This window comes from Desulfovibrio desulfuricans (assembly GCF_024460775.1).
GTDB classification, from domain to species: domain Bacteria; phylum Desulfobacterota; class Desulfovibrionia; order Desulfovibrionales; family Desulfovibrionaceae; genus Desulfovibrio; species Desulfovibrio desulfuricans_E.
The window spans coordinates 1-57671 of the sequence record NZ_JANFYZ010000004.1 but is presented as its reverse complement, the minus strand read 5'-3'; the positions used below and the strand labels follow the sequence as shown (position 1 = coordinate 57671).

49 protein-coding genes, 2 tRNA genes and 1 pseudogene (2 of these 52 only partly in view) are annotated in these 57671 nt (G+C 55.5%); 27 read left to right on the top strand and 25 right to left on the bottom strand.

All coding sequences use genetic code 11. The features are described 5' to 3' along the window. On the bottom strand, positions 1-16 hold the 5' end (the start) of the coding sequence (gene mrdA, locus NE637_RS06080) for a penicillin-binding protein 2 (RefSeq protein WP_227118452.1). 1901 nt of this gene lie to the left of the window's left edge; the window shows 16 of its 1917 coding nt (coding positions 1-16); it begins with the start codon at positions 14-16; its stop codon lies beyond the left edge, outside the window. Further along, on the bottom strand, positions 1-470 hold the 5' portion of the coding sequence (locus NE637_RS06075; protein ID WP_192113540.1) for a hypothetical protein. Its footprint begins 1 nt before the window's first position; the window shows 470 of its 471 coding nt (coding positions 1-470); it begins with the start codon at positions 468-470; the stop codon is cut by the window's left edge — 2 of its three bases fall inside, at positions 1-2. The genes mrdA and NE637_RS06075 overlap by 17 nt, the downstream gene beginning before the upstream one ends. Next, positions 467-1357, bottom strand: a complete 891-nt coding sequence (gene mreC / locus NE637_RS06070; RefSeq protein WP_192113541.1) for a rod shape-determining protein MreC — start codon at positions 1355-1357, stop codon at positions 467-469. Before mreC ends, NE637_RS06075 begins: the two co-directional genes overlap by 4 nt. A 121-nt stretch (positions 1358-1478) precedes the next feature. Next, positions 1479-2519 carry a rod shape-determining protein gene (locus tag NE637_RS06065; RefSeq protein WP_022659878.1) on the bottom strand — a complete coding sequence of 347 codons (1041 nt, stop codon included), beginning with the start codon at positions 2517-2519 and terminating at the stop codon, positions 1479-1481. Between the two features lie 226 nt (positions 2520-2745). Here NE637_RS06065 and mnmL point away from each other — a divergent pair, with 226 nt between their 5' ends. The 4 genes from mnmL (at position 2746) to NE637_RS06045 (ending at position 7029) form a co-directional block, all read left to right on the top strand. Next, positions 2746-3705, top strand: coding sequence for a tRNA modification radical SAM protein MnmL/YtqA (gene mnmL, locus NE637_RS06060; RefSeq protein WP_227118453.1), 960 nt, complete (start codon positions 2746-2748; stop codon positions 3703-3705). A 296-nt stretch (positions 3706-4001) separates the two neighbouring features. Next, positions 4002-4658 (top strand): GntR family transcriptional regulator, encoded by a 657-nt coding sequence (locus NE637_RS06055; RefSeq protein ID WP_209818513.1) that lies wholly within the window; start codon positions 4002-4004, stop codon positions 4656-4658. 67 nt (positions 4659-4725) lie between these two features. Beyond that, on the top strand, positions 4726-5961 hold the full coding sequence (locus NE637_RS06050) for a dicarboxylate/amino acid:cation symporter (protein WP_227118454.1): 1236 nt from the start codon (positions 4726-4728) through the stop codon (positions 5959-5961). 12 nt (positions 5962-5973) lie between these two features. Further along, entirely contained in the window at positions 5974-7029 is a 1056-nt protein-coding gene (locus NE637_RS06045) for a GntG family PLP-dependent aldolase (RefSeq protein ID WP_227118455.1), read from the top strand. 92 nt (positions 7030-7121) lie between these two features. On the opposite strand, the gene NE637_RS06040 is transcribed toward NE637_RS06045, so the two are convergent. Further along, the gene (locus tag NE637_RS06040; protein WP_192113547.1) at positions 7122-8246 is read right to left on the bottom strand and encodes a TOBE domain-containing protein; all 1125 of its coding nucleotides are present in this window, start codon (positions 8244-8246) and stop codon (positions 7122-7124) included. A gap of 154 nt (positions 8247-8400) precedes the next feature. On the opposite strand from NE637_RS06040, the gene modA (NE637_RS06035) reads away from it, so the two are divergent. The 3 genes from modA (NE637_RS06035) to NE637_RS06025 all read left to right on the top strand — a co-directional run bounded on the left by modA (NE637_RS06035) (position 8401) and on the right by NE637_RS06025 (position 10745). After that, positions 8401-9168 (top strand): molybdate ABC transporter substrate-binding protein, encoded by a 768-nt coding sequence (modA, locus tag NE637_RS06035; protein ID WP_227118456.1) that lies wholly within the window; start codon positions 8401-8403, stop codon positions 9166-9168. A 150-nt stretch (positions 9169-9318) separates the two neighbouring features. Further along, a complete protein-coding gene (gene modB / locus NE637_RS06030; protein WP_192113591.1) occupies positions 9319-9996 on the top strand; it encodes a molybdate ABC transporter permease subunit in 678 nt (225 codons plus the stop codon). Beyond that, positions 9996-10745, top strand: a complete 750-nt coding sequence (locus tag NE637_RS06025) for an ATP-binding cassette domain-containing protein (protein WP_227118457.1) — start codon at positions 9996-9998, stop codon at positions 10743-10745. The genes modB and NE637_RS06025 overlap by 1 nt, the downstream gene beginning before the upstream one ends. 85 nt (positions 10746-10830) lie before the next feature. On the opposite strand, the gene modA (NE637_RS06020) is transcribed toward NE637_RS06025, so the two are convergent. From modA (NE637_RS06020) to NE637_RS06005, 4 genes are read right to left on the bottom strand one after another with little or no spacing between them, the layout of a single operon-like run. Further along, entirely contained in the window at positions 10831-11613 is a 783-nt protein-coding gene (modA, locus tag NE637_RS06020) for a molybdate ABC transporter substrate-binding protein (RefSeq protein WP_227123230.1), read from the bottom strand. Between the two features lie 42 nt (positions 11614-11655). Next, a complete protein-coding gene (locus NE637_RS06015; protein ID WP_192113551.1) occupies positions 11656-12525 on the bottom strand; it encodes a CoB--CoM heterodisulfide reductase iron-sulfur subunit B family protein in 870 nt (289 codons plus the stop codon). 3 nt (positions 12526-12528) lie between these two features. Further along, a complete protein-coding gene (locus NE637_RS06010; protein WP_227118459.1) occupies positions 12529-13500 on the bottom strand; it encodes a succinate dehydrogenase/fumarate reductase iron-sulfur subunit in 972 nt (323 codons plus the stop codon). After that, on the bottom strand, positions 13500-15344 hold the full coding sequence (locus NE637_RS06005) for an FAD-binding protein (protein WP_227118460.1): 1845 nt from the start codon (positions 15342-15344) through the stop codon (positions 13500-13502). The genes NE637_RS06010 and NE637_RS06005 overlap by 1 nt, the downstream gene beginning before the upstream one ends. 299 nt (positions 15345-15643) lie before the next feature. On the opposite strand from NE637_RS06005, the gene NE637_RS06000 reads away from it, so the two are divergent. Next, positions 15644-17539 carry a sigma 54-interacting transcriptional regulator gene (locus tag NE637_RS06000; protein ID WP_227118461.1) on the top strand — a complete coding sequence of 632 codons (1896 nt, stop codon included), beginning with the start codon at positions 15644-15646 and terminating at the stop codon, positions 17537-17539. A gap of 70 nt (positions 17540-17609) precedes the next feature. Here NE637_RS06000 and NE637_RS05995 read toward each other — a convergent pair whose 3' ends face one another. The 3 genes from NE637_RS05995 to NE637_RS05985 all read right to left on the bottom strand — a co-directional run bounded on the left by NE637_RS05995 (position 17610) and on the right by NE637_RS05985 (position 21038). Continuing rightward, entirely contained in the window at positions 17610-19220 is a 1611-nt protein-coding gene (locus tag NE637_RS05995) for a GGDEF domain-containing protein (protein WP_227118462.1), read from the bottom strand. A 210-nt stretch (positions 19221-19430) separates the two neighbouring features. Beyond that, positions 19431-20501, bottom strand: a complete 1071-nt coding sequence (locus NE637_RS05990) for a sulfite exporter TauE/SafE family protein (RefSeq protein ID WP_192113556.1) — start codon at positions 20499-20501, stop codon at positions 19431-19433. Between the two features lie 123 nt (positions 20502-20624). Further along, positions 20625-21038 carry a hypothetical protein gene (locus NE637_RS05985; protein ID WP_192113557.1) on the bottom strand — a complete coding sequence of 138 codons (414 nt, stop codon included), beginning with the start codon at positions 21036-21038 and terminating at the stop codon, positions 20625-20627. A gap of 259 nt (positions 21039-21297) precedes the next feature. Here NE637_RS05985 and NE637_RS05980 point away from each other — a divergent pair, with 259 nt between their 5' ends. Together NE637_RS05980 and NE637_RS05975 are read left to right on the top strand one after the other, a co-directional pair. Beyond that, positions 21298-22770: a sensor histidine kinase gene (locus NE637_RS05980; protein WP_227118463.1), complete on the top strand. Its 1473-nt coding sequence runs from the start codon at positions 21298-21300 to the stop codon at positions 22768-22770. After that, complete coding sequence (locus tag NE637_RS05975) at positions 22767-24338, top strand: sigma-54-dependent transcriptional regulator (protein WP_227118464.1); 1572 nt, start codon at positions 22767-22769, stop codon at positions 24336-24338. The genes NE637_RS05980 and NE637_RS05975 overlap by 4 nt, the downstream gene beginning before the upstream one ends. Before the next feature lie 12 nt (positions 24339-24350). On the opposite strand, the gene NE637_RS05970 is transcribed toward NE637_RS05975, so the two are convergent. Continuing rightward, entirely contained in the window at positions 24351-25055 is a 705-nt protein-coding gene (locus NE637_RS05970; protein WP_215646826.1) for a Fe-only nitrogenase accessory AnfO family protein, read from the bottom strand. Between the two features lie 554 nt (positions 25056-25609). On the opposite strand from NE637_RS05970, the gene nifH reads away from it, so the two are divergent. The 9 genes from nifH to NE637_RS05925 all read left to right on the top strand — a co-directional run bounded on the left by nifH (position 25610) and on the right by NE637_RS05925 (position 34372). Further along, positions 25610-26437, top strand: coding sequence for a nitrogenase iron protein (gene nifH, locus NE637_RS05965; RefSeq protein ID WP_215646824.1), 828 nt, complete (start codon positions 25610-25612; stop codon positions 26435-26437). A gap of 281 nt (positions 26438-26718) precedes the next feature. After that, a complete protein-coding gene (locus tag NE637_RS05960; protein WP_192113562.1) occupies positions 26719-27036 on the top strand; it encodes a P-II family nitrogen regulator in 318 nt (105 codons plus the stop codon). A gap of 73 nt (positions 27037-27109) precedes the next feature. Next, positions 27110-27481, top strand: a complete 372-nt coding sequence (locus NE637_RS05955) for a P-II family nitrogen regulator (RefSeq protein ID WP_192113563.1) — start codon at positions 27110-27112, stop codon at positions 27479-27481. A gap of 143 nt (positions 27482-27624) precedes the next feature. Beyond that, a complete protein-coding gene (anfD, locus tag NE637_RS05950) occupies positions 27625-29175 on the top strand; it encodes a nitrogenase iron-iron protein, alpha chain (protein ID WP_215646820.1) in 1551 nt (516 codons plus the stop codon). A gap of 38 nt (positions 29176-29213) precedes the next feature. Continuing rightward, entirely contained in the window at positions 29214-29567 is a 354-nt protein-coding gene (gene anfG, locus NE637_RS05945) for a Fe-only nitrogenase subunit delta (RefSeq protein ID WP_215646818.1), read from the top strand. A gap of 170 nt (positions 29568-29737) precedes the next feature. After that, entirely contained in the window at positions 29738-31126 is a 1389-nt protein-coding gene (gene anfK / locus NE637_RS05940; RefSeq protein ID WP_215646816.1) for a Fe-only nitrogenase subunit beta, read from the top strand. Positions 31127-31324: 198 nt separating this feature from the next. Then, positions 31325-31912: a gamma-glutamylcyclotransferase family protein gene (locus tag NE637_RS05935; protein WP_227119073.1), complete on the top strand. Its 588-nt coding sequence runs from the start codon at positions 31325-31327 to the stop codon at positions 31910-31912. A 311-nt stretch (positions 31913-32223) separates the two neighbouring features. Next, positions 32224-32691, top strand: coding sequence for a pyridoxamine 5'-phosphate oxidase family protein (locus NE637_RS05930; protein ID WP_215646812.1), 468 nt, complete (start codon positions 32224-32226; stop codon positions 32689-32691). 91 nt (positions 32692-32782) lie between these two features. Continuing rightward, positions 32783-34372: a sigma-54-dependent Fis family transcriptional regulator gene (locus NE637_RS05925; protein WP_256267617.1), complete on the top strand. Its 1590-nt coding sequence runs from the start codon at positions 32783-32785 to the stop codon at positions 34370-34372. A 54-nt stretch (positions 34373-34426) separates the two neighbouring features. Here NE637_RS05925 and NE637_RS05920 read toward each other — a convergent pair whose 3' ends face one another. Together NE637_RS05920 and NE637_RS05915 are read right to left on the bottom strand one after the other, a co-directional pair. Then, positions 34427-35380 (bottom strand): glycosyltransferase family 2 protein, encoded by a 954-nt coding sequence (locus NE637_RS05920; RefSeq protein ID WP_227119070.1) that lies wholly within the window; start codon positions 35378-35380, stop codon positions 34427-34429. A 3-nt stretch (positions 35381-35383) separates the two neighbouring features. Next, positions 35384-37072 (bottom strand): DUF6056 family protein, encoded by a 1689-nt coding sequence (locus NE637_RS05915; RefSeq protein ID WP_227119068.1) that lies wholly within the window; start codon positions 37070-37072, stop codon positions 35384-35386. Between the two features lie 285 nt (positions 37073-37357). On the opposite strand from NE637_RS05915, the gene NE637_RS05910 reads away from it, so the two are divergent. Further along, positions 37358-39670, top strand: coding sequence for a methyl-accepting chemotaxis protein (locus NE637_RS05910; protein ID WP_215646804.1), 2313 nt, complete (start codon positions 37358-37360; stop codon positions 39668-39670). 92 nt (positions 39671-39762) lie between these two features. Here the strand turns inward: NE637_RS05910 and NE637_RS05905 are convergent, their stop codons facing one another. Then, the gene (locus NE637_RS05905; protein WP_227119067.1) at positions 39763-40227 is read right to left on the bottom strand and encodes a VOC family protein; all 465 of its coding nucleotides are present in this window, start codon (positions 40225-40227) and stop codon (positions 39763-39765) included. A 458-nt stretch (positions 40228-40685) separates the two neighbouring features. Between NE637_RS05905 and NE637_RS05900 the strand changes: the two genes are divergently transcribed. Further along, positions 40686-41936 carry an HD-GYP domain-containing protein gene (locus NE637_RS05900; protein WP_192113573.1) on the top strand — a complete coding sequence of 417 codons (1251 nt, stop codon included), beginning with the start codon at positions 40686-40688 and terminating at the stop codon, positions 41934-41936. A 72-nt stretch (positions 41937-42008) separates the two neighbouring features. Here the strand turns inward: NE637_RS05900 and NE637_RS15990 are convergent, their stop codons facing one another. The 3 genes from NE637_RS15990 to NE637_RS05890 form a co-directional block, all read right to left on the bottom strand. Next, on the bottom strand, positions 42009-42188 hold the full coding sequence (locus NE637_RS15990; RefSeq protein ID WP_487096950.1) for a lipoprotein YafT: 180 nt from the start codon (positions 42186-42188) through the stop codon (positions 42009-42011). A 218-nt stretch (positions 42189-42406) separates the two neighbouring features. Then, positions 42407-43441, bottom strand: coding sequence for a glycosyltransferase WbsX family protein (locus NE637_RS05895; RefSeq protein ID WP_227119065.1), 1035 nt, complete (start codon positions 43439-43441; stop codon positions 42407-42409). Between the two features lie 688 nt (positions 43442-44129). After that, on the bottom strand, positions 44130-44414 hold the full coding sequence (locus tag NE637_RS05890; protein ID WP_227119063.1) for a hypothetical protein: 285 nt from the start codon (positions 44412-44414) through the stop codon (positions 44130-44132). Between the two features lie 10 nt (positions 44415-44424). On the opposite strand from NE637_RS05890, the gene NE637_RS05885 reads away from it, so the two are divergent. After that, positions 44425-45849, top strand: a complete 1425-nt coding sequence (locus NE637_RS05885) for a diguanylate cyclase (RefSeq protein WP_227119061.1) — start codon at positions 44425-44427, stop codon at positions 45847-45849. 338 nt (positions 45850-46187) lie between these two features. Here NE637_RS05885 and NE637_RS05880 read toward each other — a convergent pair whose 3' ends face one another. Continuing rightward, positions 46188-46550, bottom strand: coding sequence for a diacylglycerol kinase (locus NE637_RS05880; RefSeq protein ID WP_215646792.1), 363 nt, complete (start codon positions 46548-46550; stop codon positions 46188-46190). Between the two features lie 37 nt (positions 46551-46587). Then, entirely contained in the window at positions 46588-48066 is a 1479-nt protein-coding gene (locus NE637_RS05875; protein ID WP_227119059.1) for a sulfatase-like hydrolase/transferase, read from the bottom strand. 479 nt (positions 48067-48545) lie between these two features. Here NE637_RS05875 and NE637_RS05870 point away from each other — a divergent pair, with 479 nt between their 5' ends. The 3 genes from NE637_RS05870 to NE637_RS05860 all read left to right on the top strand — a co-directional run bounded on the left by NE637_RS05870 (position 48546) and on the right by NE637_RS05860 (position 51129). Next, positions 48546-48815, top strand: coding sequence for a tyrosine-type recombinase/integrase (locus NE637_RS05870; RefSeq protein ID WP_227124455.1), 270 nt, complete (start codon positions 48546-48548; stop codon positions 48813-48815). A gap of 436 nt (positions 48816-49251) precedes the next feature. Then, the gene (locus NE637_RS05865) at positions 49252-50097 is read left to right on the top strand and encodes a hypothetical protein (RefSeq protein ID WP_227119056.1); all 846 of its coding nucleotides are present in this window, start codon (positions 49252-49254) and stop codon (positions 50095-50097) included. Positions 50098-50523: 426 nt separating this feature from the next. Further along, positions 50524-51129 (top strand): hypothetical protein, encoded by a 606-nt coding sequence (locus tag NE637_RS05860; RefSeq protein WP_227119054.1) that lies wholly within the window; start codon positions 50524-50526, stop codon positions 51127-51129. Positions 51130-51441: 312 nt separating this feature from the next. Here the strand turns inward: NE637_RS05860 and NE637_RS05855 are convergent. After that, positions 51442-51536 (bottom strand) — tRNA-Ser (locus NE637_RS05855). A 206-nt stretch (positions 51537-51742) separates the two neighbouring features. Here NE637_RS05855 and NE637_RS05850 point away from each other — a divergent pair. Both NE637_RS05850 and NE637_RS05845 read left to right on the top strand, forming a co-directional pair. Further along, positions 51743-53476, top strand: a complete 1734-nt coding sequence (locus NE637_RS05850) for a glutamine--tRNA ligase/YqeY domain fusion protein (protein ID WP_227119052.1) — start codon at positions 51743-51745, stop codon at positions 53474-53476. A 92-nt stretch (positions 53477-53568) separates the two neighbouring features. Further along, a tRNA-Lys gene (locus NE637_RS05845) sits at positions 53569-53644 on the top strand. Between the two features lie 823 nt (positions 53645-54467). Here the strand turns inward: NE637_RS05845 and NE637_RS05840 are convergent. From NE637_RS05840 to NE637_RS05830, 3 genes and pseudogenes are all read right to left on the bottom strand, one after another. Then, the gene (locus tag NE637_RS05840; protein ID WP_227119050.1) at positions 54468-56090 is read right to left on the bottom strand and encodes a cobaltochelatase CobT-related protein; all 1623 of its coding nucleotides are present in this window, start codon (positions 56088-56090) and stop codon (positions 54468-54470) included. Between the two features lie 4 nt (positions 56091-56094). After that, on the bottom strand, positions 56095-57129 hold the full coding sequence (locus tag NE637_RS05835) for a DUF3150 domain-containing protein (RefSeq protein ID WP_227124456.1): 1035 nt from the start codon (positions 57127-57129) through the stop codon (positions 56095-56097). A gap of 9 nt (positions 57130-57138) precedes the next feature. Further along, positions 57139-57671 (bottom strand): annotated as a pseudogene (locus NE637_RS05830) (CbbQ/NirQ/NorQ C-terminal domain-containing protein); the annotation flags it as partial.

Below are 57671 nucleotides of genomic sequence, written 5' to 3'. Positions count from 1 at the left end.
CAGTTTTCCTGATCATCGGGGTTCCAGTGGCGGGTGGCCACCAACAGCCGCCAGGCGAAGGGCACAAAGATGGCCTGAATCAGGCTTGTGTCCAGGGTTCCCTGCACATCGAAAGGCAGGTTCTGCAAAGGGGCCATGAGCCACGCAATGGCGTAGTATGCGGCGCCCAGGCAGGCTGACAGCAAAAAGACAAAAATGAAATTTTCCACTTCAAACAGCCAGCGGCCCATCTTGAACAGCAAAATGACTGCGGCATACCAGACAATGACGGCCCCGAAGGGGCGCGTGCCCATGCCTTCCTGCAACAGGATGAACACGGGCAGCAGCCAGAGCATATTTTTATAATCCCGTTCCTGCAACAGGATGATCAGGCCAACCGTGAGCACATCAAGCCCCGGTACCGCCGCCTGCAAAACAATGGCGCAGGCCATGAAAAAGGCCCACCATGCAATGCTGCGGAGCGTCCTCATGGCGTGGCGCTTTTGGGCGCGGGCGGGCCCACGAATTCTTTGGGAGCTTCGCTGGGTTCCAGCGGGCGGGGCGCGCCGGTGGATTCGAGCAGCAGCACTTCTTCAAGGTGTTGCAGGTCAACCAGCGGTTCTGCCTTGATGGCCATGAACTGGGTGTAGTCCGAAGGAGCCACGCGCAGTACGCGCGCCACAGGTATGCCCTTGGGGTACTTGCCGTCCAGACCGGAGGTGATGATTATTTCGCCGGGCTTGACCTTGGCATCGCGCTGCACAAAGTTGACTTCAAGCTTTTGGCCCGTGCCCATGCCCATGAGGATGCCGGGAGCCCGGCTTTCCTGCGAAAAAACGGCTATGCGGCTGCTGGGATCAGTGAGCAGCAACACAATGGAACTGTGGGCGCTGGCCTTGAGAACGCGGCCAACCAGGCCAAGGTGCGTGACCAGCGGCGTGCCCGGACGCCCGCCCGTGCTGTAACCCCGGCTGATGGTGATGCTGTCCAGAACGGCGTTGGGGCCCATGCGGCCGGAAAGAACGCGGGCTCCAAGGGGACGCCATGTCTGGTCTACCGGCAGTTGCACCAGCGCGCGCAGGCGTTTGAGCTCGGCCAGATCTTCGCCATTGGCAAGCAGGCGCGCTTCGAGTTCGTCCACCTTTTGCTTGAGGGCTTCGTTTTCTTCGCGCACGCCCACAAGGTCAAAATAGCGATCCCACATGTTTTCCGCAGCGTCCTGCGCCGAACGAACGGGCGTGAGCACCGCGCCGGTGATTTCAAGCCCCAGTTTCGCGGCCAGGTCGTCCAGAACGCGCGTGCGCTGATTCCAGGAATACATGCCCAGAAACAGGATGAGCAAAATGCCCGCGAGGAGGAGAAGACGCCGCAGTGTCACAGGCGGAAGCTCCTGAAAGCCGGTGCGGAATAAATCGCGCCCCTGTACCGGAGACGCAGAACCGGAAGCTCGTGTTCCGGCATTGCGTCAGCCGCACAGGGGCGCGAGGACAAGGTCGGTTCTAGTCGATGCACACTTCTTTAAGAATGTGCAGGTTGTCCAGCGCTTTGCCGGTACCCACCACAACCGTGGACAAGGGATCGTCCACAACAGTAATGGGCAACGAGGTTTCTTCGCGCAGCAGTTGGTCAAGGCCCTTGAGTAGCGCGCCGCCGCCCGTGAGCACAATGCCCCTGTCCACAATATCCGCCGCCAGTTCCGGCGGGGTCTGTTCCAGGGCGATGCGCACAGCCTGAACAATACTGTCCACCTGTTCAGAAATGGCTTTGCGCACTTCTTCAGAGGTGATGATAATATTCTGCGGAATACCCGTCACAAGGTCGCGTCCCTTGACTTCGATCTGCTGTTCCGGATCGAGCGGATAGGCGGATGCGATCTTGATCTTGATTTCTTCAGCGGAAGATTCGCCGATGAGCATGTTATACTTGCGCTTGACGTGGGTCATGATGGCTTCGTCCATCTTGTCGCCGCCCACGCGCACAGAGCGCGAGTACACAATGCCCGAAAGGGAGATGACCGCCACTTCAGTGGTGCCGCCGCCGATATCCACCACCATGTTGGAGGTGGGTTCCTGAATGGGCAGATCCGCGCCGATGGCCGCTGCCATGGGTTCTTCGATGAGGTACACTTCACGTGCGCCAGCGGACTGGGCCGACTCTTTCACGGCGCGCTTTTCCACCTGGGTGATGCCCGTAGGTACGCAAATCATGATGCGCGGGCGCACAAGACGCCGCGAATTGTGAACCTTGGCGATAAAGTGGCGCAGCATGGCCTCGGTAACTTCAAAGTCGGCGATAACGCCGTCCTTCATGGGGCGGATAGCCCAGATGTTGCCAGGGGTTCTGCCCAGCATGCGCTTGGCATCGTGCCCAACGGCAAGAACTACATTGTTGCCGCGCGGGTCTTTTTTGACCGCAACCACAGAGGGCTCGCGCAACACAATTCCCTGCCCCTTGACATAAACGCAGGTGTTGGCTGTGCCAAGGTCAATGGCCAGGTCATTGGAAAACAATCCTAGTGCGAAATCCAGAATTTTGGACATTACTCTAACTTGCCTCGCTGTGCTGGTGTGCTACCTTACCGTCATGTTGAAACAACTCCCGCACCCGGCGAGGCGAAGAGGCCTGGAGTGGGGGCGCTGTTGGAATTGGTAACGTCAGGCTGAAAACTGTTCTGCTAAAACTGGCATGAAGTCAAGACGGTGGACGCAGGGTTAAAATATTTGTCCCGCCGGAAGGCGCGGAAATAAGCCTTCAAGGGACGCAAACATGCAGCGCTGGCATACTCTGGCCGCTTATTATAATCAACGCTACGGCAGCCGGGTGCAAAAAATTCCACTTGACGCCGGGGCCTCCTGCCCCAACCGCGACGGTACGCTTTCGTTTTCCGGCTGCATGTTTTGCAATGCCAATGGATCCGGCTCTGGCCGTGCAAAACAGGGCGATTCCCTACTGCAACAGTGGAATTACTGGCGCTCCATATATCTGCGGGACGACCCCAATACGCGCTTTATTGCATATCTGCAATCCTTCTCCAACACGTATGGGCCATCAGAACGCCTGCAACAACTGCTCCAAACCGTTCGGCAACTGCCCGGCTGTTTTGGAATAGCCGTAGGAACCCGCCCCGACTGTCTTGATGACGAAAAGCTCGACCTGCTCGCAGCCCTTGATTGCGACCTCTGGCTGGAATTGGGCCTGCAAACGGTCCATGACCAGACCCTTGCCCGCATTAACCGGGGCCATTCCGCAGCCAGCGCTGAAAATGCCGTGCGCATGGCTGCTGCGCGCGGTATTGCCGTATGCGCTCACCTCATGGCCGGTCTGCCCGGCGAAGATGAAGGACATTTTCTGCAAAGTCTGGAATGGGCGCTCTCCCTGCCGATAAGCGGGCTCAAACTGCACAACGTTTACGTGCCCAAGGGGACGGAACTTGCCCGCCAGTACACCGCAGGCCAGTACCACCCCCTCTGGCGCGATGAATATGTCGATCTTCTCTGCGCCGCCCTGCCGCGCATCCCTTCGCACATCGTCATTCACCGCCTCCAGAGCGACCCGGCCCCCGGTGAACTGCTGGCCCCGGCCTGGGCCACGGACAAACGCGGCCTTCTGGGAGATTTGCGGCGGGCGCTGGGGGCGAGGGAGTTGTGGCAAGGGAAGTTCTGCGACTCCCCCGAGGTGTGTCCGGCGGTCTTTTTGAGCGCTGGCGGCGTCAGTGTGGATTTTTGATCGGGTCGAGTACGGTCAGAATACACTCCCCTCGCAAAAATAACTACTTCCTTGCCAGCGCCTAAAAATCTTCGCCGGACACCATAAGTTGCCTCTGGGGGCTTGTTGCGTCATTAACGGCTTTGCTTAGCTGGTTCCACAGGACCTCCTGTTGGTTTCACTTGGTGTTGCCGCAAATCTACTCGTTTTTTTCTGGTCAAAAAAACTCCACCCCTTTGTAATATTATAGGGTTAACATGCTGGAGCCGTCCTGCGGCGTATGGACATTTATTTGGCTTTATGCTGGTATACCAGTTATGAAGCAGACAAACACCAAGGCATCTTCCACAGCGTATGAGGCCATCCGTTCCATGATCGCGCAGGGGCAGCTCAGCCCCGGCGAAGAACTGTCGGAACGCAGCCTGGCTGAAAGCCTGCAACTTGGGCGCACGCCAGTACGCGAGGCCATCAAGGATCTGTGCAGGGAGGGCGTTCTCATGAGCGTTCCTCTGCGGGGCACCTTTGTGCAGCGCCTGTCTGTGGAAGACCTGAAAGAAATCCACGAGGTGCGCCTGGCGCTCGAAGGCATGGCCGCCAAGCTGGCCGCAGAAAAAGGCGGCAGCCCTGAGCTGCGCGCCTGCCTTGCCGAGCTTCAGGCCCTGCCCGATGGGCCGGAGCTTGATACCTTTGAAGCGCAGCGCATCGGCTGGGACTTCCACAAAGCCATATTTCAGGCCGCTGGCAACACGCGGCTGGCAAAACTCTATGCAGACGTGCGCGTACAGAACTCCTTGGCCATGCAGCGCGTCAAAAATTACGATGCAGAACGGACACGCGTGGTGATCAAGGAACATATCGCCATTGGCAATGCCATTCTGGATCGCAATCAAACACTGGCTCACCAGCTTGTCTGGGATCATCTGCAAAAGGCCATGGAAACGAAACTGCGCTCACTGCTTGCAGTTCTCGGCTAATCCTGACCGCTGAGCATCACAAGACGTTTTACGTGCAAGGAACAGAGGGGGAAGAGAGGCGATGGAAATGACAAAAACCAGCAAAAAGCGGCCCATTCCGCTGCCAATTCAGATGGTGCTCGGCCTTGTTCTGGGCATTGTGTTCGGCTTTCTCGCGCCGCACTTTTCCCAGGCCCTGGCCCCGGTGGGTACGGCCTTTGTGCAGGCCATCAAGATGATCGTGGTGCCGCTGGTGTTCACGGCCATCACCCTTGGCATCTACCAGATGGGCAACAGCGCCAAGCAGTTGGGTAAGGTTTCCGTTATCAGCCTGCTCTATTTTTTCATTGCCACGGTGGTTGCGATCATCATTGGCCTTGCCCTCAACGGCATGTTCCACCCCGGTGTGGGCGTCAATCTGTCGCACACCGCAGAACTGCCCAAGAACATCAATACCACGGTCAACTGGACAAAGTTTTTCCTCGACATGATCCCCTCCAACGTGTTTGCGGCCATGTCCGGCACCAACCTTCTGCCAGTGCTGGTGTTTGCAGTGCTGCTGGGCCTTGCGCTGGCCTCCACCGGCAGCAGGGCAAAGCCTCTGGTTGATGTGCTGGATGCCCTGATGGGAGCTGTTTTCAAACTCACGGGCTGGATCATCGCCCTGTCCCCCATCGCCATTTTTGCCATCATTGCCTGGCTGTTTTCCACGCAGGGCATGCACACCATTTTGGCCCTGCTCAAACTGGTATTGGTCATGTATCTGGGGCTTGGCGTACTGCTGGTGCTGTTTGCCATTTTGATGCTCTGCATTGGCGAGCAGCCCCTCAAGACCGCCAAGGCCGTGAGCGAACCAGTTATTCTGGCTTTTGCCACGCGTTCGTCAGAGGCGACACTGCCCCTGCACATGGAAAAGCTGGTGGAAATGGGCGTTCCCAAGGCCGTGGCCTCGGTGGTGCTGCCCCTGGGCTACGCCTTCAACCGCGACGGCTCCATCATGTATTTTGCGCTGGCCGTGGGTTTCCTGGCGGATGCCTATAACATTCCCCTGGACCCCAGCACCCTGCTTTCCATCATCGTGGTGACCACGCTTGCCAGCAAGGGCAGCGCCAACGTGCCCTCCGGCGGTCTTGTGGCCATTGCCATGGTGCTGACCACCATCGGCATTCCTGTGGAAGCCCTGGCCATCATCGCGGGTGTGGACGCTTTTCTGGACATGGGCCGTACAGCCGTCAACGTGGTCAGCAACACCGTCGCGGTGAAGCTTGTCATGCGCTGGGCGGGCATTGCCTACGAACCGGTGGAAGAAACCGCTGAAGTCTAAAAGGTGACATTCATGCCTGTAGTCGATCTGCGCAGTGATACCCTGACCGTTCCCACCGAGGCCATGCGCGCCGCCATGCGCGAGGCCGAAGTGGGCGATGACGGCCGTGTTGACGCGGAAGGGCGCGGCGGCGACCCCACAGTCAATCGGCTGGAAGATCATGCCGCCGAACTGCTGGGCAAGGAAGCCGCGCTTTTTTGCCCGTCGGGAACCATGGCCAATCTCGTTGCGCTGGCTACGTGGTGCGAGCGTGGGGATGCTGCGGCTCTGGAGCCGGACCTGCATGTGTTCCGCACCGAAAAGTCGCCCTTCATGGAAAAGTTCCTGGGCGTTCAGTCGGTGTTTTACACGCGGGATGCGGAGGGCATGCCCGAAGTCGCGTCCTTTGCATCCGCCTGCGCGACGCCGGACGTCAAGCTGGCCTGTGTGGAAAACAGCCACAACTTCGGCGGCGGCATCTGCGTGTCGCTGGCGCGGCAGCAGGCGCTCGCCGTTACGGCCCGTAAGGCGGGGATTCCCGTGCATATGGACGGCGCGAGGCTGTTCAACGCTGCCGTGGCCCTCGGGGTGGATGCCGCTCATCTGGCCGCCTGCGCGGACAGCGTGATGTTCTGTCTTTCCAAGGGGCTGGGCGCGCCGTTCGGTTCTGTGCTGTGCGGAACGCGCGAGTTTATCGCCAAGGCGCGTCAGACGCGCAAGCTGCTTGGCGGCGGCATGCGGCAGGCGGGCATTATGGCGGCTGCCGGGCTGGTGGCCCTGCGCACGGGTATTGAGCGCCTTGCGGAAGACCACGAAAACGCCCGCCATCTCGGCGCGGCGCTGGCGGCCTATGACGAGTTTGTGCTCACGCCTGTGCAGAGCAATATTGTGATGCTGGATATAAGCGCTTCCGGCAGGTCTTCAGAATGGTTCGAGCAACAGCTTGCGCCTCTGGGGCTGCTGGCAAAGGGCATGGGCAAGGATCACCTGCGGCTGACAACCTACAGTGGCGTGGGGCGTCAGGATATGGCGCGAGCCATTGAGGCCTTTGAGCGCTTTATGGAAGAAAACCGCGCCCTGTGGAAGTAAGACCTGCCAGTAAACTGCCGCTGAAATAAACAACAAAGCCGCGCCGATGGTCATAACGACTGTCGGCGCGGCTTTGTTTGCGAGTTTGCTGGCTAATCTACGGTGAGAATGACGGAAAAAGCCTTGAAAAATACCGTTACAGTCTGCCCGGCCACAAGATTGATGGGGTTTTCCGGCCCACAGTTGCGCAGGGCGCAGACCTGACTGCCTTCGCCAAGCGCCACCAGAATTTCGGCCACCATTTCATCTTCCCGTACCCGTTCCACCACGCCTGTAAAGCAGTTCTCCGCCGGAGGGGAGCTTTTGGGCGAGAGTTCTCCACCCTGCACCAGCACCCAGGGGGCCTTGATGCTGGCATTGACCAGCTTGCCCTCATTGAGGGCCAGGGTCTTGGCGCTTTCGTCCGTAATGAGCGAGGCCACGCGCAGACCGCCTGCGGTGCGCAGCACCACTTCTACCAGCAGCCCGCTCTGGCGCAATGAGGTTATGCGCCCCTGAAAGACGTTGCGCGCACTGGTTTTCATGGGTCGCTCCCTTTGCAGTTGTTCGCGCAGCAGACGTTTGGCCTCCTGCGGGTCGCAGCGGACAATGCCGCTCTGACCGGGCGCGGATCGCCGGCCAAGAAAAATATCCACCACGGGCAGGGGCAAGCCTTGCCTGCCCAGCTCAAGGGCGCGGGTATGGCGCAGGGCGCGGGCGCTCAAAAGGCCCTTGGGCAGGCCGCAGGCCGCACCGCACTGTTGCAGGCAGCGGCGCACATAACTGGCGTCGCAGCGCATGAGCTCGCGGGTTTCAGGAAACAGCGCCGGGTCTTCCAGCACGCGCTTGAGGCGGCGGCTGATGGTAAGCGGCAGGGGAACCTCGCGCCCTGGGGCCTCATTGCTGCCCGGCACATGGATAACGCCGTCCTGAAAATCAAGGTGCGCAGGCATGATCTCAAAAATTTCCACAAGCCGCAGGGCCGCGTAGCGCAGCAGCATGAAAATCAGCCACATGCGCAGGCGGGGGCGTTTTTCGCGCGGGCCACGGGCGGCGCTGGCCCGTTCCCACAGCCATGTTTCCACGGCCAGCAGCTCGCGCGGGCTGATGCGTCCTGTATCCTGCAGCAGAGCGGCAGAGTCCCGCCGCATAAGGCGTTGGCGCAGCCATGCCCTGTCTGCGGAAGAGAGGGAGCGCAAAAGCGCGGCCATTTCCTCACGGTTTTTGTTTTTTTCCATGCTGATTCCCGTCAGTTTTCCTGCCTTATACAAGTAAAACCCTTTTGTTGTACAGTGTTCACGCTTTCATCAAAAAACGTGACTGTATTGCTCGCCTTCAAGGGTTCTGTACTGTTGGCGTATAAACCGCGCTTCTGGCGCACGGAGGAATTTCATGAAAAAGACTGCATACGCTCGTGGGGCCTTTTGCCGCATAGCTTTGGCGCTGGGTTGCGTGGCCCTGCTCAGCCTTCCCGTTCAGGCTGCGGAAATGACCGTTTCTGCCGCTGCCAGCCTTACCAATGCCTTTAACGAAATCAAGGGCGTGTTTGAAAAGAAGCACACCGGCTTGCAGGTGCACACCAATTACGCCGCCTCCAATCCGCTGCTCAAACAGATTCAGGAAGGCGCGCCTGTAGATGTTTTTGCCTCTGCCGATCAGGGCACCATGGACAAGGCCGTGGCCGCCAAGGTTGTCGACCCCGCTACGCGCAAGAATTTTGCGCTCAACGACCTGGTGCTTATCGTGCCTGCTGGCTCCAAAAAGCCCACCAAGCTTGAAGATATCAAGGCCTTCAAGCGCGTTGCCATTGGCAATCCCGATTCCGTGCCTGCCGGGCGCTACACCAAGGACGCGCTGAACACCGCCAAATTGTGGGAAGCCGTGCAGCCCCAGCTTATCATGGGCAACAGCGTGCGTCAGGTGCTGGACTATGTGGCCCGCGGCGAGGTTGATGCCGGTTTTGTTTACCGCACCGATGCCAAGCAGCTGGCGGACAAGGTTGAAGTGGTCATGATTGTGGAAGGCCACGACCCCGTGAGCTACCCCATTGCCGTTGCCACCACCGGCAAGGATGCCAAGATGGGCCAGGAATTTCTGAATTTTGTGCTTTCGCCTGAAGGCCAGGCAGTGCTTGCCAAATATGGCTTTTCCAAACCATAGCGCATGAAGGCGCGGCCCGTGCCCTTGCGCGCCGGCCTGCAATGATGGATTGTGCTTACTGGCGGTTGCCGTTTTGGCAGAATCGGCAGCCGCCTTTATTATTTTTTACGCATCAACGGATATGGTCGGCGGCAGGGGGCAGAGTTGGAAATGGATTTTGACCTGGGGTTTATCTGGAGCCCGCTGGAGCTTTCGTTGCGCGTGGCGGGAGCGGCTACGGCTGTTTCCTTTGTTATGGCAACGCTGGCGGCTTGGCGGCTGGCCCGCAAAAAAGGCCCCATGCCCGCCCTGCTGGACGCCCTGTGTTCGCTGCCGCTGGTGCTGCCCCCAACGGTGCTGGGCTATTACCTCATCTTGCTGGTGGGGCGGCGCGGCGTTTTTGGACATGGACTGGCGGAACTGGGCATCAACCTGATTTTTTCCTGGCAGGGGGCTGTAGTTGCAGCCACTGTTGTGGTTTTTCCGCTTATCTACAAGTCAGCCCGCGCGGCGCTGGAGCAGGTGGACAAACATCTGGAAGACGCGGCCCGCACCCTTGGGGCCTCGGAATGGCGGGTGTTTATCAGCGTATCGTTGCCATTGGCCTGGAAGGGCATTTTTGCGGGCATCATGCTGGCCTTTGCGCGCGGCATGGGAGAATTTGGCGCAACCCTGATGATTGCGGGTAATATTCCCGGCAAGACCCAGACCCTGGCCCTCGCCATCTACGATGCCTTTCAGGCGGGCAATGACCTCCAGGCCTCCTGGCTTGTGTTTGTTACCTCCGCCGTGTGCGTGACCCTGCTGATGGCGGCGGAACTGCTTGTGAAACTCAAGAGGCGGCGCTGATGATCTCGTTGCGGCTGGTAAAAAGTTTCAGGAACGGGGTTACGCCCTTCAATCTGGACGTGTGCTACGATATCGGCGACGAGCACAAGTGCGCGGTGCTTTTTGGCCCTTCCGGTTCCGGCAAGTCGCTGACCATGCAGTGTCTGGCGGGGCTGACAAGGCCTGACGCAGGCCATATCCGCATTGGCGACTGCACCTTGTACGATGATGCACAGGGCGTGTTTGTTTCTGTGCAGAAGCGGCGTATCGGCTACATGTTTCAGGATTACGCCCTGTTTCCACACCTGAGCCTGTTGCAGAACGTGGCCTATCCGCGCACTGGCTGCTGGCCCTGGAAGGTGCGCGGCGAGGAGCGCGACAAGGCGCAGGCCATGCTGGAACGTTTGGGCATCGGGCATCTGGCTGCCCACCTGCCCTCGCAGATATCCGGCGGGCAGCGGCAGCGCGCGGCTCTGGCGCGGGCGCTCAATGCCGACCCCTTGCTTCTGCTGCTTGACGAACCTTTTTCCGCGCTTGACCCCCTGCTGCGCGAGCGCCTGCGTGAAGAACTGCTCGAACTGATGGCCGACCTGACCATTCCCGCCGTGATTATCAGTCATGACCCGGACGATGTGGATACTTTTGCGGGCGGGCTTGTGCTCTATGACCGGGGCGGCGCGCGCACGGTGCCGGATTATGCCGATCTGCGCAAGAATTTTGCCACAGCGGGCAAGTGTCTGCGGCATTTGCAGGAGCAGGAGGGGGCCTGAACAGCATGCAAAAAAAACATGTGCCCTATGCAAAAGGCCCCTGCTCGCATGACGGACAGGGGCCTTTTGCATTATGGACCAATGTTTAGCGGTTGGCCGCTTCCAGACCTGTGTCGTCAATAATCTTGGAAGATTGGGGTGAAGCGAGGTACTTCAGCAGGGCCTTTGCGCCTTCCGGATTTTTGGCCCCCTTGACCATGCCGGCGGAGAACAGCGTTACTTCCTGAACGGCTTCGGGGATCAGGCCTACAATATGGATACCTTCAATGGGCTTGAGTTCGCTGAGTTGCTGAAAACCGATCTCGGCTTCGCCACGGGCCACCACCTTGCCCACAGGCTCCGCAGGGATCATGCGGGCCTTGTCCTTGAGGGCATCCGCAAGGCCCAGCTTGGGAATCAAAACGTTGGAGATGTACTTGCCGCTGGCGCTGTCGGAATAGGCAATGCTTTTGGCGTTGAGCATGGTCTGCTTCAGGGCTTCTACGGTCGAGATATCAGGGGTGGGGGCTCCGGCCTTTACAGCCAACGCAACTTTGGAGCGCGCCAGCAGTACCGTACTTGACGGATCGACCTTGCCTTCCTTGACCAGCTTGTCGAGCGAATTGCCCACCATGATGACCACGTCAATGGGTTCCCCGCGTTCCAGGCGCTGGGGTATGGCGTTGTGGGTATCACCCATGGACGGTCCCCACGCGGATTTGAGGGTATCGCCCGTGGCTTTTTCAAACTCCGGGCAAAGCGCCTTGTAGGCGGCTGCAAAGCCGCCGGAGCTGACAACGCTGATTTCAGCAGCGCTGGCAAGGCTCGCAAGGGCCAGTAAAACCGTGCCGCATACAGTCAGACATACAGACCTGAGTATCATTTTCATCATGCTTCCCCTTGGTACGATTATGATTGATGGCGCTGTCTGCTACAGCGAAAGAACTTTTTTCAGCCCATCGGGGGCCACAATGAGCCTGTCCAGGCCCAGAGAATCAGGCGCGGCTCCCAGTGCAATAGCCAGCAATTGCGGCAGGTGCAGCGCGGGCACCGAGGCATTGCTGCCTGTCACGTCAGCGGCATTGCCCTGATACATGTCCAGTTGCATCTGGCACAGGGGGCAGGGCGATACAACGCAGTGGGCCCTGGCTTTGGCGGCGTCTGTAACCAGTGACGAGACCATCACCATGGCATCATGTTCTGCCGGGTACACCGCATGGAAGCCGCAGCAGTCGAGGCGGCGGGCATAGGGCACCGGCGTAGCGCCAAGAGCGGTAACGATATCTTCCAGGCTGTGCGGCGTGCGCGAGCTTTCAAAGCTCATGATTGGTTCGGGCCGCACGCTGTGGCAGCCATAAAAGCAGGCCACGTTCAGTCCCGTGAGGGGCTTTTTGACCTTTGCCTTGAGGGCTGGCAGGTCTTTGGCGAGCTCCCACAGAAGGGTCGTGACCTCAACTGTGCCTTTGTATTCAAGATTGGCAGCCGAAAGCCAGTGGTTTGCCTGATCTTTTTTGCCATGGTCAAGCTCGGCCTTGGCAGTGCGCAGCATGAGGGCGCAGGTGCTGCACGCGGTGATCACCGGTGCGCCGATCTGTTCACCCAGCGCCAGATTGCGGGCATTGGCCGCCAGAGCTTCATTAGGAGCTATGTCCTGCACATGTGACGCGCCGCAACAGCTCCAGCCTGGTATTTCCACCAGCTCCACGTCCAGCAGCTTGGCGCTGGCCTCCAGGGCTGTACGTGCTTCGCTGGCAGCAGCATTCAGCACACAGCCGGGAAAAAAAGCATAACGCTTCAGCATGTTTTACTCCTTACCCTTGGCATCAGCTTTTGCCAGATCAAGAATGCGGACAAAATCGGCCTGCCCCTTGATGGGGTCATTGCCCAAAAGTTCTGTGGGGTGAACCTTGCCGCGACGCAGCAGGTTGACGGCAAGGCCAACTCTGGTCATGGCGGTTACGCCTTCTGTGCGCAGGGCCATTTTCATTTCGTTAAGGCGGCCCGTGTCGCGCATGTCGGTCAAGAAGGCTTCGGCATGCTCCGGCCCTTTGCCCTGATTGAGCCCCCGGTTCACGGTGATATTGCGCATTATGCTTATGCCTTCCACCGGCTTGATCTGTTTGGGGCATACGTTGGCGCATTCCTGACAGTGCACGCATTTCCACAGGCCGTTGTCAAAAGCTGGCTTGGCATGAATCATGGGGTCTTTGCTGCGCGAATCCACCGACATGCGGGCGGCGATGTTGAAGACAAAGGGCTCCAGATAGTCTGCCCGGTTGACGGAAAGTTTGTTGCAGGACGATGCGCAGCATCCGCAAAGAATGCAGTCCCACATGTCTGCAATTTTTTCCATGTCGCCAGCGCTTTGCCGGCAGCCTTTTTCCTTGGAAAATTCTTTGCGGGCCATAAGCGAAGGGTGAACCTTGCGCAGGTTTTCAAGCGCGGGTTCCCAATCCACCACCAGGTCTGAAATAACCTTGAAATTGGCAAGCGGCGCAATGGTAACCCTGTTGGTGGCATACAGGGCCAATTGATCTTCCATGCTGGTGTCGCAGGCGATGATGGGTTGCCCGTTAAGCCTGACGCCGCAAGCGCCGCAAATGGCCATGCGGCAGGCCGCGGTAAAGTTCAGCGTCGGGTCCAGATGCTCCTTGATAAAAATCAGGGTGCTGAGCACTGTTTTATTGTGAACGTCCGCTCGGGCCAGCGTGTACTCCTGCGAGTACCGTTTTTTTCCATCAAAACGCTCAATAACTATGAATACTGCGTCGCTCATCAGTACTTACGCTCCTGAGGCTTGAATTTGGTAATGCTCACATCCCGCCAGTCCAGCTTCATGCCGCCATCCGCCAGGGTAACGAGCGAGTGCTTGAGAAAGCGCTCGTCATCGCGCTTGGGAAAATCTGTACGGCAGTGCGCCCCGCGTGATTCCTGTCTGGCCCTTGCGGCAAAGGTGGCCGCCTTGGCGCAGGCGAGCAGATTGCCCAGCTCCACGTACTGCGTGTAAAGCGTGTTGTAGCCAGGATTGGTGCAAGGTACGCTGGCGTCTTCATAGGCTCTGGACAGGGAATCCAGCTCGTTGGCGGCCTGGCGCATATTGTCTTCGGTACGGAAGATGCCCATGTTGTCCCACATGACTTCGCCAAGGCGTTCGCGGATGGCAAAAATGTCTGTCTTGGCAGTGCGGGCCGTAACCTTGGCGTAATGGTCCGTCCACTTGCTGCAGAGTTCGAGCAGATTTTTGCCCTCGGCTGCGGGCGATGCCCCCTTGGCGTAGGCGGCAGCCCCCTGCCCGGCCCAGTTGCCGGTGGCGGAAGCCTCGGCCAGTGAATTGCCGCCAAGGCGGTTGGCCCCGTGAATGGACACATTGGACGCCTCTCCGGCGGCGTAAAGCCCCGGCAGGAGCGTGTTCATCTGGCGATAGTTCAGCACGTCAATGCCGCCCATGCAGTAGTGGGCCGTGGGCCTGATGATCATGGGTTCCTTGGCGAGATCGATGCCCTCAAAAAGCTTGCCGATGTGGCGGATCAGCGGCAGATCCTTGTCGATCTTGGCTTCGCCCAGGTGGCGCAGATCAAGGTAGACATAGGCCTCCATGCCCTCGCCAAAGGCCCGGCCAGCGAGAATTTCCGATTCGATGGAGCGGGATACAATGTCGCGGGGGGCCAGCTCCATGCGATCCTTGGCGTAGCGGGACATAAAACGTTCGCCCAGGCGGTTGACCAGATAACCGCCTTCGCCGCGGGCTGCTTCTGTAATGAGCACGCCGCCGTGCACAACGCCTGTGGGGTGAAACTGCGTCATCTCGGGGTCTTTCATGGGAACCCCCGCGCGCAGGGCTGCCGCAGGCCCGTCGCCTGTCGCCACGTAGGGCGTTGACGAACGGTTCCAGTATACCCGGCTATAGCCGCCGCTTGCCATAATAACAGCCTTGGCCCGCACGGGCATGATCTCGCCAGTGCGGATGTTGCGCAGCACAACGCCCTCCAGCGCGCCATTGCCCTTGCCAATGTCGAGCAACTGGTAATCCATGAGGAACTTGACTCCGCGCGTAAGGGCCTCGGCAAACAGGGTCTGGATGACAATGTGGCCTGTTTTGTCGGCGGAGTAGATACACCGGACTTTTGACGCGCCGCCAGCATAGCGCGCCTTGGGCGCGCCGGCATCGTCGCGCGAAAAAGGCATGCCAAGGTAATCAAGAGCGTGGATGGTGCGGCCGGCCTCTTCGCAGAAATCCAGCACCGCGTCCTGATCCACAAGGTAGTCGCCGCCTTTGACGGTATCAAAGGCGTGCAGGTCGTAAGAATCGCCCTTGCTGAAATCAATGACGCCGTTGATGCCGCCCTCGGCCATGGCTGTAGCGCAACGGGTGGGCATGGTTTTGGCGACCACGCAAACCCGGGCCTTGGGGTTGGCCTCCATGGCGGAAACCGCAGCGCGCAGGCCAGCGCCGCCGGAGCCAACGACAATGATGTCAAAATCCAGCATAGGTTTGTTGTTGGCGGCCCAAAGGGAGGAACCAAGCCCACCCAGGCCGAAGGTGAAGGTCAGGGCGCCTGCCGTGACCACCGAGGCCTTGATGAAGGTGCGTCGGTTCATGAACAGTTTTTTGTCTGACATTGTTTCCTCCAGATGCAGTAAACAAAGCGGGAATTTACAAGTGCCCGCCTTTAACAAGTTTTGTGCCAAAAAGCGCAATCTCGTACAGACTGTGCAAACAATGAGTTGGGACTTTTATATTTTATCAATAAAAACAGATTAGTATGAATATTTTTTCGCCGGTGTGCGCTATGCCGCTTCTCCAGCCCCCGCGGAGTAGTAAAAACGTTTCAGAAACGTTTCATGTGTTTTTTTAAAACGCACTGAAACTTGCGTCCGCCCAGCTTGCAGCCTATGCTTCGGAGCAGCAAGGAGCACGCATGAACACCCCCCCAGTGATCGGTCTGGTTTTTTCATCGCAACGCAATGTGAACACTGTTCGCAAGGTGCTGGAGGACAAGCCCTGTCGGCTTGTGGAGGCGGTCTTCGATCTTGAGGATGCCGTTGAACCAGTGCGGCAGATCATTGAGGAGCAGGGGGTTGAAGTCATCCTGTCCCGCAGGGGGACGGCCTATATTCTGCGTCAGCTTTCCGTGCCCGTGGTGGCCTTGCCGGATACCACGGCCAATCAGCTGCGGGCGCTCAAAAAAGCTTCAACCATGGGGCGGCGTATTGGCATTACCCAGATACGCACCGGAGAGTGCAACCTGGCTCTGTGCGAGGAATTACTGGGGTTTCAGCCGGAGATAATCCTGTACAGCGACAAGCCCAGTCTTGAAAAAGGCGTGCTGCAAGCCCAGCAACGGGGGCTTGAAGTTATTATTGGCGGCGATATTACCCGCAGGGCGGCCCAAAAATGCGGTCTGCCCTTTGTTGATCTGCATGAGCAGCCCGAAATACCTGCCAGTTTTTTTGACAGCATCGTTAACGTGGTGCAGACAAGGCGCAAGACTCTTAAGGAAAAAGAGCGCTACCGCAGCATTCTTGACGGGATTTCTGAAGGCATTCTGGCCGTGGACGAGCGCGGCGCCATTGAGGAAATCAATCCCCAGGCCTGCAGCATGCTCCAGGTCAATGAACTCAACGTCATTGGCACGCCCGTCAGCAGCGTATTCCCCGCTTTGCCCCTTGCCAGCGCCCATGAACGGCACGAACCCCTGCACAATGTGACGGCGGCCAGCAAGCATCGCGAGCAGCTTATCGTCAACACCATCCCCATCCGCGTGGGTAAAAAACCTGCCGGTGCGGTCTTCAGCATGCAGCCTGCCTCGCGCATCCTTCAGGCGGAGGAGAGGGTCCGACAGGCCTACAATCGGGGATTCAGGGCGCGTTATACACTTGAGGATTTTTTGCACACCAGCAGCGCCGTGGAGTCGCTTCTGGAGCAGGCCCGGCTGTATGCCGTCTCGGAAGCAGGCGTGTGCATTACCGGCGAAAGCGGCACGGGCAAGGAAATTCTGGCGCAGGGTATACACAATGCATCCCCCCGCAGGCTCGGCCCCTTTGTGTCGCTGAACTGCGCGGCCATGCCGGAATCCCTGCTGGAAAGCGAACTTTTTGGCTACGCCGAAGGCACGTTTACCGGCGGGCGCAGAGGCGGAAAGATCGGTATTTTTGAGCTGGCGCAGGGTGGCACCCTGTTTCTGGACGAGGTGGGAACCATTTCGCTTTCGTTTCAGACACGCCTGCTGCGCGTGCTGCAGGAAAAAGAAATCATGCGCCTTGGCAGCAACGTGGTTGTTCCGGCGGATGTGCGTATCATTGCCGCCGCCAACAGCGATCTGTGGCTGGATGTTGCCGAAGGAAGGCTGCGAGAAGATCTGTACTACCGGCTGCATGTGCTGCCGTTGCACATTCCCCCGCTACGGGAGCGGAAGGAAGATATTCCCCTGCTTGCAGAGGCTTTTTTGCAGGAATTTTACGCGCAGAACGAAGCGGAGCAAAGGCCGCGCCTGCAACTGCCCGAAACCTTTGTTCAGGCCTTGCAGGCCCTGCCCTGGCCGGGCAATGTGCGCCAGCTGCGCACAGTGGCTGAAAGGCTGACGGTTGTTTCACCGCATGGCTATGATGCCGCTGTTGGAGAACGCCTGCTTGAAGAACTGCGCCATCCCGGTTTCCCGCAGGCCTCAAAAGCCGTCGCCATGCAGCGCAAATCCCTCACCCCCGAGAGTGTGCGCGAGGCCCTGCACAGGTGCGGCAATTCAAAGGTTCGGGCAGCGGCCCAGCTGGGCATCAGCCGCAGTACGCTGTGGCGTCTGTGCAAGGATATGGACTGAGGGAAAAGCGGGGTGCCGGGATTTCAGCGGGAGGCTCTGCCGCAGGCTGGAACCTGCTGACAGCAAAGAGCTACAACACTTCCTGCGAGGCTTTTGACGTCCGTTTGGCCATGTAGAGTTCGCTGTCTGCCCGTTTCAGGGCATCTTCAACAGATTCATTTGCGCAGTGCCATGTGGCGTGCCCTATGCTGATGCCGATGCGCAGCATGAGGCCGTCAATGGAAATGGGCGCTCCCACATCCTCACGGATGCGGTTTATGGTGCGCAGTATGTCTGGCGTTCCCCTGGTATGCCCGAGCAGGGCCAGAAATTCATCGCCCCCCAGCCGCACCAGCACATCATCCTTGCGCAGGCAGCGCGTAAGGCGCTGCCCCAGAATGGTCAGCACGGCATCGCCCACATGGTGCCCGTACGCGTCGTTGATTGGTTTGAAGCCGTCCAGATCCATATACAACAGCTCGACCAACCCCTGGTTTTGCGTCAGGCTGGGCATGGCCTCGTCAATGCGCGCAGCCAGACCGTGCCTGTTCAGCAGGCCTGTGAGGGCATCGCGTTCTGCGGCATGCTGGATGCGGTTCCGGTCTTTTTCTGTGCGGGTGAGGTTTTCGACCAGGGTGGACAAAGAGGCTGAAAGCACTTCAATTTCGCGTATGCCCCGGTTGCGCGGAATGGTGACGCGCTCGCCCCGGCTGAGTCTGTCGGCCGCTGCGGTAAGCGCCTTGAGGGGGGCAATGGTGCGCTGGGCGATGTATCCGGCAACCAGCGCAAACAGCACCGCAAGCAAGAGGCCAGCCACAAGAATGCGCGCCACAAGACGACGCACGGGTTCGTATGCGGCATCCAGCGATTGCCGCGCCACCACGCTCCACTGCAAGCCATCGTAGTCTTTAAATCCCGTGCAGCTTACTGCCGCAGTGAGGTAGGCAATGCCATCGGGCCATGTTTCCACGGCCCAGGCCGAAGTGGAGTGTTCAAGTTCTTGCAGCAGGGGCAAGGCCAGCGGTTTTTCATTGTTGTCGCCGCCCAGGATGACACTGCCGTCTGCACCGAGAACCATGATCTTGGTGTTGGTATCCGAGCCTTCGCCCGAAAGGATGAATTCCTCCACCTCTCTGGCCCATGCCCAGCTCAGATGGGCTACCAGAACCCAGTCTTTCAGTTCGCCCTCGCCAATGGGCATGCTGATGTCCACAAATTTCAGCGGGCCGTTTTCCGGCTGGGGCAACAGTTGGGCAAGCAGGGATGCCTTGCGCACATCGCCCACAAAGAGGCCGTTTTTGCCCTGGCGGAAGATGGCGCAGATGGAAAGGTCTGTTCCTTCCAGGACGCCATCAGTGGCGACAAAAACCTTGCCCTGGGGATTCATGAGCCCGATCCAGGCAAAGGCGGGCATGGTGTCCTGTAATCGGTTCACGGCGATGGATAGTTTTTTCATATCTCCGCCGATCAGCCCCACAGTATGGCGCAGGGTATCCACCTCCTTGATCCAGAACCACATGGACTGATCAAGGGCCTTGGCAAGGGATTGCACGCGGTTGGTCAGCAGCAGGCCGCGTTCGTAGCGGGCCTCGCTGCTGGCTTCGCGCCCGGTTATGGCCGCAAGAAAGCACGATGAAAGCAGGATAAGCAGCGTGAATGCCTCAATAAACTGCGTCTTGAGGCTGCGCGTGAATATGCGCATGGCTCCTCCTGCGAAGGGATGGCAGAAAAGCTGACAAGGTATGCTGGTGATTATGAAAGCATACAGAAAATCAGGAAATAGGCAATGGCCCAATTGTCCGCGCTCTGCCTTTGACAGGAAAATAAAAGGGGGGTGCAGACGCAATGCACCCCCCTTTTGCTATAGGGTTTGAGGAGAAGATGTTATTGGGGTTTGTTTATGAGAGATGCTTCAGGCCGCGCTGCCCAGCGCCGCTTCTTTGCGGTTGCGCTTTTGCCCGCGCCACATGCCGCCAAGGATCATGCCCGCGCCAACGAGCAATCCGGCGCACATGGTTATGAAGCTCACGACCTTGAGCAGGTAGAGAATCCCCGGCCCCATCTGGATAAGCCCCAGCGCGCTGAGGTAGCCCGGAAGGGCTACAATGCGGCTTGCGGCAACAATAAGCATGATGGCGGCCATGACGTACTTGATCATGATTGGTTTGACGTAGGTGGTGCCGATGGCCCCAAGCTGCACGCCGAGCAGCGAACCCGCCAGAATGATAAAGACCAGGCGGATGTCTATCATGCCGTGCATGGCCCAGTTGACCGAGCCGCACAGGCCCATGACAAAGGCCGTGACCAGTTCCGTGCCGGATGCAATGAGTCCGGGTACGCCGATCACATAGATAAGCCCCGGCACGCCCACGAATCCGCCCACGGCAATGGTCGCGGCCAGCATGCCAGTGGCTATGCCCACGGGCAGGGTAAACCACAGCGAAATACGCAAGCCGGATTTGGGAAAGGACATCATGGGCGGCAGGTTGATGGCCTGCAACTTTTGGGCAAGGGGCGGCGTGCTTTCGTCATCCTCCTTGCCGGAATGGCTGGAGTGCAGGGCATCCTTGAGAATATAGCTGCCCACCACAACGAGCACCACCACAAAGGAAACGCTGACGTAGAGATCAGACCCGGCCTGCCCCCACTTTTCCAGAATAAAACGCTGAATACGGATGCCAATCTGCACGCCTATGCCCGCTGTGGCAGCGATAACCATGCCCAGTTTTACATCCACCTGACCGAAGCGGTAGCGTTTGATGGCGCCCACCATGGCCTTGGGGAATTTGTGGCACATATTGCTGGCAACAGCCACAGCGCCGGGCACACCCAGGCCCATCATGCCCGGCGTAAGAATAAAGGCCCCGCCGGAACCGATAAAGCCGCTCACAAGCCCGCCCACAAATCCCACGGCCAGCAGAAAGGCCACGGAAACGGGCGTGAGCACGATAAACTGGGACGGGTCAAGACTGAGCAGATCCATGTTACCTCCGGCTGGCAGGCTGCCTGGGCGTACTGTTGTGCGCTGGCGCAATGCCAGACATGCCGCAGCTGAACAAAAAATTTGAGCCGGGCGGCGCGGCCCGGACCTGTGAAAAAAGCTCGGTTAGCCGTGAACCACGGCAGTGGTGTCCAGCCGGGGGGCAGGTGTGGCGCTCTGACGGGCCACAGCCTTTGCGGTGGTTTGCGCGCTCTTCTTTTGCACACCGGTAATGCCGCACAGTTCCCAGAGGGCTCCGGCAAAGTGACCGTGCACGTAAGAGAGCAGCAGCACCGAGGCGATGGGCAGGGCTGTCCAAAGACCACCCTTGGCGCACAGGGCGGCAAAGGCATCGGCATTGGCAAAAGCCAGCACGTAAATGACAATGCTGCCCGCGCCGTAAAGCAGGGTCTGCTTCAGCGCCGTGCTTTCGCGCTTGCCGTTCAGAGTCCACAAATCGTCTGTCCAGCCGGATTGCCCGGCATCGGCATATGCCACAGCGGTAAACCAGTTTTCCATCGTTTTTTGCAGGGTGTTCATGTCGGCCTCCTGCGCTGGCAATTACAACTATTGTGCCAAAAAGTTCAATCTGTAACATGCTGAATTTGTATGGAGTTATTTGTTTTTGGCTGTGTGGTGCGCTGCGCCGTTACTGTTTCATTGTGACATGCTCAAGCGGGCAAGGGCCGCAATTTGTTGCAGGCTAAGGCTTGTCAGCTTTGTTTTATTTTTATACGCTGTTGCAAATTGAAACGGCGTCGGGCGCAGGTGTAAACTCTTGCGCCTGCGGGGGTGAGGGATGCTTCCGCATTTTTCTGTCTGGCATACCATTCGCGGCAAGATTGCCGTGGGCACGGGCCTGTTTCTGGTCATGCTGCTGCTTTTGGGCGGCATTGCCTGTTATGATCTGGGGCGCATCGACAGGGCGGCCCGTCTGATCGACATGGTGGACGACCTGCGCAGCGACGTGCTCGAAATGCGCAGGTACGAAAAAAATCTGCAACTTTTTCCCGGCAGAAAGGGTGACCTGCTTGCCCTGCGCAGTTTTGTGGAACTGGCGCGGGAGCGGGCCACATCCGTGGGGCAGGATTATAACGCCGCCATGGGCCGCCGGGTGGGCGACGGTGCGCACCATAATCTCGACCTGCTGCTGGAAGGCATCGGCACCTATGAGGCCCTGCTCGAGGATCAGCCCACAGACGGCGCCGCTCTCACCGATCAGGGGCAGCGCCTGAGCGAGCTGGCGGATTCGGCGGTGCGCCGCATGCGTCAGGGCATTTTTACTGCCGTGGGGGATCTGCGCACCCAGATGCTGGGGGCCATTGCGGCCCTGCTGGCCTGCGGGGTGGCTTTTGCATGGCTTATTGGCAGGCACATCATGCGCGCCCTTGGGGCCATTGAAAGCGCCGCGCGCAGTGTTGGCGCGGGCATGCCCCTGCCGCCGCCCCCGCCGCAGCTTGAGGAAGAAGCGCGCCATGTCCTCCAGACGCTTGACGGCATGGCGGCGGAGCTGGAAAACCGCCACGCCCTGCTGTTGCAGGAAAAGAAGCTGGCTTCTCTTGGTGTGCTGACCTCCGGCGTGGCCCACCAGCTGAATAATCCCCTCAACAATATTTCCGTTGGCTGTCAGCTTCTCGGCGAGGATGTCAACGATGCCCGGCAGGGTCTGCGCCCCATGCCCACGGCAGAAGACGTGACGGCGCAGCTGGATGAAATTCAGGCCGAAGTTGTTCGCGCCCGCGATATTGTGCGCGGGCTGCTGGATTTTGCGCGTGACCGGCCCTTTACCGTTGCTTTGCATGATCTATCCGGCATTGTGCGCAGGGCCGTTGGCCTTGTGCGGCACGACATGGGCGCTGCGGTGCGCATAACGGTGGACGTGCCTGAAGGGCTGCAATTGCCTGTGGACGCCCAGCGCATGCAGGAAGTGCTTATCAATCTGCTGCTCAATGCGGCACAGGCCATGAACGGCAAGGGCGAAGTGCACATCACCGCGTGTGTGGATGAACCGGCGGGAATGGCGGAGCTGCGCGTGCGCGATTCTGGCAAGGGCATTGAACCCGAGAACCTTGGCCGGGTGTTTGATCCCTTTTTCAGCCTCAAGCCCGTGGGCGAAGGGACGGGCCTTGGTTTGTCCATAGCTTTTGGCATTGTGGGCAAGCACAATGGAACACTCGAAGTGCAGAGCCAACTGGGGCAAGGGGCCTGTTTTACCGTACGGCTGCCCCTTGCGGAACGGCATGACGCAGACGGTTCAGGAGCAGAGGCATGACTACGGAACGGTTCCGGCTTTCGGAACAATCACCCGCACCGGCTACCCCCGGCGAACGTCGGCACAGCGGTCACGGGCTTGACGCCGCGCAGCGGGCTGGCGGCGGTGGCCGTTTGCTGATCATTGACGATGAGCGCATGGCCCGCGCCAACCTCGCGCGCGCCCTGGAGCGCGGCGGGCATGAATCGGCTCAGGCGGGCAGTGGCGAAGAAGGCCTGAAACTGCTGGCCGAGCAGGATTTTGACGTGGTCATTACCGATATAGCCATGGCGGGCATGAACGGCATGGAAGTGCTCAAGGCGGTACGCTCCAGCAAGCCGGATGTGGAAGTCATCATGGTCACTGGCTACCCCATGATTGAAAGCGCCGTGGAGGCCATGCGGCTGGGGGCTTTTCATTATCTGGCAAAGCCCTACTCGCTGGAAGAAGCGCGCATGCTGGTTGCGCGGGCGCTGGAAAAGCGCCGTCTGCGGCAGCAGGTCGCCCAGATGCGCGCCCAGCTTGAGGCAAGCGGCTCTGTGCCGGAAATGGTTGGCATGTCGCCAGCCATGTGCGGCCTGCGGCAGGCGCTCATGCGTCTGGCCCCCACAGATGTGGCGGTGCTGCTGCAAGGTGAAACAGGCACCGGCAAGGAGTTGGCTGCCCGCACCATGCATGCCCAGAGCCAGCGGGCGCGTCGGCGTTTTTTGGCTATCAACTGCGGCGCTCTCTCGCCGGAATTGCTCGAAAGCGAGCTTTTCGGGCATGAGCAGGGGGCGTTTTCAGGCGCGGTGCGGCGCAAGGAAGGCCTGTTTGAAGCTGCCAGCGGCGGCACGCTGTTTCTGGACGAAATAGGTGAAATGCCGCCGGGCATGCAGGTCAAGCTGCTGCGCGTCTTGCAGGAGCAGAATCTGCGCCGTGTGGGGGGCACTGTAGACATACCCGTGGACGTGCGCATTATCGCCGCCACCAACCGCAACCTCAAGGAAGAGGTGGAGGCCGGGCGCTTCCGGCGTGATCTGTATTACCGCGTGGCCGTGGTAACGCAGGAACTGCCGCCCCTGCGCAGCAGGGCTGAGGACATTCCTCTGCTGGCCCGATATTTTCTTGCGCGGCTGGCGGAGCAGGGGGGGGCCGTGCCGCTGGATATTGAAGATGACGCCCTTGATGCGCTGCGGCAGTATCCCTTCCCCGGCAACGTGCGCGAACTTGCCAATATTCTCGAGCGGGCGGCGGTGTTTTGTCCGCCGGGAGGGAGCATAGGGCTGGCGCATTTGCCCCCGGAAGTCTCCGAGTCTGCCGTTCACCTGTCCGTTAGCGATCCCGGTTCTTCTTCTGCTGTTGCCGCCCGGCAGGAGGCTGCCGCCGCTGCAACCCCGGTTTGCCCGCAGGCCGCCGCGCCATGTGCATCGGTGCCAGCCGCGCCAGCACCGGACGCATCAACACCGCTTGTTCCGCTGGCGGAAATGGAAAAGCAGCATATCCTGCACGCCCTTGAACTGGCGGGCGACAACCGTACTTTGGCCGCCGACATGCTGGGCATCAGCCGGTCATCCCTGTGGCGCAAACTCAGGGAGTACGGCGTGTAACGTTGCGCTGCTCTAGCCGCAAGAACAGCCCGTGCCGTCAAACCACTTTTGCCCCAGCAGGGCATCGGCGTTGCGGTCAGCGGGCTGGCGCACGGTCACCAGCATGAGGCCCGATTCCAGCTCTTCCTTTTCCATTTCAAGCCCTGTCACCAGCGCAAAGCTGGGTAGCCAGCGCGGTTCGTGGTCGCACTTGATCTGCAACTGCTCAAAGGGCGCGGTTTCAACAAATACCAAGATGGATTCTCTGGCTGTGAACAGCGGGTCGGTCAGCTTGGCCTCGCACATGTCCAGAAAAAAACGCCCTGGCGCTATCTCTCTCGGTCTGCTTGTGGGCAGCATGCCGCACTGTGGGCGGGTCGCCTGCTGTACCGCCGCCAACACGCCCTTGCGCACTCCTTCCAGAGCTTCTGCCTCAAATCTGTCCATCATACAGATGTAAAATCCCATCTTGTCCAGCACACCATAGGGCGCGCCATGGTCTTCCGCACCCACCACAATGCGGCAGTCCCCAAGATTTGCGGCAAGCGTTTGCATCTGTTCGCGCAGTTCGCTCAGCCCCGCGCCTTGGGTCAGGCTGAAGCTGTGCCTTTTGCCTTCGCTCCAGTCGCCTTCCCCCCGCACATACACCGCCACCGCACTGGCCGCTGTGGGCGCTGCCAGCGCGCCTGAATCATCGTGAAAAACCGCAATCCGCGAGCCGTCGAGTAAACCTTGCATATGCTCTCCGTCTGTTGTGGCAGGGCCTCGAAGCAGTCCGGCCTTTCATAGGCATTGCCTGTGCAATATCCATGCACTTGAAAATAATTACAAATAACATGCTGAAATAACATTATTATTAATGTCGGCATCCCTGTGCGCGCTCTGCCTGCATCGGGCGCGGAGCAGTTACGTTCCACCTGCGCACACTGTGATGACTCGATAACAAAGCGAGATTGATTGCTGATTGCATATAAAATTAAATAAATTAATATATTACGTTTTTATGTCTTATTTTTGTTCGCGAAATTATTTCAAAGAGTGATTTTTTAACATGCTGTAATTATGAGTGTATTTATAAAATGTACCAAAATGTCCAAAAAAGCGGTGCTTTGTACGCTTGCGTACGCATGATGCAAAGCGTGATAAAACATAATTTTTATAACTATTCGTTTTAAAACGTTAAATTTAAAATTACTTACAATGGCACAGCCAATGCACAAGAGGGGCATACACGGTGCCAGAGACGCCTTGTCCCTGGTCAAAACAGCCGGAAGACGGCGGGAGAATGCGTTATGCCTCGCAAGATAGCCATTTACGGTAAGGGCGGCATCGGCAAGTCCACCACAACCCAGAACACGGCTGCGGCCATGGCCCATTTTCACGGGAAGAAGATTTTCATCCACGGCTGCGACCCCAAGGCCGACTCCACCCGCCTGATTCTTGGCGGCAAGCCGCAGGAATCGCTCATGGACACCCTGCGTGCCGTGGGTGCGGAAAAAGTGACCCTGGACAAGGTGGTGAAGAAGGGCTTTCACGACATCCTCTGCGTGGAATCTGGCGGCCCGGAACCCGGCGTTGGCTGTGCTGGCCGCGGCGTTATCACGGCCATCGACCTCATGGAAAATCAGGGCGCGTACACTGATGATCTTGATTTCGTCTTCTTTGACGTGCTCGGCGACGTGGTGTGCGGCGGATTCGCCATGCCCATCCGCGACGGCAAGGCGCAGGAAGTCTACATCGTGGCCTCTGGCGAAATGATGGCCATCTACGCTGCTAACAATATCTGCAAGGGCCTGCTCAAGTACGCCAAACAGAGCGGCGTGCGCCTTGGCGGCATCATCTGCAACAGCCGCAACGTGGACCGCGAAAGGGAATTTCTTGAAGAATTCACCGCCTCCATCGGCACCCAGATGATCCACTTTGTGCCCCGCGACAACATCGTGCAGAAGGCCGAATTCAACAAAAAAACCGTGACCGAATATGACGACAGCCAGAATCAGGCCAAGGAATACAGCGAACTGGCGGAAAAGATCATCAACAACCAGAACTTTGTTATTCCCCAGCCGCTGTCGATGGATCAGTTGGAGGCGATGGTGGTGAAGTACGGCATTGCCGACTAGGCCGCGCGGGCATTCGCGCCTTTTTGTTCCCTGCTGCGTCTGGCTCGCCTTTTATTCCGGTCGAGTACCGTGAGAGTACACTCCCTGCATAAAAGGCTTGCCATCCTTGCAGGAAAGCAAAAATGCATCGAATGCCCAACGCGGCCTGAAGCCTGAAACGGACATTTTCCTTGCCAGCGAACAAAATACGCTTTTGGCAATGTGTGAGTGCCAGCGTGGCCAACGGCCTGAATCCCAGTGAATGTAGAGTGACTGCATCAACAACTCCAAAGGAGCCGCCAATGAAAATGGTACGAGCCATCGTTCGGCCAGAGAGCACCGAAAATGTGGTGGAGGGCCTTGCCGCATCAGGGTTTGTGGCCCTGACAAAAATTCAGGCCTTTGGGCGCGGCAAGCAGAAAGGGCTGGACAGCGGCAGCGTTCACTACGACGAGCTGCCCAAAAATCTGCTCATGATGGTGGTGGAGGACGAGCACGTGGATCAAGTGCTGCAACTTGTGCAGAGCTATGCCAACACGGGCAATTTTGGCGACGGCAAGGTTTTTGTGTCGCCGGTGGAGCGGGTGCTGACCATCCGCACCGGACAGGAAGGCATCTAAACGCCATCATTGTCGCTTTTGTGTCCAGAGGCGCTTTGCGCAGCATTAATGCAATACAGTTCAGGAGCTCGCCATGAAGGAGATTATCGCGATTATCCGTCCCAACAAGGTGACGGCCACAAAAAAAGCCCTGGACCGCATGGGCTTTCCGGGCATGAGCGTCATCCCCGTATTCGGGCGGGGCAAGCAGAAGGGCATCGCCGAAGAAGTTTCCGTGGAGATAAGCCCCATCGTGCGCGGCATGGGGAGCTACAAGGGCATGATGTACGTCCCCAAGCGGCTGCTTTCCATTGTGGTTCCCGCCAACATGCTGGGCAGGGTCGTGAACACTATCATCAAGATCAACCAGACGGGCGGTATTGGCGATGGCAAAATCATTGTTTGTCCGGTTGAACAGGCCCTGCGGGTGCGTACCGGCGAACTGGGAACAGCGGCCATACTCTAGAGCATGTACACATGAAATACTCGCTTACGGCAGGCAAAGCCTGCCTGCGCACATTTAGCGGCAAGGATTTTCAGAAAAATCCGTGCAGAGCAGTTACTTCATTTCATTCGTAAACGGCTCTAGGCCGCGTATAGGATACTGATATGCCATACCATCTTTTTAAATGCAGCGAATGCATCCCCGAACGGGAAAAGCACGCAGTGGTCAAGGGGGAGAGCGATGACCTCTCCACCTGCTTGCCACTTGGATACCTGAACACCATCCCCGGCAGCATTTCCGAGCGCGGCTGCGCCTTTTGCGGGGCCAAGCACGTGATCGGCACGCCCATGAAGGACGTGATTCATCTGAGCCACGGCCCCGTGGGCTGTACCTACGATACCTGGCAAACCAAGCGCTACATCAGCGACGACGGCAACTTTCAGCTCAAGTACACCTTCGCCTCGGACATGAAGGAAAAGCATGTGGTCTTTGGCGCGGAAGACCAGTTGCGCAACAGCATCAAGGAGGCCTTCAAGGCTTTTCCGCACATCAAGCGCATGACCATCTACCAAACCTGCGCCTCGGCCCTCATTGGCGACGACATCAATGCCCTGGCTCAGGAGATCATGGAAGAAATGCCCGAAGTTGACATTTTTGTGTGCAATTCGCCCGGCTTTGCCGGGCCCAGCCAGTCCGGCGGGCACCACAAGATCAACATAGCCTGGATCAACCAGAAGGTGGGCACGGTCGAGCCTGAAATCAAGAGCCGCTACGTCATCAACTACGTGGGCGACTACAACATTCAGGGCGATGTGGAAATCATGTGCGACTACTTTCGCCGCATGGGTATTCAGGTGCTTTCGGTTTTTACCGGCAACGGCAAGTACGACGATCTGCGGGCTATGCACAAGGCCCAGCTCAACGTGCTGGAATGCGCCCGCTCTGCGGAATACATCTGCAACGAGCTGCGTGTGCGCTACGGCACGCCGCGCCTCGACATCGACGGCTTCGGCCACGAGATGGTGAGCGAATCCCTGCTCAAGATCGGCCTGTTTTTTGGGCTGGAAAAGGAAGCCCAGGCCATCATTGATGAAGAAACCGCCCGCTGGCGGCCCGAGCTTGACTGGTACGCCAAGCGCCTCAAGGGCGTGAAGGTCTGCCTGTGGCCCGGCGGCTCCAAGCTGTGGCACTGGGCGCACATTATTGAAAAGGAAATGGGGCTGGATGTGGTTTCCATCTATTCGAAGTTCGGCCATCAGGGCGACTTTGAAAAAGGCATTGCCCGCGCCAAGGTGGGCACCCTTGCCATTGACGACCCCAACGAGCTTGAAGGCCTGGAGGCCATGGAAGACTGGAAGGCCGACATCATCTTTACCGGCAAGCGGCCTGGCGAAGTGGCAAAAAAGGTGCTGGTTCCCTACCTCAATGCCCACGCCTACCACAACGGCCCATGGAAGGGATTTGAAGGCTGGGTGCGCTTTGCCCGCGACATCTACAACGCGGTGTATTCGCCCATCCACCAGCTGGCAAAAATCGACATCACCAAGGACGAGTATCCGCTGGATCAGGGATTCATGACCCAGGAAATGGTCTGCGGGCGCAACATCAAGGACGAAGCTGGCGAGCGGGAATATTCCGGAGGCTACGACTGCGTGACCCACCTGCGCGGCAAGGAATATCCGCCCTATCCCGAACCGCTTTTGCAGGCAGTGTAAGCCCCAGCCCACCAGACCCACCACTGCGGAGGAACAGCATGAGTGCCGGAACCCTTAGTGAAAATGTAGAAGTCGTCATCGACTATATCATGAAAAAGTGCCTCTGGCAGTTCCACTCCCGCGCATGGGACAGGGAACGGCAGAACGAGGGCATCATGACCCAGACCATGCAGATACTGTGCGGTGAGGAACCGGATATCGAATCGCCGGAAAACCGCTGCTACTGGGTGGACGCCGTCATGATGGCCCGTGGCCTCACCAGCGAAAACCCCTGGCTCGTCAACATGGGCAAGGACGACATTCGCGAACTTATGGCCGCAGCCAAAACCCGGCTGGATTTTCTGACCATCCACGGTTCGCTGAATCTGGAGCTGACGGATCCCAAGTACTAGGTTTGCCGTGCCCGTGTCCGGCAGGTTTCTCCTGACGGACACGGGCAAAACAGGGTGATCCCTTGGATATATGCGGCCTGGCCTGAAAGGCATGTTCCTGTCAGGAGCCGAAGACTGCTTTTCACAACAGCCAAGCGCCGGGCCAGCCCGGCCTCACATAAGGAACTGCCATGTCTTGCGAAATTATGGAAAAGGAAAGGGCAGGGGTCATCAATCCCATATTCACCTGTCAGCCCTGCGGCGCGCAGTACGCGAGCATTGGCATCAAGGACTGCATCGCCATTGTTCATGGCGGCCAGGGTTGCGTCATGTTTGTGCGCTTGCTGTTTTCGCAGCACTTCAAGGACAATTTTGAAATCGCTTCGTCTTCGGTGCACGAAGACGGCGCGGTATTCGGCGCCACCAACCGCGTGGAAGAAGCCGTGGACGTGCTGCTGATGCGCTACCCCGAGGTGAAGGTGGTGCCCATCATTTCCACCTGCTCCACCGAGGTTATCGGCGATGATATCGATGGTGTGGTGACCAAGCTCAACAACGGCCTGCTCAAGGAAAAGTACGCGGGCCGCGAGGTGCACCTTATCGCCATCCATACGCCCAGCTTTGTGGGCAGCATGATCAGCGGCTATGACGTGGCCGTGCGCGACATCATCACCCACTTTGCGGAAAAGGGTGAACCCAACGGCAAGCTCAACCTTGTCACCGGCTGGGTAAACCCCGGCGACGTCAAGGAACTCAAGCACCTTCTCAAGCTCATGGACGTGGACGCCAACGTGCTTTTTGAAATTGAGAGCTTTGATTCGCCGCTCTTGCCTGACGGCACGGGCAAGTCGCACGGCAGCACCACCATCGCCGACCTCAAGGATACCGCCAATGCCCTGGGCACCATTGCCCTCAACAGGTACGAGGGCGGCAAGGCTGCGGAATATCTGCACAAGGAATTTGATATCCCCACGGTCATCGGTCCTTCGCCCATTGGCATCCGCAATACGGATATTTTCCTCAAGCAGGTTTCGCAGCTCACGGGCAAGCCCCTCACCAAGGAGCTGGTGCACGAGCGCGGCATTGCCCTGGATGCCATTACCGATGTGGCCCACATGTTTCTGGCTGACAAGAAGGTGGCTATCTACGGCAATCCCGATCTGGTCATCGGTCTGGCGCAGTTCTGCATTGACCTTGAAATGAAGCCTCAGCTCCTGCTGCTAGGCGACGACAATCCGCGTTACGCCGACGATCCGCGCCTCAAGGAAATGGTGGAAAAGGTCAACTGGAAGATGGAAGTGGTCACCAACGCCGACTTGTGGGATCTGGATGGCCGCCTGAAGCGCAAAGAACTTGAGCTGGATCTGATTCTCGGGCACTCCAAGGGACGCTGGGCCGCCATGGACAACAATATTCCCATGCTGCGCGTGGGCTTTCCCACCTACGACCGCGCGGGCCTGTACCGTTATCCGGTCATGGGGTACGCCGGGGCCATGTGGCTGGCCGAGAACATGGCAAATACCCTGTTTACCGACATGGAATACAAGAAGAACAAGGAATGGATTCTTAACGTCTGGTAGAGGGCTGCGCGCCAGAATATCTGGCAAGTCGTTGCTGGCGGCGTCAGGCGAACCTTTTTATTCCGGTCGAGTACCATAATAGTACACTCCCTGCATAAAAAGGTTCGCCTTCCTTGCCGGAAACAAAAATCCGCAGCAGGCCCCCTGTGCTGTATATGGAGGCAACGAGCCTCCGCTTGTTTACAAAAGGCATGCATCATGGACATCACCACCGGTTTTGAACACTACGGGCGCAAGGACAGGCAGTATTATTTTGCTTACGGTTCCAACATGAATCCGAAGCAGATGGCGGAGCGCTGCTTTGCCGCCCGAGTGGTATGCGCGGCCTGCCTGCCGGGGTACAGGCTGGCTTTTTATGGCCACAACCGCGTGTGGGACGGCGGGCAGGAAACCGTGGTGCAGACGCCGGGGCCAGACAAGGATCAGGCGGTGTGGGGCGTGCTGTACGAGCTGCCGTTCGGCGATGCCGCAAGCCTTGATCTGTGGTCTAGCGTGCGGCTGGACGGCGGCGGGGCGTACTTTCATTATCCTGTCCAGGTGGTGGATGTGGCAGGCCGCGCGCATACGGCCGTGTTGTACAAAAAAGATGTGCTTGGGCAGGCCGTGGTGCCAAGCAGCGAGTATCTGGCTCACATTCTTGCTGGTGCAAGGGCCAATGGTCTGCCTGGCCCATATGTGAATCATCTTGAAAATTTGCAGAGCGTACCCGCACGTTATCCTGTACCCAAACGGGATATGCTGAGGGGCGTACTGCGTGAGTCTACCTGCGCAGAGTGCGCCGGATAGGGCCGGGTGGTCCGGTTTCTGTCCGGCGCGCCCTCACACCGGGTGCACCGCAAAGCTTTGTGCCTGTGTCATGACGCAAGTGTGGCTGAAAGATAAAAATACGTTAAGGAATATATAAAAATTGCATGCTGTTTTTACTTTGAAATAACTCTGACCTGACGTAAAAGGATTTTTCTGGGAGCATACCCGCAAAAAAGTGCTTTCCGGAATGCCCGGTTTTTATGGTCAGATATTTTGCCCATAAAGGCGGCTGGCATGCAGGAATTTGCACTCGCACGGCGCTCTCTGTATCCGTTTACTCTGGAGGAACCATGCAGCTACGTATGAAAGAACACCCGTTGACCGCAGAACAGATTGATTCCCTGCTGGATGCTGTTCAGGTCGGGCACCTTGCCACGCTGGGTGAAAATGGTTTCCCTTACGTTACTCCTGTGCACTTTGTACGCATGAACGGGCGCATTTACTTTCATGGTCTGGCGGCAGGGCAGAAGCTGAAAAATCTGCGTGCCGATTCCAGGGTCTGTTTTGAAGTTGAAGGCCAGCATTCATTTATTCAGGCCGACACGCCCTGCGACACCAATACCGCCTACCAGAGCGTGATTATTACGGGCAATGCCACCGTGGTCGAAGACCGCGACGTAAAGATCGCCGCCCTCGATGCCGTTGTTGCCAAGCACACTCCCCAGCATGTGGGCACGGCCTACCCTGAAAACATGCTCAAGATGACGGCGGTGGTTGAAATCACCATTCATGAAATCACCGGGAAATACTATGCGTGATCCGGCGCATGGGGTAGATTGGAATCAGGGATTTTTGCCCGGCGTGTAGCCGGGCTGTCCCTGCCGGCGCAGCCGGTGCAGACTCTGAACAATGGTCTGGTTCACCATGAATTCCCCTGCCGTAGACCTGTTGCACGAATGTGAGGCCGAACCCTGCCGCGGCAGGATTATTGCGCTCTTGCTTCACGTGGGCAGGTTGCTCTCTGAAAAAAACGATATCGTGGCCGCGTTGGACAGTCTGCTGGACTACATGCGCCGCGATATGGGCATGGCGCGGGGCATGATAAGCCTGCTGCACCGTGAATCCGGCCACGTGTTCGTTTATCGCAGCATGGGCATGACCCCCTCGGAGCAGGACAGGGGCGTGTATCATGTGGGCGAGGGCATAACCGGCAAGGTTGTGGAGAGCGCCGAGCCTATAATCGTGCGCAACATAGGCAGCGAACCCGCTTTTTTGAACCGCACGGGCAGCCTTGCCCTTGAGCGCGACAAGGATATGTCCTTCATCTGCGTGCCCATCCGGCATGGGCGCAAGGTGCTGGGCGCCATCAGCGCCAGCCGCCTGTACCGCACGGAATCCGCCCTTCAGCAGCATGTGAATGTGCTCAGCGTCATGGCCCAGATGCTGGCCCATGCGGTGGAGCTGTATCTTGTTGAAAATATTGACAAGGTCGAGTGGGAAAAACGCACCCGCCTGCTGCTCAGCGATCTGAAAGAGCGGTTCCATCCCTCAAACATGATTGGCATTTCGCGCCCCATGCAGGATGTGTACGAGCTTATCCGCAAGGTCTCCGCCACGCGCACGACGGTGCTGTTGCTCGGCGAAAGCGGCGTGGGCAAGGAAATGGTCGCCAATGCGCTGCACTACGGCGGGCTTGCGCCGGGCGGGCCCTTCGTCAAGTGCAACTGCGCGGCCCTGCCAGAAAGCATTGTGGAAAGCGAACTGTTTGGTCACGAAAAAGGGTCGTTCACCGGCGCGGTTTTTCGCAAGGGACGTTTTGAAGAGGCCGACGGCGGCACTATTTTTCTGGACGAGGTGGGCGAGCTGCCCCTGGGCGTGCAGGCCAAGCTGTTGCGCCTGTTGCAGGAGCGCTGCTTTGAGCGCGTGGGCGGCAACCGCAGCATTGCCGTGAACATACGCATAGTCGCGGCCACCAACAGGGACCTTGCCGAAATGGTGGCGGCGGGCACGTTCCGGGAAGACCTGTTCTACAGGCTCAACGTGTTTCCCATCATGATTCCGCCACTGCGCGAGCGGGGCGATGATGTGGTGGCGCTGGCCGAGCACTTTGCGTCCCACTATGCCAGAGAAACGGAAAAGAGCCTGACGGGCATTTCACCTGCGGGCCTGAATCTGCTCATGCGGCACAACTGGCCGGGCAACGTGCGCGAGCTTGAAAACGTTATCCACCGGGCGGTGATTCTGGCCGAAGGCAGTTTGCTGCACGTCTATGATCTGCCGTTGGCCCTGCAACAGACAGAAGCCCCGCAAGCAGCACAACCGACAGGTCTTGAGGCCCGGCTGGCTTCCATAGAATACAACATGCTGGTGGAGACCCTGCGCCGCTGTCGCGGCAATACCAGCAAAGCCGCAGAAAACCTCGGCCTGACGCGCCGCAGCATGGGGCTGCGCATGAAGAAATTCAACCTGACGTACAGGCAGTTTCGCGGTGAAGGCTAGGCCTCTTTCTCAAAGCTTTTGGCCGAGGGGGCACGTACTCCCTTACCGCTTCGCCTACAGCTTTTTGGCGATGATGTAGCGGGGCCTGTGGCGCACTTCGGTAAAGATTTTTGCAAGGTATTCACCAACCAGCGCCAGGCAGAAAAGCTGCACAGAACCCAGCAGCAAGACCACAATAATCAGTGATGTCCAGCCCTGAATAGTCTCGCCCATGGCGTATTTGAGCAGGGAAACGCCGCTGAAGGCCAGCGCCGCCAGCATGCAGAGCATGCTCATTAGGCCCGCAATGCGCAGGGGCGCCACGCTGCATGCCGTAATGCCCTTCCAGCCAAAAGACACCATCTTCCAGAAAGGATACTTACTTTCTCCGGCCATGCGGCACTGGCGCATGTAGAAGACCTGCGCGCTTTTAAAGCCAAGAGCCGGAAAAATTCCGCGCAGAAAAAGTGAATGCTCGTGAATTTCGTCCAGCGCTTCCAGCACTGGGCGGGCCACAAGGCGGTAGTCGGCATGGTCGGGGATCAAGGGCACCTTGAGCCAGCGCATGAATCCGTAAAACATGTGTGCAGTGCGCCGTTTGAAAGGCGTATCCGTGCTGCGGTCGTTACGCACACCATAGACGATCTCGTTGCCTTCCATATAGCGGTCGATCATTTCGGGGATGGCGGCAATGTCGTCCTGCAAGTCGGCATCCAGGCTGATGATGCAGTCCACGCCCATATCGCGCGCCGTGACCATGCCCGCCCATACGGCGTTCTGGTGGCCTGCATTGGCGGCAAAGCTTGCGCCCCGGCAAAAGGGGTCGATCGCGTGCCGTTCTTCAAGCAGTTCCCATGTGCGGTCACGGCTGCCATCGTTCACATAAAGGGCAAAACTCTCCGCATGCACGCGCCCCTGTTTTTTGAGGTCAGCCAATAAATCGGCCAGGGCATTCAGGGTGCGGGGCAGGGTTTCCTCTTCATTATAGCAGGGTACAACCAGTGCCAACAATGGGGCGGTGCGGGACAAGGCTTATTCCTCCATGCGGAGAGTACGTTGGGTGCGGTCAGTCTGTGAATGAGACGCACTTGTTCTGCGCCATACAAGGGGCGCGCCAGGCTGTTCTACAGCGATATAGGCGATGTCGTCCACAGATTTGATGCCGGGAATAAACACCGCGGCCTTGCCATCGTCCGTAACCATGGCGGATGCGGGAAAATACCGCAAAGCAGATGTTTGGGCAGAAATGATCCCTTCATCAGGCCTTTCAAACAAGGCCCTTGCTGCCTGTTGCAGCAGGCTTGCAGTGGTGGCGGTGCGTATCCTGGCTGCCACATGGACTTTGCCCTGGGGCAGGTTGCCGAAAAACGCAATGTTGCATGCCACCAGCGCACGAGCACCGGGCGCTTCAAAGACGCGCAACGTTTGCGACTCGTTCCAGGGTACAAGACCACGCCAATCCGTCGAGAAAAGGTTTACCTCGCGGATGTCGTAGCCGGGAAAAAAATACTTGTCTGTTTCCGGGTAGTCCAGGCTGCACAGGGTGTTTTGGTGGTGCGTGGCAATGACCGGCTGTGCCATAAGGAAAACGCGCGCCTCAATCAGCACGCTTGAGAGCAGCAGGGTGCAGAATATGATAAAAAGAGCCTTGGCCTTGATGCTTGAGGGGTTCAGGGCTGCAAGCAGAGAAAAAGGGCAGAGCGCAGTGAAAAAGAATGTGGCGCTCATGGCCCGGTAGGGTGTTGAGGGGCTGGCAATAAAGGCAGCAAGGCTGGCCTGGGCCATGAGAAAGAAAATCACCGGAGGGATCCACGCGGCGGGCTTTAAAAGACCCCGGCGGCGCAACAGCCATGCAAGGGCCAGGGCTGCAAGAAAATAAGGCAGCATTTCAAGTTGTTGCGTGCCCCAGAATTCCAAAAAGCGCAGAAAGGCAGGCATGGACAACAGCGGGATTTTTTCCGCGCCGCCAACGGCTGCCAGGCGCACGGCATTGCCCGGCGCGGCCATCATCATGCCCCAGCCAAAGGCTGCCCCCGCAATGCCCGATAATGCCCATGCAGGTACGCTGCGAGATGTGCGCCAGCGAAACAGTGTCACGCCCAGGGCTGCAAGCAGAACCAGCATGCCGACATTTTCGTTGCTCCAGCCTGCAAAAACACCCACAAGCGCATATAGCAGGCCGCCCGGCATGCGGAAGTCTGCTCTGTCGGCCCAGATGCGGTACGGCACCAAAAAAAGAACGCCCCACACGAGGCTGTAGCCGTAATCACCCGTGCCGGTGCGCCAGAAAAAAACTGTCCCAAATGCGGGCAGTGCAATCCATACAAGCCCGGCCATGACAGCGAGGTGCCAGGCGCTCAGGCGTTCACGCCACTGTGCGCCCAAGGCCAGCAGCGAGCCGCTGGCAACAAGCAGCAGAAACATGGCGGGAGTGAGCAGGGGGTGCAGCCAGGCAGGCCCGCGCAGCAGCACGCGAGACATGAAATGCCCGATAAATTTTCCACTCCATTCGTGGTATTCGAGCACCTGCATGTCCCACAGGCCGGTGCAGCCAGGATAAATGCTCGAAAAGGCATGATCATCGCTGACCCACGGCGTCATGGCGCAGAACCATGACATGATGGTTATAATAAGCAGGCCTGTGAAAATAAGGCGATTGCGACGTAAGTGTGTGGATTTTTGAGCCGCCTGTGCGGCGGAATTTAATTCTCTGTGTTGCATTTCGTAAAAGTCCTGGCCCATGCTGTCAGGGAAAAGGGCTGAAAGCCCGAGATGCGTTTCTGTAGCTGGTATCTATTAGTAAATATCTTTCGGTGTCAATGTGTTTATCTGCAGCACCAAGGAGGTGTTCTGCTGATACCGGGAGCCGGGTGTTGTTCTAATGTTTTAGCAGGTATTGTCGTTAAGAAGCAATACTGATAGAAATTAATGTGAAAATGTCTGTCAGCGTACAGCCCCGAACCTCCTGTAAGGAACCACGGCCACCTCTGCTTTTCGGAGTTTACCATGCGCCAGATCAGCATCAATACTATCTGCACATTGTCTGTAACGGCAGCGATTGTTGCCGTGATTACCGTGCTTGTCATCTACGTGTCCACCTCGTCCTACCGCATGGTTGCCGGCGTGCAGACCGAGGCCCTTAACGAAGCCAGCAAAACCGTGGCGCGTTCGGCTGAAATATACATCCAGCAGTCTGTGGATGTGGCCACCATCCTTTCCCGTCAGGAGCCAGTGCTGAAAGCATTTGCCGGTCAGCCCCAGGAAGCGCAGGAATTGTTGACAAGCTATGTCAAATCATTGCCGGGGTATTGGTCATTTCTGCTTTTTGACCTCAAGGGGCGTATAGTTGCCGGGGTCAATTCTGATATGGGCGACCTGACCGGGGGCAACAGGGCTGATCGGGATTATGCCCGCCAGATATTCAGCGGCAAGGATGTAGCCCTGAGCGAAAGCGTCATGAAAGCCGCATCGGGCGATGTGCTGATCTATGTGGCGGCCAAAGCTGTGCGCGGCAAGGACGGCGCGGTGCTCGGCGCTGTGGCCGTGTGCCCCCGCTGGACGGACTTTACGGAAAAGACCATTGATCCCATCCGGTTGGGGCGGCGCGGATACGGCTTTACCATCGACCAGAGCGGCCGTTTTATTTCCCACAGCATGGACAAAAAGCTGCTGCTTCAGGATTATTCCAAGGAAAAATTCATTCAGGACGCGCTCGCAAAGGGCAGCGGAACCTTCAGCTATGAATGGAAAGGCGAGGACAAGTTCATGTCTGTGGCCAAAATCCCGGCTACAGGCTGGCTTGTGTGCATGAGCGCCTATGATTCCGAACTTACAGCGCCAGCGGCGGATCAGCGGTCTGTGCTGTACATGGTGGGCTTGGGCGCGGTTGTTCTGCTGACGCTGGTGATACGCGTTGTGAACCGCAAGCTTGTGTTCGCTCCCCTGCAACAGCTCACAGACTTTACAGAAGCCGTGGCGCGGGGCGATTTCAAGGCCGTGCTCGCAGGCAAATACCGTGCAGAGATGAAACGTTTTGCCGGGCACCTCTGCACCATGGTGGACGAGCTGAAAAAACGCCTTGGTTTTGCCCAGGGCGTGCTCAACGGCATTCCCACGCCATGCTACATCGTGGACAGCGATTTCAAGGTGACCTGGCTGAATGAGCAGGTGTGCAGTTTGCTGGGCAAGCCTGATCCCAAGGATACATATCTGGGTCAGCGCTCGGGGCTTTTCTCGAGGGGGGATGCCAACCATGAGACGCTGTCTGACCGGGCCATCAAGGAACGCAAGGCTCTGAACCGTGAGTTTGACTATACGGCGCAGTCTGGAAAGCAATTGCGCGTTTCCGTGCAGACAACGCCATTTTTTGATCTGGACGGCGGCATGCTGGGTTCCATTACATTCTGGACGGATCTGACGGAGATTTACGGCCAGAAAACGCGCATTGAAGCGCAGAATGCGGCCATTGCCCAGACTGCCGTTGAGGTTTCGCAAGTGGCGGAAACCATCGCCACTGCCTCGCAACAGCTTTCGCAGCAGATCGCGCATTCAAGCGAGGGCGCGCGCGAGCAGAGTGGTCGCGTGAGCGACACCGCCAATGCCGTGGAAGAGATGAACGCCACAATTCTTGAGGTAGCCAGAAGCGCCTCTGCCACATCGGAAAATGCCGAAAAGGCCAAGCTGAAGGCGCAGGATGGCGCCCGGCTGGTGGAGGAAGTCAGCGCCGCTGTGCAGAGCATCCGCAATGAAGCAGGGCAGATGACCGACAGCATGCGCAGCCTGGGCGAGCAGGCGCAAGGCATCGGAGCCATCATGGGCGTTATTTCAGATATCGCCGATCAGACCAATCTTCTGGCGCTCAATGCAGCTATTGAGGCGGCGCGCGCTGGCGAGGCCGGGCGTGGTTTTGCCGTTGTGGCGGACGAAGTGCGCAAGCTGGCGGAAAAAACCGCCCACGCTACCACCGAGGTGCGCACGGCCATTGGCGGCATACAAAGTGGCACCAATACCGCTGCCGCACAGATGGATGCCGCCGTGGAGCGCGTAACCCAGGCCACAGGGCTGGCCCAGCGCTCTGGCGAGGCTTTGGCTGAAATTGTGAAAATGGTTGAATCTGCGGGGGATCAGGTGCGTTCCATTGCCACTGCCGCCGAGCAGCAGTCCGCCACATCTGAAGAGATAAACCGTGCCGTCAGTTCTATCAGCGTTATCGCAACTGAAACGGATGATGCCATGGCTCAGTCAACCGAGGCGGTCGAAGCCCTTGTGGCTCAGACCCAAAAGCTTGAACAGCTTATAGCGGCCTTGCGCTCCAGTTAGCACCTACTATCGTGTTTTTGCAACAGCCCCTGCTGCCCGAAATAACCGGGCAGCAGGGGCTGTTGTCTGTCTGGGCGAGCAGGAAAAGCTGATTATGAATTTGTCTGCATCTTGCGCCAGCTTTGCAGCTCAATGATGTTGCCCTCTGGGTCGCGCGCGTACACAAAAACCGCTTCCATGTCGTTGGGGTAAGCTGCTGCGACAATCTCGCCAACCTGCCCGCCGCCAGCGGCAACGATCTCTGCCAGGGTTGTTTCCACGTCATCCACTTCAAAAGCAATGTGCGCAAAGCCGGGGCGGTTGACCTCCGGCGGCAGAGCGTCGCGCAGGCTGTCGTAAGAAAAAATTTCAAGCGTTGGATGGCTGTCGTCATAGCCGGGCAGCAGCAGATGTTCGCCAGTAATGTGGGCCTTGGGCAAGCCGGTGAGCCGGTCAAGCCACGGCCCTCGCAGATCACGCGTTTGTCCTATGCTCTTGCAATGCAGCGCCTGCTTGTAAAAGGCAATGAGTCTGGCTGCATTCTTTGCAATGATATTTGTGTGCACATAGCGGAACATGGCGTCTCCTGGAGCGGTATATGGAGAGTGGAAAGGCCAAAAAGGCATGCCAGCACTAGCTGCGGCGCAAGGCCGCGGCTCGTGAATTCTTGGGGAGGTATCCGATATGTATGCCATGCGTTCGGCACTATCAATGCCGTACTGCCGGCACTTCAGATTTTTCAGACTTGAGGCTTCAGAAACCGGGGGATGTAAAAGACATGCTGTCGCGGTCTGGCACATGGCTATTGATTGTCAGTATCTGTAAATGCCGTGTCATTGATATTATGAAGTATATGTTTTTTGTATTGCCAAGAGCGTTTCCTGTTTGTGACAGTATGATATTCTATAAATATTATTTGTTGATACGTTATAATGATTGAATTGTTTTTGCATTTAATGTCAAAACTCTTGCTATAGCCTGCATGGTTTAGTAAAAAAAGCTATCTTTGCTTTACTCTAGCGCAAGGGTGCCTGTCATGGAAGCTATCTCTCTGAAAGAATTGGCTGTCCCTATCATCAAATCCATCGATAGCTGCAATTATCTTTTAAAGTCGCACCATAGGCGTACAGCCGTCATTGCCTACCATATTGGCAAGAAAATGAATCTTGACTGTGATCAGCTCTTCAGGCTGATCATTGCAGCTGCGGTTCATGATGTTGGAGCCTTGTCTGTTCAGGAGCGCGATGCGCTCATTCAGGCTGATGTGCATAATCCCAGGCCGCACTGTGAAATGGGATACAGAATGCTGTCGTCATTCGGCCCGTTCAAGGACGTTGCCAGGATCATCAGACATCATCATATCCACTATGATGCATCGCTGGATATGGAAGAAGGCGAGGTGCTGCTGGACAGTCACATACTTCACCTCGCGGACCGGGTTGACGTGCTGATCAATCCAGATGTTTTTGTGCTCAAGCAAAAAGCCTCGGTTACAGAAAAAATCAGGGCCAACGTTTCCACCACGTTTCATCCGGATGTTTTCGCTGCCTTCGTGCAGGCATCAGCCCCGGATATCTTCTGGATTGAAATCAATAATCTCGAGCTTGATCAGCTTTTCAGGCTGGTCGATTCGTCGATGAATTTTGATCTTACACTTGAAAATGTTCTCGATTTTGCCTTGACCATTTCGCGCATCATTGATTTCAGAAGCCATTTTACTGCCTCACATTCCTACACGGTAGCCAATCTTGCCTGCGAACTAGGCAAAATATTTGGTTTTTCCCGCGAGCGCTGCCTGAAACTGAAGATCAGCGGCTATCTGCACGATATAGGTAAAATCGGAATCGACCCCGGCCTTATTGAAAAGGGAGGCCCGCTCACTGATGATGAGTTCGATCAGGTCAAGCTGCATACATACTATACGGGGCAGATACTGAGCAGCCTCAGCATTTCTGAGTGGTTTTATGAAATTGTGCTCTGGGCCAAGAACCATCACGAGAAGGCCGATGGGTCCGGGTATCCGTATTCCCTGCAAGATGAAAATCTGGATGCGGGTTCAAAAATACTGGCGTTTTCAGATGTGATTGCAGCCTTGATGGAAGACCGCCCATATCGCAAGAGCCTGCCTATTGATACGGCCTTTGAGATAATCAGAAAAAGTATCTCTGCAAAGATTTCTGATCAAATGTTTGACGCCATAGAAGGACACAAGGATGAAATAAATACTATTGTGTTGCAGTGTCAGCAGAACATCAGAAAACAATACAGACCAGAGACGGTCAGTTAGCTGGCATTGTGCCAGTATACTGCGCCGGGCCGCTCGGCTCTGCATTGCTTTCAGGCTATTCAGCGTATTTTTTTACGATGTCGCGAGCCAGCTCCGCATATGCCTGGGCTTTAAGGGCAGCCACTTGTTGCTGGTCTGAAGATGCGCGTGTGAGCGCGCACTGGCAGATGTATCCTGAATCGGCTTGGGTGAAAAAGCATCCCACTGACCCGTCGCAACATCGATGAGAGCGATTTTCAGGCGGATTCGCATAAAAAAATGGTTCCGTGTCGGCTCGCAGGTGGGCGCTTTATTAGAAAGCAAGGCGATCTATACACCATTTGGTGTATTCATTGCACAGGGATGAACCAAGGGGTGAAAGTGAGGCTTGTGTTGCAATAGAAAGGGCGGAGCGACGTGGCAATCCTCCCTTTTGGCTGTCCAATATCCCCCTTGCTGTCGTAAGAACGCCTCCTCAATGGGGATGCAGCCTAGGTGTTGAATTCGTTCATGACGTTGCGCACCGCGTGCAGATACGCAAAACCGTCTTTTTGATCCGGCTCCAGATGGCAGCCCTCGCCCCATTCGTTCCAGGCGTTGATAAAAACATATTGCAAGTTTTCTGGCAGATGCGCGCGGGTATGCTGCGCCATGGCGCGCAGGGCGGCGCTGAACACATCCACTGAAGTGCGCTCAAAAGATAATCCGTGTCTGCCGCGCCGGGGTGTGTTGTCCCAACCGGGGAAGGCGCAACGCAGCCGCGTGTAGTCGGGGGTTTCTTTCAGCAGCATGTCTTGCACGGTGGCAACATAATCAAAACGGCGGGGTTCTTCCCCTTCGATGGAGAGCATGTTCATGGGGTTCAGGTTCGGGGCAAATTCCACCATCACGTCAAACCCGAGATTGGCGGGATGCTGCCCCACGTGACATTCCACGCCAGCCAGACAAAGTTCTGTGTGCCCCATGGCCCACGCTTCTTCGCGCCATATCTGGCTGTACACGGACATCAGGGGATTGCGCTCCGGTGCAAAGACCAGCAACAGGGGTTTGCCGTCTATTCTGATATGGCGCGGATTATCAAAATACTGCGCGAGATCACGGATAATCTTTCTGGCGTTTTCCGGCGAATATTCCTGCGCGATGAACGGTTTTATCCTTTGGGGCTGGGTATTGTCGTACCAGCATTCGTGCGCCCAGCAGAGGCAAAATTCGTTCCGTATCAGGCGGCTTTTGTTGATGATGTGCAGCGGCGCATCCAAAAGCGTACGGCCGGCCATATTGTAGTAATAATAGCAGAATGCCGTAATGTTGTTATCCCAGGCGATGTGATGCTGTATTGTCAGGATTTTTTCGTCAGTAAGATCATAGTAGCCCAGAATGCCGTGAGGAATATGCGGCTGGGCATGCCCATCATACAGAGGAACGGCCCTCCGGACGTTGCACCACTCTGTAAAATTTTTGCCGTAGATGTCATTTTCTGGAATGACATGAAACTGCGGCAGATAGAACGCGACAGCTTTTATCATATTTTGCCATAGCTGTTCATTGATTATCATCAAAACCCGCCAATACTGTCTGAAAAACAAGCGGTACAGGAGGGCGGCCAACTGCTGATTGTAACGGTAATTCTCCCTTCACAGAAACACGAAGAAGCCTGAAAGTCACTATGTGAAGTGTGTTGAGGCGCACAAGAGGCTGGCAGTCGTGAGGATTACCCCACGGCAAACCCTTGCCCCAATACCGCCAGCCGCACGCGGTTAGTGAAGTTCCTTGGCGTTGGTGTTACAGCCGCGTGTCACACAATGCTGTTTACAATCAGCCAGCCCTGTGTTGATGTAAGCACGTCGAAATGGGAGATCCCTCAACTGCGAGCGTCAGCAAGATGACTGATTTTATTGATATAAAAACATTAGTTGTTTGCTATGGTTTGTGCTGCTGTACCCAGCTTGTTGCCTTTATACTCCAGTATCGGATCAACAAGGGCGGGCAGGGGATTCAGTGGTGGATAGTGGGCAGCGTGCTGATGGTTTTTGGATTTTTCATGAACTCGTTCAGAGATGTCGAGTTACTAGCCAGTATTGCAATATTTATTTATACGGCTTCGTTTTTGCTTTGTTTTTTGTGCATATACATTGGGCTTGCGGAATTTGTGGAAAATAAAAAACTGTTGCGACCTGTGCTGATTATAGTGGGCGTGTCGCTGGTTGTGTTGAGCTATTTGGCGTTTATTGAAGGCAGTATATTTTTACGGCGAACACTCCTTTCTTTCTCCTGTTCCATACTTTCGCTGTTTTCAGCCGTAACAGTCGCTGGCGGCAACTGTAAGCATACGCTGCCTGCCAAATTTTTAAAATACGTATTTATTTTTAATACGCTATGGCTTTTTGCTTTCGCGGTTCTTCCATGGTGGGGTGGGCCGGGGATAGCCCTGTTTACAAGCCCTTCCCCTTTGGCGGCAACGTATTTTCTCCTTATGACCACCAGCACCTTTTGGACCATAGGGCTCATCATGCTGGTGAGCCAGAAGTTGTCCGACCAGTTGCGTTCTTCCAAGCAGTTTCTGGAGTCCACGCTCAACGGCCTTTCCGCCAATATCGCCCTCATCAACGCCGAAGGTGAGATTGTGCTGGTCAATCAGGCCTGGCGCAACTTTGCTGCTGCAAATGGCATGTCGCAGGATTTTGTTTCCGAAGGGGTAAATTATCTGCGTGTCTGCGAAGGCGTGTGCGCTGATAATGCCCTGGAAGCCAATTCATTTGCCCAGGGCATAAGGGATGTTCTTGACGGCAAGCTTGAGACGTTCTCCATGGAATATGGCTGCCATTCGCCAGAGCAAAAGCGCTGGTTTTTGGGCAGGGTCAATCCTTTTTGCGGAGATGGCCCGCGCATGGTTGTGGTAGCGCACGAAGACATTACGGAACGAAAGCTTGCAGAGATCGCCCTCGCTGAATCCAACCACAAACTCGAGCTGATGACCAACGAGGACGGCCTGACAAAAATTTCCAACAGGCGGCATTTTGACGCCATGCTCGCCTATGAGCGCAACCGCCACATCCGCTCTGGGGCAACGCTTTCGCTCATCATGTTGGACATAGACTTTTTCAAAAATTACAATGACACGTACGGCCATGTGAAGGGCGATGAATGCCTTCAGGCTGTTGCCCAGACCGTGGCGCAATGCCTTAACCGCCCCACAGATATGGCCGCGCGGTACGGCGGAGAGGAATTTGTCTGCCTGTTGCCCGATACCGGTATCCTTGGCGCAGTGAGCCTGGCCGAACGCATACGCAAGGCTGTCATGCAGTGCGGGATTCCCCATGCGGCATCACAGGTAGCCAGCGTGGTGACGGTCAGTGTTGGGGTAGTGTCGTGCATCTGCCAGGAATCCATTACTCCAGAGCTGATTGTGCAGCGCGCGGATGAACAGCTCTATCTGGCAAAGCATGAGGGACGTAACTGCGTTAAATTCCGGTCAGATGATGACGGGATGTATGCCCAGATGCACAACGGGAACAGCTGGGGACTGAAAGTGCTATGGAACAGCGAGTATGCTTCCGGCAACGCGGATCTGGACGGGCAGCACATGGAGCTGGTTTCCATTGTGAACAGTCTGCTTGAACGTGTGCTCGCAGAGGGAGATGCTCTTGACCTTAATTCCCGGTTTAACGATGTGTACCATGTTGTGGAAAAGCATTTTAATGACGAAGAAGCAGTGCTGCGCAGCAGTGGATACCCGGAGGTTGACGAACATGTGGCCCGGCACAAGGAATTGCTGCAAAAATGCGCGGGTCTGCTCAAACAGGATGCGGAAACTTCTGTGTCCCCAGTGCAAATGCTGCAATGCATAATACACGACCTCGTGCTGAACCACATGGTTAAGGAAGACGGCAAATACTTCGCTTTTCTAAATGGGATTGGGACTACAGCTAAGTAACGTGCGCAGCATCGATAACTCTGGGAGGCGGGCATGCTTGCTACACAGCGCCTCTGCTGCTGTCCTTCCAAGAGGGCAGGGCTGTTGCGGGGGAATAAGTTGCCTGATTTTTGTTCAGCTTGGGCAATATGACAGTATATAGCCGCGCCGCATTCCATCCTTTCAAGCGCAAAAAACGGCGAGTTACCTTTAATAATAACTCGCCGTTTTATTAGCGCATGTGGCGGTGAGAGAGGATTGATCCGTTCTCTCATTATTTTTCATCTGTCAAAGGCCATTGATGATTAAATTGGCCAGCCATTTGGTTTGCAATCATGTTCATCAATAATGGAGTGCAACTAAGCAATTATTAAAGCAAGAAGAAGAAAAAGATTGGCAATTAAAGCAATCAATACCGCCATGGAACCTTTGTCTTTTGCGGCTTTTACAAGTTTTGACTCCTGCGGATGAATTATGTCGCAAATGTTTTCGATTGCTGAATTTAGCAGTTCAGCCAAAAGCACGAGTGTAAAGCCTGTTGGCAGTAATATTTTTTTCCATAATGGCCATGGAACAAAAAAAAGAACAATTATTAAAACAAGTAATATAAGAAGTTCTAGTCGAAAGGCTTCCTCATGGCGAAAGGCGTCAGCAAACCCGTCGATGGAATATTTTGTAGCGGAGACAAGCCGTCGGCGTACTAATTCAATAAAGTTTTTCATAGGATTAAAACCTGTATTTAATACGTCTTGTTGTTGACTATAGAAGAGGTCGAATGATTTTTTCAAGATAGAAATGCATTTTGCTGCGAGTCAGGCCCTGAAGATGAGAGCCATCAAAGGGGTGCTCTTCACCTTTGACGAAGGCAATGAACGGAATTTTTCCAGAGTTATCTCTGGAGTACGAACGATGATCCCCCCATATTACCACTAACGTGCCATCAGGGACATGCGTGATATAGTTTCGTATGGCATCATCCGTCGATCTGCTGCACGAATAAAAAGCGTGATCATCTCCGGTAGTAAAATACATTTGTGGGCACACATCGCGTGGATTCTCAAAGGTGTGCATATTCATGGTAATTATAAATTGAAAGAAGTTTCCGCTTTGAGGAATTTTGCTTAAAGCGAGCGGAAACATATCCTGATCGGCAATTACTCCGTCTCCCCACATGTGGCGCGGTGTAATTCCCTCCCGTTGCATTTCTTCAAGGCATAAGACGTGCTCAACGCCCTGAGCTGTATATGCTGGCCCCTGATTCATATAAAAATAGGGCATTCCATGAAAAGCAAATGAAGGTGAAATTTTCTTTGATATCTCTGACAAAAGGGAGTTTGGGAATGTTTTGGTGAATGTATAGTGTATATAATTTGATGATGCAATATTTCCTGTAAAAATTTCAAAGTCAGAGTTTGCAGATCCAAGTTTTTTTGCTCCGTCAATGGGGATGATTATCGCGGCTTTTTGCAGGTCGTGCAAAAAAGGCATCACATATTCATCCCCTACGGCAGCGTTGAGCAGGTCGTAGTCAAGACTTTCAACCTGGATAAAGATAATTTTCCCTGTTGCTTTTAAAGCAGGTATTTCTTCAATGCCGCTGGGTGTATCCATAATTGGCTGAAGTTGCTTGACCCTTGAGCTGTATCCTGTGAAAAGTTCTATAAGATATGTGGCTAGATAACCACGTTTGTGTAAAGAACGCCTTTCCGGCGGGTTCCAGTTTACAATTTCGCCAGGCTGAATTTTATCATTTGGCCAGAATGCAGACAATGGCAGAGAAGTAAAGCTGATAGCATAAACTAAAAGCAGTGCACTTAGAGAAAAAAATCCAATTTTAGTTCTTTTAATATTCAGGTTGATCTTGTAAACACAAATTAATTGAAGAATTAGGCATATTACAAAAAATAATGCCATATATACTTGAATATAGATGTAAATAGACAGCCCAAAATCAAGGGCATAATCCATCCCATTCAGAATTGCCGTTAGGGTAAGCGGCTCTTTTAGGGCAGAAGAAGCAGACGTTAGTATGATGCTCGATATGCATTGCAATAAAAAAATAATCACACAAGTTTTTTTATTTGCAAAAGAGAGGACAGCAAGGCTTGCCAGAAAGTTGATGCCTATGATCGGGGCAGACGGGTGGATGCTCCAGATTTGGCAAAAAGTACTTATGGCTGCCGTGAGAGATACCAGGAAAAAGAATGGAAGCCATTCTTTGATTGCGCGAAAGTTCAAGGTTGCCTCCTGGTATATTGGCGAAATTCACTATATGCCAAGAACCAAGATGTCAACGGACCTGTATGGCGTTGCCTTTATTTCGACCGGATGTCTCCCTTGCGTGGTTTGGATGAGGCAGAACTATGTCTGAAGCAGCACTAAAACACGTTCAACGGTTGAAATGGATGCCATGGAGTTTTCATGCTCCCGCCCGAGTACGTTTGCCGGTTGCGCCCCCCAGGACTGTTGCTGCGTGGTAGCTCAAATATCTGTCGGTAAGGCCCGCCGTAGGTTTAAGAAAAATCCCGTGCAGATCTTCCAACGCTATGTACGCCTCCCTATTCCGCCGAAAAATAGGCAGCTATGCAATGGCGCTAGATGTTCCTTTTCGTCTGGCCGCATGTCTTAGTGGCTGAACAGAGGCCAGTAACGGGCAATATGGGGTTTGTGTTCATTAACCCGGTTACTCAGGCCCATACTCCATGCGGCAGCCATCAATGAAGCTGATGCTGAAGCGGCTTTGTTGGAAGGCTGGGGTAACCCCATTCGGGTTCCACGCCATACGCCACTATTTTGCCGTCAGTCTGGTCAAATCGCAGAAGGCAGACATAACGGATATACAGCAACTTCTGGGTCACCAGCGGCCCAGCACTACTGATATTTACCGGCGGAGCGTTGCCCCCAACCTTGGCCGCCTGGCCGGGGTCATTGAAGGGGCGGTTCAGTCGGTAACTGCCCCTGGGGGTGAGGCTGAGGCAGAAGGGTAGGCTTGGCTGTGCTAGTGGAAAAGGGCGTGTTACTTTATGGCAACACGCCCTTTCTGCGTTTGTTGGTACTTTGGCGGTGTCGATTGATGGGAGATAGACAAAATCGTTCATATCTGCCGGTTTCAGGCATTTTGGCACTAGCGCATGTGATGAAGGTGTGCGGTTAAAGACGGCTTAGAAGCAAAAATTGAGGGGGTACTCTTGTCCATCGAGTCCCGTCAGAGTAACATCAGGAAAAATTTGCGTATGCTTTCTTTGGTCTGATTAGTCTATCCGCGATAAAGAATAGAAAAATATTAAGTGCAGGCGCAGTGAATTGTTTGGTGGGTTGTGCTGTAAAATGCAGTTAAGAAATTATTACTATTGCATGATAGGTTCCATTGTCATCGTTGTAGATGGAGAATTTAATTTGTAATTAAATGAAGGGATGGGTGCAATGTCAAATAATTTTGAGTGGAATGAACATGATTTTGTGGAAAAGCATATCAATATTAAAGATACAAAGAATAAAATTTTATCAACAGAAAGTGTTAAGCTGTTTAAAATTTTCTTTTCTGCTAATCAAATTCTCTTTTATGCGCATATGTCAATGGTAAAACTGCGAAAACTATTTGATGAAAATGATAATAAAATATCTTTAGAAGACCATATCCATTTGCAAAAGTTTCAAACAGAAGCAAATTACATATTTTTTTCATTTATGCAGACAATTTTACCGTATAGAGATGCAGTAAAGAATACTAAGTTGATGAGCTATGAAGAAATAAATAAGGAGCTGATTAATAAGCCAGAATTTGATTTTTTTTTGTCACTACGGAATTATCAAACACATGAAGCTATTCCAATTTTAAATTGGACAATTCATCATAATTTTAAAAGCGAAAGAAAGTATGTAGATGTATTAATTAAAGAAGAATTGATAGATGATATTTATATTTTTAAGAATAACAGCGAATGGAAAAATTTCAAAAATGGAGGATACGAGTTTTTATTGAAGAACAGAAATGTTCCTATATACATTTTGGCAAATGATTTTTTAAAACAGTTAATTGAATTTCATAAAGATTTGTATGAATTGCTAAAAGAAAGAATTGGAAAAGATCTTGATGAATGTGAGTATTACCTTAGAAAAATAGAAGAATATCACGTAATGTGCATTAGTAATGCATTTAAAAAAGTAATAAAGCTTCCCGCTGAGGCTTTTCCAGTAAAGAAGCAATACTTGCGATTCGACTTGCTTCTCAGAGAATTTGGTGGTGAACCGACCTTTTTCGAATGGTAGCCTACCAGAGGTTCAAAATATCCACGGAGTGAAGCACTCTGGAACAGCTTAGTCGTCCATCGTTTTTTTAACCAGATTCCCCAAAAGTATGTATGGCGGTATGCACGCCACCCCGAGCCGACCTCAATTTTCCCCCATTTAGACGCAAAAATGTCGGGTTACTGTTAAAGGTAACTCGCCGTTTTACTTGCGTATGCGGCGGAGATGGCGAGAAAGGTAGGTCCACCAATACACACGTGGTTAATCTGTGGCGAACGTATCTTCGAATTTGAAATGTCAGAATGAGGCCTGTAGCCGTATTAGAAAAAACAGCCGAAAAGTTGTATGATAGGTGTTACAGACAATAATACCAACAATAATTGCAGAAATTTCACAATAGTTGGCAAAAGGTTAATCCCACTCACAAATTTTTGTGGAGACAGTATAATGAGTGACGAATCATCGGAAATCAAGAGGTATGTGATTGATAGGGGTGGCCTTCCTCCGTTGTACCCCACGAATCTGCATTCGGCGCAATTTTGGGAACATCTTGGTAGGGCAGTCGCAACCTTTAGCTTTCTTGAAGAAGTTTTGAAAAAAGCCATTTTCGCATTCACGGCGACTCGCCGATATGCCAGTGCCGAAGAAGTCGAAGCTGCCTATGAAACATGGTTGCTGCAGTTGCGGCAGGTGTTCACCGACCAGCTTTGGAATTTAGCTGAAAAATACGGGAAGGCCGTTCGTAACAATGCAGGTTCGACCAATCCAAACATCGACACCCTGGTGGATGAAATCAAAGAATCGGCAAAGCTTCGCAACATCCTGTGTCATGGGGCGTGGCACAGGAAGCCAGATGAGTATGGTAGGTCGGTACCATTTTTTATTGACAAAAATAATAAACAATTAGTGACGCCTATCGATATCGTGTGGCTGCGCAACATTCAACGGCACGTTGCGGGACTTACGTGCACTGTTATCGACTCTGTAACCCACATGGGATGGCAATTTCCTGGAAGCACAGGGCCTGGAAAACCGATATGGGACAAAGACTAGAAAAACATCTAGCTGAGTTTGCGGCAGGCTGCATGCCATATTGGATGAACAGAGGCCAGAAATGGGGAACATGTGTTTTGTGTTCATTAATACGATTAGCCAGGCCACTTAGTCATCACTATCCGTATATTAGATGGGTCACTCTAATTGGGGTGGGGCATTCAAAAGAGTGTAACAAGTTTTTCAAACAGATTCTCCAAAAGTATGTACGGCGGTATGTACGCCACCCCGCACCACCCCAATTCCTACCCCGCAAGAACGCAAAAACGGCGAGTTACCTTTGACAGTAACTCGCCGTTTTACTTGCGTATGTGGCGGAGAGGGAGAGATTTGAACTCTCGATACAGGTTTAAGCCCGTATACTCGCTTAGCAGGCGAGCTCCTTCGGCCGGCTCGGACACCTCTCCGCATGCATCAGGCCAGCAATTAAGCGAACCAGAATGCAGAAAAGCAAGCTAGCCTAGACGGCGGCACCTGTCAAGAATGTTCTGCCATCTATGAATAAAAGCGCATAACATGAGGGTGCACGGCCAGCACAGCCACGCATTGACCGGGGGCGCAGCTTGGCGTAATTTTATGGACTTCCCATTAAATGGAACTATTGGAGCGCATTATGGCCCCCGAAAATGATACGACACCCGCCACTGTTGCTGAAGGCACCGCCGCTGGCGATACCGCAAAAGTCGGCCTGGATTTCATCCGCACCCGCATAACTGAAGACAACGCTTCAGGCCGGTTCGGCAATCGCGTGCACACGCGTTTTCCTCCCGAGCCGAACGGGTATCTGCATCTGGGGCATGCCAAGTCCATCTGCCTTAACTTTGGCGTTGCCAGGGAGTTTGGCGGGCTGTGCAACCTGCGCTTTGACGACACCAACCCCACCAAGGAAGAAACGGAATACGTTGATTCCATCCGTGAGGATGTGCGCTGGCTTGGCGGCGTGTGGGACGACCGCGAATTTTACGCTTCCGACTACTTCGAGAAGCTCTATGACTACGCCGAGCAGCTCATCAAGATGGGCAAGGCCTATGTGGACGACCTTTCGGCGGAGGAAATCCGCGAATACCGCGGCACGCTGACCGAACCCGGACGCGAAAGCCCCTGGCGCAACCGCAGCGTCGATGAAAACCTTGATCTGTTCCGCCGTATGCGCGCGGGCGAATTTGGCGATGGTCAAAAAGTGCTGCGCGCCAAGATCGACATGACCTCGCCCAACGTGGTCATGCGCGATCCCACGCTGTACCGCATCCGCCATGCGGAACACCATCGCACGGGCAACAAGTGGTGCATCTACCCCATGTACGACTATACCCATTGCCTGTCCGACTCCATTGAGGGTATTACCCACTCACTCTGCACGCTGGAATTCATCAATAACCGCGAACTGTACGACTGGGTGCTCAAAACCCTCGGTGCATACCGTCCGCAGCAGATCGAATTTGCGCGGCTCAATGTCACCTATACGGTACTCTCCAAGCGCAAGCTCATTCAGCTTGTGAAGGAAGGACACGTTACAGGCTGGGATGATCCCCGCATGCCCACCCTGAGCGGTATGCGCCGCCGGGGCATCCCGCCCGAGGCCCTGCGCGAATTCTGCTCCCGTATCGGTCTGGCCCGCGCCGATTCCACCGTGGAATACTCCATGCTCGAGTTCTGCGTGCGCGAATATCTCAATGAGCATACCCCGCGCGTTATGGCCGTTCTCGACCCGGTGAAGGTGGTTATTGAGAACTATCCCGTAGGCCAGGTGGAAGAGTTTGACATGCCCTACCACCCGGAAGATGCCTCCTATGGCAGCCGCAAGGTGCCGTTCTCGCGCGAGCTGTATATTGAGCGGGACGACTTCCGCCTTGAGCCGCCCAAGAAGTTCCACCGGCTGGCCCCAGGTGCGGAAGTGCGCCTGCGCTATGCCTACTTTATCACCTGCCGCGAGGCCGTGCTGGACGATGCGGGCAATGTGGTTGAACTGCGCTGCGTGTACGACCCGGAAAGCAAGGGCGGGCAAAGCCCCGATGGCCGCAAGGTGAAGGGAACCATCCATTGGGTGTCGGCGGCACACGCCATCCCCGCAGAAGTACGCCTGTACGACCAGCTTTTCGCGGTGGAAAACCCCAATGCCGCGCCCGAGGGCAAGACGTTTCTGGATAACCTTAATCCCGAATCGCTCACAAAGGTGGAGGCCCTGCTGGAACCGGCCCTGGCTACTTTCAAGGCAGGGGACAAGATGCAGTTCGAGCGCCTTGGCTACTACTGCAAGGACAAGGACAGCACTGATGCCAAGCCCGTGTTCAACCGCACAACCACGCTGCGCGACACATGGGCCAAGCTGGAAAAGAAGGGCGCATAGCGGCTTTTTGAGCAAATATGGGTTTGATCGGCATTTTGTTGCAAGACGCGCTTGACAGTTGCTAAGGCTGTCGCTATATTCCGCGTCTCTACGGGTCGTTAACTCAGTAGGTAGAGTATCTGCCTTTTAAGCAGAGAGTCGCAGGTTCGATCCCCGCACGACCCACCATATATTTTAAGGGCTTACAGCTACCCGCTGTAAGCCCTTTTTGTTTTTCCCCACACCATTCCCCACACGGCTTATGAAAACTGGTGGGAATGGATAGTAAACAATGTATATGTACTTTCACGCCATTAGAGGTTTACACGCACTGCAAACTACGCCTATATTCCACACATGAGCAACAAGGAATACCTCCCTCCCATGCGGCCATGTACCAAGTGTGGCAAAATGCCTCAGCGTGAAACTTCAAGACCGGATGGAAGAACCAACGATATCTACCGATATACCTGTGAATGTGGCAACGGCCCCCTCCAGTGGTCTGTCAGTGACTCTGCTGCAATTCGGCTATGGAACACATACGTTGCGACTTGACCGATACTTCAGTCGAAAAATAAAAGTATAGCAAAGGCAAGGAAGCGGGAAGTCCCCGTTTCCCTGCCCAAGAATCAACTGTGATTTTTACCTGCCTTCGCTTTTAGGCAAGGCCAGCCTTTTCGGTTCTTCCTCGGCATTGCATCTGCCGTCTTTCCGATTTTCCAATTCCACCGAAACCGCTGCCGCTGTGAATACTCCTGCGATCCCTGCCAGTATGCCGCCTATAAATGCCCATTTACAGCTCATGTCCATGCTCCTTCTTGTTAGCCGAGTACAAGCTAGTCATCCCAATTATCTTTGATGGCCTGAAGCACAGCTATAACAACTGGTATCCAGCTAAGATAATTCATTTTCCTTCCTTTCATTTAGCAGCGCTGGATGCGCCGCTTTTTGTTAAGAGTAAAGAAACGGAATAATCCCGTTCGATACCAAGGCCTGAAATCAAGCGGTACCATCATACTGCACCGCCTTTGAGTAATGCAGCCTGCAGCATGGCAAACATGGCAGGCACCAGATCAGGCAGATCGTTGACCACCTTACTTGTGTGCGGCAGCAGGTGCGTGATGTGTTCATCCCGAATGCCAAGGCCGTAAACTTCAAAACCAAGTTTTTGCGCCACCCCTATGGCATTGTTTGCAGCAAGCGGGTTGTCCGGCATGCCGTCAGTGATAACCAAGATCATCTTGCGTTGCTCTTTTAGGGGCAGCATGGTTTGCAGAACCCACCACAAGGCCCCAGCCAAGGGTGTGCCGCCAGAAGCCCGAATGTCGAACAGATCTGGCACCGCGTGCCCATGCCGCATGATGGGGAATATAGAGTTTGTGACCGTCGTAGCGGGGAAAGCCGTAACCGCTGGATTCACGCCACGGATATGGCTCAGCGCTGTTGCCACGGCATAGCAGGCCCGATTGGCAAGATTAATCGGTGCGCCAGCCATGCTGCCGCTTACGTCCAGCAGGACATGGACAGCCGTATTGAGGCCCAGTTGCACAGACTCTTTTTGGAAAACACGAGCATTGCCAACCTGCAGACGATGTAGCGAATTGGCATGCAATGTGCCCCTGCGACCAATACTGCATCGCCTTTGCGTTTGCGCCTGCAGAAAGCCCTGAAGGCGAGTGCGCAGGGCAATGCTGGCCTGAAGGGCTTGCAGCTTCTGCTCTGCTGGCAAGGGGGTTGCATGTCGGGTGCCTTCTACCGCCACGGTCAATGCGTCACCAGCGGATTCTGCGCTGTTATTGGCAAGCTCAATCGCCATGATTTCGCCGAGTTGCTGGGGTAGATCCTGCCCCTCCGCATGGAAAATGGCCTTGAGTGGTAAATCACTCGATGGTTGGACCGGTTCAGATTGCTGGTTGATTTGTGTGGCAGAATCGTTGACCTCCCCTGTCGCCCTAGGTGTGGCTCCTTGGTCGTTCGTACTCGCGCGTTTGCTAGTTGAAGCCTGTCGAGGCGGTTCCCACTGCCTGATGCATTTGGCAATTTGTCGAGCGTATTCGACTGCTGCCTTTGTATCCGGGCAATGAATATAAACCTTGACCAAGATGGCATCCAAAACATCTCTCAAGCTGGGGAAGTGCTGCTCCACGATGTTTGCCGCGTGTTGGCGTGCCGGGGTCACCGCATCCACATCCCAGGCTCGCACTGTCAACAGCACATAGTCCAAAACAGCAAGGGCCGGGGAATCATCCCCGGCCCTTGGCTGTGCTTGCTCTACAAAGAATCGTCGTATCAACCAGTTCAAGTTTCTTCGGCAGCCAGGGAAAATGCCTGACAGCATTTTTTCAACGCGCCAGTCCTCAAGGCAATTGAAGAGGTTGAAGGTCACAGGATCAAGGTTTTCAGCTTTCAGCACGCTAAAATCAGTGTGCCGGATATGGCCGGATTCATGATCCACAAACGACCTCGCCAATGCCAATAATTCAGGCTCACAATCAATGGGCAACGATGGCAGATGGATAACTTTACCGTTGGTGCAAGCCTCCTTGCCGCCAATACGCACCTGCACCCCATAGCGGTCGCCAAGGATAGATGCCACAAGGGGCAGACAGTTGAGAACGTCTTTTGTGCGTATCATAGCGTCACCACAGGCCTAGGCTGGGTATGGCAGGATGCGGTAACGCGCTGTCAGCCATAGAAATATCAGGCAGAATTGGCTCGTCATCATCTCCATTAACTGTACCCTCTACCTGCCTCGCGTTGTCATCCTGTACTGGCATAGTGCATGGTACGGCGAGCAGCGCATCCAACACAAAGGCCGGGCCGTAGCCCTCAATAACTTTTTGGGCGTGGCCCACAAGGGCCGTACTGTCCTTGAGCAGGCAGACCAGCCCCTGCAACAGCAACAGGTCTGTACCGGTGATGTTGCCCTTCTTGGGCATGCGCAGCAGTGCAGCCTGCACGATGTCAGCCACCGGGGCCACATGTGGCTCTACGAAAGACAAGCCCGTGAGCTTGGCATGCAGGGTGCGCAACGGTGAAAGCGCCTTGTGGGTTACTTCCGTCTTGCCGTGATAAACCCTGCGCCATATATCGTCAGCCGACTTAGCCACCTCATCAAACAGAGTGCCGCCGAGGCCCTGCACCTCTTCCGCCAGACCAGCTTCCAGCACAGCGGTGTTGTCTGTGTGCTGTTCAAGCGGGGCCACCTTGTACAACTGCCAGCGGAAATCCATGCGGGCGCGTACATAGTCAGGCCCCACAAGGGAGTTACGAATGATTTCGCCCCACTGATGGTGCTTCTCAATCCATGCCTGCACATTTTGGTCATAGTCAGCCAGAAATGCTTCCTTTTCTTTCTGGAATTCAGTGCGGATGTTAAGCAGCTCCTGCACGATTTCGCCGGCCTTTTCTTCGGGGATGGCCCAGCCGGACATAAACCGTACACCTTGCCGGTCAAGGTAGTTGAAGGCGCGGGCTTTGAGTGTGCCGAACACCTTGAGGTTTTCCGGGTCGGCAATGCGCTTTGAGCCCAAAGAAGCTAGATCTTCAGGGGGTAGTTCTGCGCCGCCCAGGTCTTCCTGACTCATTTTGCGTCGGGCTGACCACAAGCTGACGTTGAGATTGAGGGCCAGCAAGTTATCAAGAATACGGATGTCAGAAACAAGTTGTGCCATAGTAGCCTCCTAGAATGAGCTTCTTGTTGTATTGAGGGAGTAGCCTTCTTTGATTTTCTTTTCTGCGCGTGCTTCAAGCTCCATCACGGAATTGTTGCCCTCACAGTTTTCGGCGGGAATAAAGTGCTGCTGGCCAACGGTGTCCGGCTTGCCCCACTTTAGCGTGAGGCCCACAGGGCTAGCCTCGCCGATCCAGAACTTGCCGTCCTGCTTTTTGCCGGAAAGATTGTAGATTACCTGAAGATGAACGAGGGGCTTGGTCACTGTCGGTGTGTGGTGCAGATGGCCACGCATGAAGCGTAGGGCTTGCTCGCCTTGCAGGATTTCAATTTCTGCCGTTACCGTTTGGGGGGACTCAGCTTCCACCTGTTGAGGGAACATACGTTGGGCCAGCTCGTGCAACATAGCGCGGGTTTCACGGCTGGCTCGGAATCCCAGCGCCCGGTCGAGGGCATAGGTGACGGGCTGTACGCCTTGATGAGCCAGAGGCTGAAAGCGAACGGTCAGATCACCCCAGCGCAGCAAACTGCGCGTGGAGAATG

What these genes read in the sequence shown, in the direction of transcription:
- NE637_RS06065 (WP_022659878.1), bottom strand. Translation starts at nt 2,519, where the DNA reads ATGTCCAAAATTCTGGATTTCGCACTAGGATTGTTTTCCAATGACCTG.
- mnmL (WP_227118453.1), top strand. Translation starts at nt 2,746, where the DNA reads ATGCAGCGCTGGCATACTCTGGCCGCTTATTATAATCAACGCTACGGC.
- NE637_RS06055 (WP_209818513.1), top strand. Translation starts at nt 4,002, where the DNA reads ATGAAGCAGACAAACACCAAGGCATCTTCCACAGCGTATGAGGCCATC.
- NE637_RS06050 (WP_227118454.1), top strand. Translation starts at nt 4,726, where the DNA reads ATGACAAAAACCAGCAAAAAGCGGCCCATTCCGCTGCCAATTCAGATG.
- NE637_RS06045 (WP_227118455.1), top strand. Translation starts at nt 5,974, where the DNA reads ATGCCTGTAGTCGATCTGCGCAGTGATACCCTGACCGTTCCCACCGAG.
- NE637_RS06040 (WP_192113547.1), bottom strand. Translation starts at nt 8,246, where the DNA reads ATGGAAAAAAACAAAAACCGTGAGGAAATGGCCGCGCTTTTGCGCTCC.
- modA (WP_227118456.1), top strand. Translation starts at nt 8,401, where the DNA reads ATGAAAAAGACTGCATACGCTCGTGGGGCCTTTTGCCGCATAGCTTTG.
- modB (WP_192113591.1), top strand. Translation starts at nt 9,319, where the DNA reads ATGGATTTTGACCTGGGGTTTATCTGGAGCCCGCTGGAGCTTTCGTTG.
- NE637_RS06025 (WP_227118457.1), top strand. Translation starts at nt 9,996, where the DNA reads ATGATCTCGTTGCGGCTGGTAAAAAGTTTCAGGAACGGGGTTACGCCC.
- modA (WP_227123230.1), bottom strand. Translation starts at nt 11,613, where the DNA reads ATGAAAATGATACTCAGGTCTGTATGTCTGACTGTATGCGGCACGGTT.
- NE637_RS06015 (WP_192113551.1), bottom strand. Translation starts at nt 12,525, where the DNA reads ATGCTGAAGCGTTATGCTTTTTTTCCCGGCTGTGTGCTGAATGCTGCT.
- NE637_RS06010 (WP_227118459.1), bottom strand. Translation starts at nt 13,500, where the DNA reads ATGAGCGACGCAGTATTCATAGTTATTGAGCGTTTTGATGGAAAAAAA.
- NE637_RS06005 (WP_227118460.1), bottom strand. Translation starts at nt 15,344, where the DNA reads ATGTCAGACAAAAAACTGTTCATGAACCGACGCACCTTCATCAAGGCC.
- NE637_RS06000 (WP_227118461.1), top strand. Translation starts at nt 15,644, where the DNA reads ATGAACACCCCCCCAGTGATCGGTCTGGTTTTTTCATCGCAACGCAAT.
- NE637_RS05995 (WP_227118462.1), bottom strand. Translation starts at nt 19,220, where the DNA reads ATGCGCATATTCACGCGCAGCCTCAAGACGCAGTTTATTGAGGCATTC.
- NE637_RS05990 (WP_192113556.1), bottom strand. Translation starts at nt 20,501, where the DNA reads ATGGATCTGCTCAGTCTTGACCCGTCCCAGTTTATCGTGCTCACGCCC.
- NE637_RS05985 (WP_192113557.1), bottom strand. Translation starts at nt 21,038, where the DNA reads ATGAACACCCTGCAAAAAACGATGGAAAACTGGTTTACCGCTGTGGCA.
- NE637_RS05980 (WP_227118463.1), top strand. Translation starts at nt 21,298, where the DNA reads ATGCTTCCGCATTTTTCTGTCTGGCATACCATTCGCGGCAAGATTGCC.
- NE637_RS05975 (WP_227118464.1), top strand. Translation starts at nt 22,767, where the DNA reads ATGACTACGGAACGGTTCCGGCTTTCGGAACAATCACCCGCACCGGCT.
- NE637_RS05970 (WP_215646826.1), bottom strand. Translation starts at nt 25,055, where the DNA reads ATGCAAGGTTTACTCGACGGCTCGCGGATTGCGGTTTTTCACGATGAT.
- nifH (WP_215646824.1), top strand. Translation starts at nt 25,610, where the DNA reads ATGCCTCGCAAGATAGCCATTTACGGTAAGGGCGGCATCGGCAAGTCC.
- NE637_RS05960 (WP_192113562.1), top strand. Translation starts at nt 26,719, where the DNA reads ATGAAAATGGTACGAGCCATCGTTCGGCCAGAGAGCACCGAAAATGTG.
- NE637_RS05955 (WP_192113563.1), top strand. Translation starts at nt 27,110, where the DNA reads ATGAAGGAGATTATCGCGATTATCCGTCCCAACAAGGTGACGGCCACA.
- anfD (WP_215646820.1), top strand. Translation starts at nt 27,625, where the DNA reads ATGCCATACCATCTTTTTAAATGCAGCGAATGCATCCCCGAACGGGAA.
- anfG (WP_215646818.1), top strand. Translation starts at nt 29,214, where the DNA reads ATGAGTGCCGGAACCCTTAGTGAAAATGTAGAAGTCGTCATCGACTAT.
- anfK (WP_215646816.1), top strand. Translation starts at nt 29,738, where the DNA reads ATGTCTTGCGAAATTATGGAAAAGGAAAGGGCAGGGGTCATCAATCCC.
- NE637_RS05935 (WP_227119073.1), top strand. Translation starts at nt 31,325, where the DNA reads ATGGACATCACCACCGGTTTTGAACACTACGGGCGCAAGGACAGGCAG.
- NE637_RS05930 (WP_215646812.1), top strand. Translation starts at nt 32,224, where the DNA reads ATGCAGCTACGTATGAAAGAACACCCGTTGACCGCAGAACAGATTGAT.
- NE637_RS05925 (WP_256267617.1), top strand. Translation starts at nt 32,783, where the DNA reads ATGGTCTGGTTCACCATGAATTCCCCTGCCGTAGACCTGTTGCACGAA.
- NE637_RS05915 (WP_227119068.1), bottom strand. Translation starts at nt 37,072, where the DNA reads ATGCAACACAGAGAATTAAATTCCGCCGCACAGGCGGCTCAAAAATCC.
- NE637_RS05910 (WP_215646804.1), top strand. Translation starts at nt 37,358, where the DNA reads ATGCGCCAGATCAGCATCAATACTATCTGCACATTGTCTGTAACGGCA.
- NE637_RS05905 (WP_227119067.1), bottom strand. Translation starts at nt 40,227, where the DNA reads ATGTTCCGCTATGTGCACACAAATATCATTGCAAAGAATGCAGCCAGA.
- NE637_RS05900 (WP_192113573.1), top strand. Translation starts at nt 40,686, where the DNA reads ATGGAAGCTATCTCTCTGAAAGAATTGGCTGTCCCTATCATCAAATCC.
- NE637_RS15990 (WP_487096950.1), bottom strand. Translation starts at nt 42,188, where the DNA reads ATGCGAATCCGCCTGAAAATCGCTCTCATCGATGTTGCGACGGGTCAG.
- NE637_RS05895 (WP_227119065.1), bottom strand. Translation starts at nt 43,441, where the DNA reads ATGATAAAAGCTGTCGCGTTCTATCTGCCGCAGTTTCATGTCATTCCA.
- NE637_RS05890 (WP_227119063.1), bottom strand. Translation starts at nt 44,414, where the DNA reads ATGGTCCAAAAGGTGCTGGTGGTCATAAGGAGAAAATACGTTGCCGCC.
- NE637_RS05885 (WP_227119061.1), top strand. Translation starts at nt 44,425, where the DNA reads ATGCTGGTGAGCCAGAAGTTGTCCGACCAGTTGCGTTCTTCCAAGCAG.
- NE637_RS05880 (WP_215646792.1), bottom strand. Translation starts at nt 46,550, where the DNA reads ATGAAAAACTTTATTGAATTAGTACGCCGACGGCTTGTCTCCGCTACA.
- NE637_RS05870 (WP_227124455.1), top strand. Translation starts at nt 48,546, where the DNA reads ATGAAGCTGATGCTGAAGCGGCTTTGTTGGAAGGCTGGGGTAACCCCA.
- NE637_RS05865 (WP_227119056.1), top strand. Translation starts at nt 49,252, where the DNA reads ATGTCAAATAATTTTGAGTGGAATGAACATGATTTTGTGGAAAAGCAT.
- NE637_RS05860 (WP_227119054.1), top strand. Translation starts at nt 50,524, where the DNA reads ATGAGTGACGAATCATCGGAAATCAAGAGGTATGTGATTGATAGGGGT.
- NE637_RS05850 (WP_227119052.1), top strand. Translation starts at nt 51,743, where the DNA reads ATGGCCCCCGAAAATGATACGACACCCGCCACTGTTGCTGAAGGCACC.
- NE637_RS05840 (WP_227119050.1), bottom strand. Translation starts at nt 56,090, where the DNA reads ATGATACGCACAAAAGACGTTCTCAACTGTCTGCCCCTTGTGGCATCT.
- NE637_RS05835 (WP_227124456.1), bottom strand. Translation starts at nt 57,129, where the DNA reads ATGGCACAACTTGTTTCTGACATCCGTATTCTTGATAACTTGCTGGCC.